The organism is Burkholderia singularis (assembly GCF_001718875.1).
In the GTDB taxonomy this organism is placed as follows: Bacteria; Pseudomonadota; Gammaproteobacteria; order Burkholderiales; family Burkholderiaceae; genus Burkholderia; species Burkholderia singularis.
Genome location: NZ_CP013448.1, coordinates 2,930,383 through 2,986,659, shown reverse-complemented (window position 1 = coordinate 2,986,659; position 56,277 = coordinate 2,930,383). Strand labels below are relative to the sequence as shown.

The following is a 56,277-nucleotide window of genomic DNA, read 5'->3' as shown; positions in this document are numbered from 1 at the left end:
GCGCGCGGATATCGGTGGCGGCGACGTCGAGCGCGAGCGCCGTGTCGATCAGCAGGCAGCCGGCGGGCGTTGCCTGCAGCACGGCGGCGCTCGCTTGCCGGTGCGCGATCTCGGCGGCGACGGCGGGCGGCGCGGCGGCGAAATCGAAGCCCGGCCGCGTCGCCGCGCACACGTGCGCGAACTCGAACAAGCGCCGCCAGTCGCGCCACGTATCGAGCCGCACGAGCTGATCGGCGCCGATCAGCAGCGACAGCGAGACGTCGGGACCCAGACGCGCGCGCCAGCGCGCGAGCGTCTCGACGGTGTAGGTCGGGCCGGCGTGCTCGATCTCGTCGGTCGCCACCGATACGGCCACGCCCGGCAGCGTGAGCGAGCCGGCCGCCGCGCGCGCCATCGCGAGCCGATGCCCGGCCGCCGACACGTCCCGTTTCTGATACGGCTGGCCCGCCGGCATCAGCACGAGTTCGGTGAGCCGCAGCACGTCGGCGAAGCGGCGCGCGAGCGCGAGATGTCCGTCGTGAATCGGATCGAACGTACCGCCCAGAATGCCGATGCGGCGCGGCAGCGGGGCGAGGCGGGGCGAGGCGGGCGGCGCGTGTCCTTGGGCGCGGGTGTCGCGGCGGGCGGCGAAGCGGTTCATGCCCAGTCGCGCGGTACGAGAAAATCGCTGTAGAGGCGCGCCTCCGGCGTGCCCGGCTCGGGGCGCCAATCGTAGCGCCAGTTTGCCGTCGGCGGCATCGACAGCAGAATCGACTCGGTGCGCCCGCCGCTTTGCAGGCCGAACAGCGTGCCGCGGTCGAACACCAGGTTGAATTCGACGTAGCGGCCGCGCCGGTACGCCTGGAATGCGCGTTCGCGCTCGCCGTAACGCGTGTCGCGGCGGCGCTCGATGATCGGCAGATATGCGGGCAGGAACGCATTGCCGACGCTTTGCAGCAGATCGAACGCGCGCTCGAAGCCCGGCTCGGAGAAATCGTCGAAGAAGATGCCGCCGACGCCGCGCGCCTCGCCGCGGTGCTTCAGATAAAAGTAATCGTCGCACCATTTCTTGAAGCGCGGATACAGCTCGGCGCCGAACGGATCGAGCGCCGCGCGGCAGGTCTGGTGGAAATGCCGCGCGTCTTCCTCGTAGCCGTAAATCGGCGTCAGGTCCATGCCGCCGCCGAACCAGAATACCGGCTCCTCGCCCGGTTTCGTCGCGATCAGCATCCGCACGTTCATGTGCACGGTCGGGCAGTGCGGATTGCGCGGGTGCAGCACGAGCGATACCCCGAGCGCCTCGAAGCCGCGTCCGGCGAGTTGCGGGCGTGTGGCGCTCGCGGACGGCGGCAGCGCGTCGCCCGCGACGTCGGAAAAGCCGATGCCCGCGCGCTCGAAGAAGCCGCCATCCTCGAGGATGCGCGTCGTGCCGCCGCCGCGCAGCCGCTCGCCGGGGCCGCGCCGCCACGCGTCGGTGGACAGCGCGGTGCCGTCGAAGGCGCCGAGCGCGTCGGCGATGCGCGTCTGCAAGTCTTGCAGATACGCGCGTACACGGTTGACGTCGTAGTTCGAGTCGGTCATCGGATGAGAGGCGGCTTCCGTCGTCCGGACGCCGCTAAAAATAGCTTCTTGTCGGGTATTTTAGCGCCCGGTGCGGGAGCGCTCCGTCACGGCGGCGCAGCGCGGCGTCATGATCACGGCAGGCAACGCAACGGCAGGCCGGCGCGTGCAGCCCGCCGCATCCCGCCGCAGCCCGCGCATGCGGCGCGGCCCGCCGGCCGGCGGGCCTCCGCGCGCGCCACATTCGGCGTGCGCGCGGCGTTCAGGACGGCTTGCGGTTCAGCGCGCGGTGGCCGATGTCGCGGCGGTACTGCATGCCTTCGAAGTGAATCTGGTTGATCGTTTCGTATGCGGCCTGCTGGGCGCCGCGCACCGAATCGGCGAGGCCCACCACGCACAGCACGCGGCCGCCCGACGTGACGAGCTTGTCGCCGTCGAGCGTCGTGCCCGCATGGAACGTCACCGCGTGCGCGTTTTCCTCCGGGATGCCGTTGATCCGGTCGCCTTTTCTCGGCGCGTTCGGATAGCCGTGCGCGGCGAGCACGACGCCGAGCGCGGTGCGGCGGTCCCAGTCAAGCTCGACCGTATCGAGCGTGCCCGCGATCGCCTGCTCGACGACCTTCGAGAAATCGCTCTTCAGGCGCGACATGATCGGCTGCGTTTCCGGGTCGCCCATCCGGCAATTGAATTCGAGCGTGCGCGGATTGCCGTCGCGGTCGATCATCAGGCCCGCGTACAGGAAGCCCGTGAAGCGGATGCCGTCGTTCTCCATGCCGCGCACGGTCGGCATGATGATCTCGCGCATCACGCGCGCGTGCATTTGCGGCGTGACGATCGGCGCGGGCGAATACGCGCCCATGCCGCCCGTGTTCGGGCCGCGGTCGCCGTCGAGCAGGCGCTTGTGATCCTGGCTCGAGGCGAGCGCGAGCGCATGCTTGCCGTCGACCATCACGATGAAGCTCGCTTCCTCGCCGTCGAGGAATTCCTCGATCACGACGCGCGCGCCCGCTTCGCCGAGCTGGTTGCCGGACAGCATCATGTCGACGGCCGCATGCGCCTCCTCCAGCGTCGTCGCGACGACCACGCCCTTGCCGGCCGCGAGCCCGTCGGCCTTCACGACGATCGGCGCACCCTTCGCGTCGAGGTATGCGTGCGCGGCGGCCGCGTCGGTGAACGTTTCGTAGTCGGCCGTGGGGATGCCGTGGCGCTTCATGAACGCCTTCGCGAAGTCCTTCGAGCTTTCGAGCTGCGCGGCTTCCTTCGTCGGGCCGAAGATCTTCAGGCCGCGCGAGCGGAAGTGGTTGACGATGCCCGCGGCGAGCGGCGCTTCCGGGCCGACCAGCGTGAACGCGACCTGCTCGGCTTCGGCGAAATCGGCGAGATCGTCGAGCGAAGTCAGATCGACGTTCTTCAGGCGCTCGTCCTGCGCGGTGCCGCCGTTGCCGGGCGCAACGTAGACGAGCTGGACGCGCGGCGATTGGGCGAGCTTCCAGGCGAGCGCGTGTTCGCGGCCGCCGGAGCCGACGACGAGTAATTTCATGGGATTCCCCGCAGACTAGAAAATAGGACGGCCGTTTGCGCGGCCGGCGCGCGATGCGCGGGCCGGCCGCGAAAAACGGCTGCGGCCGCCTTTCGTCTGGTCGCAGCGAAAGGGCGGCCGCGCGGCATCGTTATGCCTCGACGATCACGGCGTTGGTGTAGACCTCCTGCACGTCGTCGAGATTTTCGAGCGCGTCGAGGAGCTTTTGCATCTTGACGGCGTCGTCGCCGGTGAATTCGACTTCGTTTTGCGGCTTCATCGTGACTTCGGCGAGTTCCGCCTTGAAGCCCGCCGCTTCGAGCGCGTCCTTCACCTTCGAGAATTCCTGCCAGTCGCTCAGCACTTCGATCGAGCCGTCGTCGTTCGTGTTGACGTCGTTCGCGCCGGCCTCGAGCGCGGCTTCCATCAGCTTTTCCTCCGGCGTGCCCGGCGCGAACAGGAACTGGCCGACGTGATCGAACATGAACGCGACCGAGCCGTCGGTGCCCATGTTGCCGCCGAATTTCGAGAACGCGTGGCGCACTTCCGCGACGGTGCGGGTGCGATTGTCGGTGAGCGTGTCGACGATGATCGCCGCGCCGCCGATGCCGTAGCCTTCGTAGCGGATTTCCTCGTAGTTCGCGCCGTCCGCGCCGCCGACGCCGCGATCGATCGCGCGCTTGACGTTGTCCTTCGGCATGTTCGCGTCGGCTGCTTTGTCCACCGCCAGGCGCAGGCGCGGGTTCGAGCCCGGATCGCCGCCGCCCAGGCGCGCGGCCACCTGGATTTCCTTGATGAGGCGCGTCCAGATCTTGCCGCGCTTCGCGTCGGCCGCTGCTTTTTTATGCTTGATGTTGGCCCATTTCGAGTGACCAGCCATGCTTTTCTCCGTCCGCCCGCGCGCGTTGCGCGCCGGCGCTTAACCAAGTGTCTGTCGTTGAGAGTCGGCGGCCGCGCGAAGCGCGGCGAGTGCCTGCTTCGAGATCGAGCGGGCCGCGCGTCGTCGAGTAAAACAAAATTTTATCACGCGGCGCTTGCCGCTTTGGCGGCGGCAAGCGCGAGCGTGTGGCGCGTCGGGGCTTGGTGCCCGGTGCCCGATGCCCAGTGCCCAGTGCCCAGTGCCCGCACCATCACAATCGCGGGCGCCAAGCCGGGGCGAAGGCCGGCTGCCTTTTATGCGGCGCAGCGGACCGCGCCGGGGCCGGCGGCTTGCGCCGCCTGAGGCGCGCGTGAGCGGCGCGTGTCGGGCCGATATGCGGCGCGCGCCGGCCGCGGTCAGTTTTTCGTGCCGAACAGGCGGTCGCCCGCGTCGCCCAGGCCGGGAATGATGTATGCGTCGGCGTTCAGATGCGAATCGAGCGACGCGACGTAGAGCTTCACGTCCGGATGCGCGTCCTGGAACACCTGCACGCCCTCCGGCGCGGCGACGAGCGCGACAAACGAGATCCGCTCGCCAGGCACGCCGCGACGCTTGAGCACGTCGACCGCATGCGCGGCCGAGTAGCCCGTGGCCACCATCGGGTCGCACAGGATGAAGATCCGGTCTTCCAGATCCGGCAGCCGCACCAGATACTCGACGGGGCGATGGTCGTCCGCGCGGTACACGCCGATATGGCCGACCCGCGCGGACGGGATCAGTTCGAGCAGGCCGTCCGACATGCCGACGCCCGCGCGCAGCACCGGCACGATCGCGAGCTTCTTGCCGGCGATCACGGGCGCGTCGATCTCGACGAGCGGCGTTTCGACCCGCTTGGTCGTGATCGGCAGGTTGCGGGTGATCTCGTAGCCCATCAGCAGCGTGATCTCGCGCAGCAGCTCGCGGAACGTGCGTGTCGACGTGTCCTTGTCGCGCATGTGCGTGAGTTTGTGCTGGATCAGCGGGTGATCGAGGATGAAAAGATTCGGGAAACGGCTGTCCTGTTTCATGAAGGCGGCGCTCAAGGGGATTCCGGGGCGCGCGGGCCGGGTGGGCGCTCGCGCGAAACAGCCGCAAGTTTACCGAAATGAGCCCGCGCGATCCGGATATTATCGACGTTCGGCTATCGGATGGCACCGATTGCATCGGATTTTCGTCAAACGTCGGCAAGGAGCCCGTTCAATGGATTTCGGCATCGCAGGACGGACCGCGCTCGTATGCGCGGCCAGCAAGGGGCTCGGACGCGGATGCGCGCAGGCGCTCGCGGCCGAGGGCGTGAAGCTTGTGATCGTCGCGCGGACCGCGGCCACGCTCGACGCGACCGCGGCCGAGATTCGCGCGAAAACGGGCGCGGACGTGACGGCCGTCGCGTGCGACATCACGACGCCCGAAGGCCGCGCGGCCGCGCTCGCCGCGTGCCCGCAGCCCGATATCCTCGTGACGAACGCGGGCGGCCCGCCGCCCGGCGATTTTCGCGATTTCTCGCGCGACGACTGGATCCGCGCGCTCGACGCGAACATGCTCACGCCGATCGAGCTGATCCGCGCGAGCGTCGACGGGATGATCGCGCGCCGTTTCGGGCGCATCGTCAACATCACGAGTTCGGCGGTGAAGGCGCCGATCGACGTGCTCGCACTGTCGAACGGCGCGCGCTCGGGGCTGACGGGCTTCGTCGCGGGGCTCGCGCGCAAGGTCGCCGAGCACAACGTGACGATCAACAACCTGCTGCCCGGCTTCTTCGATACCGACCGGATCGCGACGACGCTCGCCGCCGCGGCCAAAGCGAGCGGCAAGACGCTCGACGAGGTGCGCGCGCGGCGCACGAGCGAGATTCCCGCACGGCGGCTCGGCACGCCCGACGAGTTCGGCGCCGCGTGCGCGTTTCTGTGCAGCGCGCATGCGGGCTACATCACCGGGCAGAACTGGCTGATCGACGGCGGCGCGTATCCCGGCACGTTCTGACGCCGGCGCCGCGTTGCGGCGCGGCGATTCCACACGATCACGAAGCAATAGCCGAAGGATTGGAGATGAGCACACCTCGCATCGCGCTGATCGCGCATGACGCGAAGAAGGACGATATCGTCGCGCTCGCGGGCGAATACCGCGACACGCTCGCGCAATGCCGGCTCGTCGCAACCGGCACGACGGGCGGCCGGATCGCGGCCGCGCATGGGCTCGAGGTCGAGCGCAAGCGTTCCGGGCCGCTCGGCGGCGATTTGCAGATCGGCGCGGAACTTGCCGACGGGCAGGTCGACATCGTGATCTTCCTGCGCGATCCGATGACCGCGCAGCCGCACGATCCGGATATCACCGCGCTCGTGCGGGCCTGCGACGTCCACGATGTGCCGTGCGCGACCAATGTGGCGACCGCGCGCGTGCTGCTCGCGGAGTTGGCGCGCAGGCTGCGGGCGCCGGGCTGACGGCACGCGGGCGCATGCTTTGCGCCGCGTTTTGCCGAGTGACGCGCGGCGTATTGCAGTGCAGGCGCTGCGCCGTCGCGTGCGTTTGCCGGGCCGGGCTGGATGGCGCGGTTTTGTCGCATCGCGGCGCATCGAACTGAATCGAACCGCATCGGATCGCACCGCGGTGTATCGAAACGCGCTGCGCCGTCGCGTGTGCCCGCACGGCCGGCGCGCGGTATGGCAGCGTTTTATCGCATCGCATCGCATCGCATCGCATCGCATCGCACGGCACCGCATCGCATGGCACTGCACCGCACCGCACCGCACCGCACTGCACTGCACTGCACTGCACTGCACTGCACCACGCCGCATCGCACCACGCCGCATCGCATCACAGCAGAGCACTGCACCCCTGTCCGCGCCGCCGCATCCAATCGCACCGCGTCACGCCGGCCCGGTGCCACGCCTCTTTCTCATCCCCCGTTATCCCTGACGCAATCAGGGCGATGCAAGAACGCGCGGCGCGCGCAATAATCGTGCGGCGCGCTGCATTGCAGCGCAGTGCGGTCGCCGCGCCACGCGCCGGCCGCCGCATTCGTCCACACACCGATCGACAGAGGAGCACAGCATGCCGAAAGCCATTCGATACGACCAGCCGGGCGGCCCGGAGGTCTTGAAGTGGGTCGACGTCGACGTCGGCGATCCGCGGCCGGGCGAGGTTCGTATCCGCCAGCACGCGGTCGGCCTCAACTACATCGACGTCTATTTCCGCACCGGCCTGTATCCGCAGCCGCTGCCGGGCGGGCTGGGGATGGAGGCGGCGGGCGAGGTGAGCGCCGTCGGCGACGGCGTGGCGGGGATCAAGCCGGGCGATCGCGTCGCGTATGTGGCGCAGCCGCCGGGCGCGTATGCGCAAGAGCGCGTGCTGAGCGCCGACAAGCTCGTCAAGCTGCCGGATGCGATCGGCTACGATGACGCGGCCTCGGTGATGTTGCAAGGGCTGACCGCGCAATACCTGTTGCGCCGCACGTATCCGGTGAAGGCGGGCGACACGATCCTGATCCACGCGGCGGCGGGCGGCGTTGGCCTGCTCGTTTGCCAATGGGCGAAGGCGCTCGGCGCGACGGTGATCGGCACCGTCGGCTCCGACGCGAAGGCCGAACTCGCGGCCGCGCACGGCTGCGACCATCCGATCGTCTACACGCGCGAGAACTTCGCCGAGCGCGTGAAGGCGATCACGAACGGCGCGGGCGTGCCCGTCGTCTACGATTCGATCGGTCACGACACCTATGTCGGCTCGCTCGACTGCCTTGCCCCGCTCGGGCTGTTCGTCAGCTTCGGCAATGCGTCGGGGCCGCTGCCGCTGATCGATTCGAAGGAATTCTCGTCGCGCGGCTCGCTGTTCTTCACGCGGCCGACGCTGTTCTCGTACATCGCGAAGCGCGACGATCTCGAGCGCAGCGCGGCGGAACTGTTCGACGTGATCGCCTCGGGCCGCGTGAAGACGAGCATCCGCCAGCGTTACGCGCTCGAGCGCGCGGCCGATGCACATCGCGATCTCGAGGCGCGCCGCACGACGGGATCGACGGTTCTGATTCCCTGACGCGAACCATCCGGGCAAGCGCATGACGGGGCGTCGGCTGAGGGCCGGACGCCCCGTCGTCGTTTACGAAATTTTTGCATACGGCGCGAAATCCTTGACCTGCCCTTTACGCGTATTCCTCTAACGTGTGACCGGTTCTATCTGGAACACGGAGAAACAAGAAATGGATGCGGTGTACATAGGAGGTCTCGCACTTTTTGCGGTGCTGATCTTCGGGCTGATCGCCGGTTGCGAAAAGCTTGCGCAATACGGTCGCGGGGGGCGTTCATGAGCTGGATGCTGTGGCTGGCGGGGATCTCGAGCGCGTTGCTGTTCGCGTATCTCGTCTATGCGCTGCTGCGCGCGGAGGATATCGAATGAACGCGAACAATGGGTTGCAGGCGGCGCTGTTCGTCGTCGTTTTATTGGCGGCGGCCGTGCCGGTCGCCCGTTATCTGACGCGCGTGATGGACGGCTCGTCGGTGATCGTGCGGGTGTTCGGCCCGCTCGAACGCGTGCTGTACCGGCTCGCGGGCATCGATCCGGCAGCGGAGATGGGCTGGAAGCAGTATGCGATCGCGACGATCGCCTTCAACGCGCTCGGCGTGCTGTTCCTTTACGCGCTGCTGCGCGTGCAGGGGCTGCTGCCGGGCAATCCGCAAGGCCTCGGCGCGATGACGGTCGACGGCGCGTTCAATACCGCCGTGTCGTTCGTCACGAACACGAACTGGCAGGATTACACGCCCGAGCAGACCGTCAGCTATCTGACGCAAATGCTCGGCCTGACCGTGCAGAACTTCCTGTCGGCGGCGACCGGCATTGTCGTCGTGATCGCGCTGATTCGCGGCTTCGCGCGGCACAGCGCGCAGACGATCGGCAATTTCTGGGTCGACGTGACGCGCGTGACGCTGTACGTGCTGGTGCCGATGGCGGCGATCATCGCCGCGCTGCTGATGAGCCAGGGCGTGATTCAGAACCTGAAGGCGTACCAGGAGGTGCCGACGTTGCAGGCCACCACCTACGCCGCGCCGAAGCTCGACGCGCAGGGCAATCCGGTCAAGGACGCGCAGGGCAATCCGGTGAGCGTGCCGACGCAGGTGAAGTCGCAGACGCTCGCGATGGGCCCGGTGGCGTCGCAGGAAGCGATCAAGATGCTCGGCACCAACGGCGGCGGCTTCTTCAACGGCAATTCCACGCATCCGTTCGAAAACCCGACGCCGTTCTCGAACTTCGTGGAGATGTTCGCGATCCTGATCATTCCCGCCGCGCTCTGCGTCGTATTCGGCCACATGATCGGCGATCGCAGGCAGGGTTTCGCGGTGCTCGCGGCGATGACGATCGCGTTTGCGGTCGCGATCGGCGTGGAGGCTGGCGCCGAGCAGGCGGGCACGCCCGCGCTCGCGTCGCTGAACGTCGATCAGGCGGCGGGCGCGCAGCAGGCGGGCGGCAATATGGAAGGCAAGGAAACCCGCTTCGGGATCGCGCAGACGAGCCTGTTCGTCGTGGCGACGACGGCCGCGTCGTGCGGCGCGGTCAACGCGATGCACGATTCGCTCACGCCCGTCGGCGGCCTCGTGCCGATGCTGCTGATGCAATTGGGCGAGGTGATCTTCGGCGGCGTCGGCTCCGGCCTCTACGGGATGCTTGTGTTCGCGCTGCTCGCGGTGTTCGTCGCGGGCCTGATGATCGGCCGCACGCCCGAATATGTCGGCAAGAAGATCGAATCGTATGAGATGAAGATGGTGTCGATCGTCGTGCTGCTCACGCCGCTGCTCGTGCTGGTCGGCACGTCGATCGCCGTGCTGGCCGACGCGGGCCGCGCCGGTATCGCCAATCCCGGCCCGCATGGCTTCTCGGAAGTCCTGTATGCGCTCAGCTCGGCCGCGAACAACAACGGCAGCGCGTTCGCGGGCTTGTCGGTCGGCACGCCGTTCTATAACTGGCTGACGGCGATCGCGATGTGGTTCGGCCGCTTCGGCACGATCGTGCCGGTGCTCGCGATCGCGGGCTCGCTGGCCGCGAAGAAGCGGATTGCCGCGACGGCCGGCACGCTGCCGACGCACGGGCCGCTGTTCGTCGTGCTGTTGCTCGGCACGGTGCTGCTGGTCGGCGCGCTGACCTACGTGCCGGCGCTCGCGCTCGGCCCCGGCGTCGAGCACCTGATGATGTTCGCCGGCGCGCAATGAGCGTGCGCGGCGCAAACAAGAGGATTTTGGCGCGGCGTCCGCCACAACCGGACCCGCGCGTTTGAGGATCGCAATGACTCAACATTCCGCTACGCGATCGATGTTCGACCTGGCGCTCGTGCGCCCGGCGATCGTCGATTCATTCAAAAAACTCACGCCGCGCACGCAGTTCCGCAATCCGGTGATGTTCTGCGTGTATGCCGGCAGCATCCTGACGACGATCCTGTGGGCGGCCGCGCTGATGGGGCAGGCCGAAGCGCCCGCGGGATTCATTCTCGCGGTGTCGCTGTGGCTGTGGTTCACCGTGCTGTTCGCGAACTTCGCCGAGGCGCTTGCCGAAGGGCGTTCGAAGGCGCAGGCCGCGTCGCTGCGCAGCGCGAAGAAGGACGTGATCGCGAAGAAGCTCGACGCGCCGAACCCGAAAGCGTCGGTGCGGATCACGACCGCGAGCGATCTGCGCCGCGGCGACATCGTGCTCGTCGAGACGGGCGACACGATTCCGGCCGACGGCGAGGTGATCGACGGGGTCGCCTCGGTCGACGAATCGGCGATCACCGGCGAATCCGCGCCGGTGATCCGCGAGTCGGGCGGGGACTTTTCGTCGGTGACGGGCGGCACGCGCGTGCTGTCCGACTGGATCGTCGTGCGGGTGACGGCCAATCCCGGCGAGGCGTTTCTCGACCGGATGATCGCGATGGTCGAAGGCGCGAAGCGCAAGAAAACGCCGAACGAGATCGCGCTGACGATCCTGCTCGTCGCACTGACGATCGTGATGCTGCTTGCCACCGCGACGCTGTTGCCGTTCTCGATGTTCTCGGTGGCGGCGATGAAGGCCGGCCACGTGGTGACGATCACCGCGCTCGTCGCGCTGCTCGTGTGCCTGATTCCGACGACGATCGGCGGTTTGCTGTCCGCGATCGGCGTGGCCGGGATGAGCCGGATGATGCAGGCGAACGTGATCGCGACGTCGGGCCGCGCGGTCGAGGCCGCGGGCGACGTCGACGTACTGCTGCTCGACAAGACCGGCACGATCACGCTCGGCAACCGTCAGGCATCGGCGTTCGTGCCCGCGCCGGGCGTGTCCGAGGAGGCGCTCGCCGACGCCGCGCAGCTCTCGTCGCTTGCCGACGAGACGCCCGAAGGCCGCAGCATCGTCGTGCTCGCGAAGGAACGCTTCAACATCCGCCAGCGCGACATGGGCGCGCTGCATGCGACCTTCCTGCCATTTTCCGCGCACACGCGCATGAGCGGCGTCGATCTGCCTGGCCGCGAAATCAGAAAGGGCGCGGCGGACGCGGTGAGGAAATACGTCGACGCGCACGGCGGGCGATTTCCGGCCGAAGTGGCGAGCGCGGTGACGGACATCTCGCGGCGCGGCAGCACGCCGCTCGTGGTCGCCGAGATGCAGCGCGCAGCGGCCGGCGAGCACGCGGCGGCAGGCGACGCAGTGGCGACGCTCACGCGCACCGCGCGCGTGCTCGGCGTGATCGAGCTGAAGGACATCGTGAAGGGCGGCATCAAGGAGCGCTTTGCCGAGCTGCGCAAGATGGGCATCAAGACCGTGATGGTGACGGGCGACAACCGGCTGACGGCGGCGGCGATCGCGGCCGAGGCGGGCGTCGACGATTTCCTCGCCGAGGCCACGCCCGAGACCAAGCTCGCGACGATCCGCGAGCATCAGTCGGCCGGGCGGCTGGTCGCGATGACGGGCGACGGCACCAACGATGCGCCCGCGCTCGCGCAAGCCGACGTCGCGGTGGCGATGAACACCGGCACGCAAGCGGCAAAGGAGGCGGGCAACATGGTCGACCTCGATTCGAACCCGACCAAGCTGATCGAGATCGTCGAGATCGGCAAGCAGATGCTGATGACGCGCGGCTCGCTGACCACGTTCTCGATCGCCAACGACATCGCGAAGTATTTCGCGATCATTCCGGCCGCGTTCGCGACGACCTACCCGCAATTGAACGCGCTGAACGTGATGCATCTGGCCACCCCCGCGTCGGCGATCATGTCGGCGGTGATCTTCAACGCGTTGATCATCGTGCTGCTGATCCCGCTCGCGCTCAAGGGCGTCAGATACCGGCCGCTCGGCGCCGCGGCGCTGCTGCGCCGCAACCTGCTGGTCTACGGCCTCGGCGGGATTCTCGTGCCGTTCGTCGGCATCAAGCTGATCGACGTCGTGCTCGCCGCGTTGGGTTGGGTTTGAGGTCGGCATTCAAAGGAACATCGCCATGAAATCATTGTTTCGTCCGCTCATCGTCGTGTTCGCCGTGCTGTGCGCCGTGACCGGGCTCGCATATCCGGCCGTGATGACGGCTTTCGGCCAGGCCGTGTTCGCGTCGCAGGCGAACGGCAGCCTGATCGAGAAGAACGGCCAGGTGGTCGGCTCCGCGCTGATCGGCCAGTCGTTCGACGCGCCGCAGTACTTCTGGGGCCGCCTGTCGGCGACGAGCCCGATGCCGTACAACGCGGCCAATTCGGGCGGCTCGAACCTCGGGCCGCTCAACCCGTCGCTGAAGGATCAGGTGAAAGGGCGCCTCGACGCGCTGAAGGCCGCCGGCACCGATCTGTCCAAGCCCGTGCCCGTCGATCTCGTGACGGCCTCGGGCAGCGGCCTCGATCCGGAGATCAGCCCGGCCGCGGCCGACTACCAAGTGGCGCGCGTCGCGAATGCGCGCCATCTGCGGGAAGCCGACGTGCGGCGGCTCGTGGCCGACCATACCGCGGGCCGGCAGTTCGGCCTGCTCGGCGAGGCGCGGGTGAACGTGCTGAAGCTGAACCTCGCGCTGGACGCGGCTCAGGCGGCTCAGGCGGCTCAGGCCGCTCAAGCCGCTCAAGCCGCTCAAGCCGCTCAAGCCGCTCAAGCCGCTCAAGCCGCTCAAGCCGCTCAAGCCGCGCACTGACCGGCGCGGGCGGCGCGCGCATCGTTCGCGCGGCGCCCGCGCCGGTCGCTGAGTTAGCCACTGGGGTTGGCCCCTGGTTTGGCCTTTGGTTTGGCCCTTGGCGGGACCACCGAGCCGGCCGCTCTGCCGGCCGCCTCCGTCATGCCCGATGACGTCAGGACGGCGCATTCGCGCCGTCCTTTCCCTTTTTTGCGTTTTGGAACGACAATGATTCAATGTCCGCCGCGCCACGGAAACGCCCGCCTCGCATGAACCGCCCCGATCCCGATGAACTTCTCGACAAGATCCAGCGAGAAGAGGAAAAGCAGCAGCGCGGCAAGCTGAAGATCTTCTTCGGCGCGTCGGCGGGCGTCGGCAAGACCTATGCGATGCTGCAAGCCGCGCGTGCGCGCCGGCAAGACGGCGTCGACGTGCTGGTCGGCATCGTCGAGACGCACGGGCGCCGCGAGACGGCCGCGCTCGTCGAAGGCCTGGACGTGCTGCCGCTCGCGCGGATTGTCTATCGCGGCCGCTCGATCGGCGAGTTCGATCTCGATGCGGCGCTCGCGCGCAAGCCGCAGCTCGTGCTGGTCGACGAGCTTGCGCATTCGAACGTGCCGGGCGCGCGGCACCTGAAGCGCTGGCAGGACGTGTACGAACTGCTCGATGCCGGCATCGACGTCTATACGACCGTCAACGTCCAGCATCTGGAAAGCTTGAACGACGTGGTCGGCGCGATTACCGGCATCCGCGTGTGGGAGACCGTGCCCGATCGCGTGTTCGACGCCGCCGACGAAGTCACGCTCGTCGATCTTCCCGCCGACGAACTGTTGAGCCGGCTGCGCGACGGCAAGGTCTATATCGCGCAGCAGGCCGAGCGCGCGGTGCGCAATTTCTTCCGCAAGGGCAATCTGATCGCGCTGCGTGAGCTGGCGCTGCGCCGCACGGCCGATCGCGTCGACGCGCAGATGCGCGAATACCGCGCCGACCGTTCGATCCAGCGGATCTGGCAGGCGCGCGAGCGGCTGCTCGTCTGCGTCGGTCCCGGCCCCGAGGCGCCGACGCTCGTGCGCGCGGCCGCGCGGCTTGCCGCGAGCCTGAAGGCGGACTGGCTCGCGGTATACGTCGAAACGCCGCGTCTCGCGCGGCTGCCGGACGCGTTGCGCCAGCGCACGTTGAACGCGCTGAAGCTCGCGGCCGAACTGGGCGCGCAGACGGCGACGCTCACGGGCACCGACGCCGTTGCCGCGCTGATCGGCTATGCGCAGGTGCGCAATGCATCGAAGATCGTCGCGGGCGGCTCGTCGAAGACGGGGCTGATGCGGCGTCTCGCGCGCCCGTTCGGCGAGGAGCTGGCCGAGCGCGCGGGCGACATCGATCTGATGCTGATCCGTGCGCACGCGGGCGGCGGCGCGTCGGGCGAAGCCGCGCGCCCGGGGCTCGATCCCGCCGCGCGCGCGTGGCGCGACGCGCTGTCCACCGTCATCGACGGCCGTTCGCCGCCGCGCAACTACGCCTACGCGGCGATGATCTGCGCGGCGATCACCGGCGTCGCGAATCTGCTGCACGGCAGTCTCGATCTGACCAATCTCGTGATGCTGTATTTGCTCGGCGTGGTGTTTTCGGCGGTGCGCCTCGGGCGTGGGCCGGGCGTGCTGCTGTCGTTCCTGTCGGTTGCCGCGTTCGATTTCTTTTTCGTGCCGCCGCGGATGTCGTTCTCGGTATCCGATACGCAATATCTGCTGACCTTCTTCGGGATGCTGCTGACGTCGCTCGTGATCAGCCATCTGACGTCGAGCCTCACGCGCGGCGCGCAGATCGCGCAGCGCCGCGAGCGGCGCACGGGCGCGATGTATGCGATGGCGCGTGAGCTGGGGGCGGCGCTCACCACCGAGCAGATCGTCGAGATCGGCAGCCGCCACGTGTCCGAGGTGTTTCGCGCGCGCGTCGCGGTGCTGCTGCCCGACAGCGCGGACAAGGTCCGCCAGAAGCTCGAAAACCCCGACGAAGCGGTGACGCTCGCGGGCGGCGCGCTCGATGTCGACGTCGGCCAGTGGGTGTACGACCAGCAAAAGCCCGCGGGCCACGGCACCGACACGCTGCCCGCCGCGGCCGCGCGCTATCTGCCGCTGAAAGCGCCGATGCGCACGCGCGGCGTGCTCGCCGTCGTCACGAAGGATCCGCGCGAGCTTGAAGTGCCGGAGCAGCAGCGCATGCTCGACGCATTCGCCGCGCAGATCGCGCTCGCGCTCGAGCGTGTCCACTATGTCGACATCGCGCGCGACGCGCTCGTCAATATGGAATCCGAGCGGTTGCGCAACTCGCTGCTGTCGGCGATCTCGCATGATTTGCGCACGCCGCTCACGGCGATCGTCGGGCTGTCGTCGATGCTCGTGAACGCGCATGCGGCGGCCGCGCGCGGCGCCGGCCATGCGGGCGCCCGCGAGGACGAGCTGGTCGAATCGATTCACGACGAGGCGCTGCGCATGACCGGCATCGTCACGAATCTGCTCGACATGGCGCGGTTGCAGGCGGGCAGCCTGCAACTGAAGCGCCAGTGGTCGCTGCTCGAGGAGACGGTCGGCGCGGCGCTCGCCGCGTGCAAGCGGGTGCTGGCGCGCCATCCGGCGCAGGTGCGGCTGCCGGCCGATCTGCCGCTGTTGCAGATGGACGCGGTGCTGATGGAGCGGCTGTTCGCGAACCTGTTCGAGAACGCCGCGAAGTACGCGCCGCCCGATACGCCGATCGAGATCAGCGCCGAGCACATCGTCGATGATGGCGCGCCGTTCGTGCGCGTGTGCGTCGACGATCACGGGCCCGGCTTGCCGGCAGGCATGGAGGCGCGGATCTTCGAGAAATTCACGCGCGGCGAGAAGGAATCGGCCAAGCCCGGCATCGGACTTGGCTTGGCGATTTGCCGCGCGATCGTTCAAGCGCACGGCGGTAAAATCGGTGCGCTCAACCGGCTTTCGCCCGGGCGCGCGGTCGAAGGCGCGCGCTTTTGGTTTACGTTGCCCGTCGACGCGCCGCCGCCCGCGCCGGGCGCGGCGGACGACGATACGCTCGACATTGCCGGCGCCGACGCCAACGCCGACGCCAACGCCGACGCCAACGCCGACGCCAACGCCGACGCCAACGCCGACGCCGACGCCGACGCCAACGCCAACGCCAACGCCGACGCCAACGCCAACGCCAACGCCAACGCCAACGCCAACGCCAACGCCAACGCCGCGGCGGCCGCCCCCCGCGCCGCCGAGCCCGCGCCTGTTTCCCCGGATCATCCGCCTACCCATGAGTGAACCGACCATCACCGTCGTTCTGATCGAAGACGAAAAGCAAATCCGCCGTTTCGTGCGCACCGCGCTCGAGGACGAGGGAATCGCGGTGTTCGACGCCGAGACCGGCCGCCAGGGGCTGATCGAAGTGGCGACACGCAAGCCCGATCTCGCGATCGTCGATCTCGGGCTGCCCGACGGCGACGGCCTGGACGTGATCCGCGAGCTGCGCGGCTGGTCCGAAATGCCGGTGATCGTGCTATCGGCACGCACGCACGAGGAGGAGAAGGTGGCCGCGCTGGACGCCGGCGCCGACGATTACCTGACCAAGCCGTTCGGCGTATCCGAGCTGCTCGCGCGGATTCGCGCGCATTTGCGGCGGCGCAACCAAGGCGGCGCGGCCGAGACGCCGCAGGTGAGCTTCGGCGACGTGAGCGTCGATCTCGGGCTGCGCCGCGTGTGGCGCGCGGGCGAGGTCGTTCATCTGACGCCGCTCGAATACCGGCTGCTTGCGACGCTCGTGCGCCACGCGGGGCGCGTGCTGACGCACCGGCAATTGTTGCGCGACGTGTGGGGGCCGTCGCATGTCGAGAGTCATCACTATTTGCGGATCTACATGGCACATCTTCGGCAGAAGCTCGAGACCGATCCGGCGCAGCCGCAGCACATCATCACCGAGACGGGGGTCGGGTATCGGCTCGTCGGTGTCGGGGCTGATGCGGCGGGGTGAGCGCGCGCCGCGCCGGAGCGGTTTTCGCGGCAAGCGCGGCGCGCGCTGCCGGGAGCGCGCGTCGGCGCCGGTCCGCGGGCGCAGTCCAGGCGAGCGGACGTGCGCAACCGCATCAACCGGCGCGGCCGCCGCGATCCGTGCGGCACCGCCACGGCCAGGATCGTGATCGCGGCACGGCAACTGATGCGCACGCCCGCTGCCTGCCAACCGCGCCGGGCGCCATTGCGCCGATTTTTGCCTATGCTGAACACTCGGCAATCTCGATAGGAGGTCCGCCATGTTCGCTCGTTCATTGCGCAGCCTCGCGTGGGTCGCGGGCATCGCGCCGGCGTTCGCGCAGCCGCAGCCGCAGCCGGCTGCGCCTGACGCCGCACATGCGAATCCGGCATCGGTTCATTGCGAGAAGCTCGGCGGCAAGGTGGCGATTCACGACGGCGCGCACGGCCAGTACGGCGTTTGCGTATTCAAGGACGGCCGCGAATGCGACGAATGGGTGCTGTACCGCGACGGCCGGTGCGTGCCGCTCGACGCGCGCGGCTGGCCGATCGCGGCGCGCAGCGCGAAGCCCGCGTCGAAGTAAGGGGCGGCCGGCCGTATCGTAGGCGTTTCGTTATAATCGACCGCGCCCGGGGACGACCCCGGGCAGGCAGCCCCGGGCGGCCCGCGCAAACCTGGCTTTTTGTCTGCGTGCGCAGCTACCGGCCGCCGACATTCAACGGGGACGACCCCATCGGTTTGCGGAGCGTCTCATCATGCCCTGGTTGTGGCTTTGTCTTGCCGGCCTGCTCGAAGTCGCGTGGGCGGCGGGTCTCAAATCGTCCGAAGGCTTCACGCGCGTCGGCCCTTCCGTTTTCACGATCGTCACCGCACTCGGCAGCTTCGGGCTGCTCGCGGTCGCGATGCGCGAGCTGCCGCTCGGCACCGCTTATGCGGTGTGGACGGGCATCGGCGCGCTCGGCGCATTCGTGTTCGGGATCGTGATGCTCGGCGAGGCGGTGACGCTCGCGCGCATCGCGAGCGCCGCGCTGATTCTCGTCGGGCTGATCGGCCTGAAGCTGACGTCGGCCGGCTGAGCGCCTCGGCGCGGTTTGTCCGGTTGACGTGCCGCGGCGGCGGTCTATCGCGCGTCTATAATGGAGCGGTATTCATCGGACGATGTCCCGTTGCCGCGAGCGAACGGACGGGACCGCCGCGGCGATCGACCGATCCGCCCGGCACCGGGCGGCGCTCGCCCGCGAACCGCGCGTATCGCGCAAGGAGGCGGCTATGATTGAAGCCATTTCGCTCGGCGCGGGGCTCGCGTGGGCGAGCGGCCTGCGCCTCTATCTGACCGTGCTGATCGCGGGCGTTTGCGCGCGCATCGGCCTGATCCATCTGCCCGATACGCTTGCCGTGCTGACGTCGTCGTGGGTGATCGGCGTGGCCGCCGTGCTCGCGCTCGCCGAATTCCTCGCGGACAAGGTTCCCGCGTTCGATTCGCTGTGGGACGCGGTTCACACGTTTATCCGGATTCCCGCGGGCGCGGTGCTTGCCGCCGGCGCGCTCGGCCATGCCGACCCGACGCTGCTCGCGGTCGCCGGCCTCGCGGGCGGCACGCTCGCCGGCTCCGCGCACATCGCGAAGGCAGGCACTCGCGCGCTGATCAACTTGTCGCCCGAGCCGATCTCGAACTGGATCGCGTCGACCACCGAGGACGGGCTCACGGTTGGCGGTCTCGCGCTTGCGTTCTTCATGCCGCTCGCGTTCATCGTGCTGGTGATCGGCTTTCTCGTGTGCGCTGCCTGGGCGCTGCCGCGCCTTTGGCGCGGCGTGTCGGGCGGTTTTCGCGGGATGGCGAACCAGATGGTATCGCGGCTGAACTCGATCGGGAGCAAGCGCGATTGACGGCGGCGGGTAACGGCATGCCGCCGCCGGGCCGCCGCTTCGGCGCCGGCGATCTCCTGCGGTTGGCCGGGCGGATGACACTGCGCGACTGGCGCTCGGGCGAGCTGACGCTCGTCGCGCTCGCGCTCGTGCTGGCCGTGGCCGCGCTCACGAGCGTCGGCTTTCTTGCCGACCGGCTGCGCCAGGGCCTCGAGCGCGACGCCCGCCAGATGCTCGGCGCGGATTTCGTCGTCAGGGCGGATCATCCGGTCGATCCGTCGTTCGCCAACGAGGCGCGGGCGCTCGGGCTGAAAACCGCGACGACGGCGATTTTTCCGAGCATGGTCGGTGTGGCGGGGCAAGGCCCGGCGGCGGCATCGGGCGGTTCGGCCGCCGCCAGCTCGGCGGGCGTTTCGGGCACGCCGGCCGGTACGCCGAGCGCGGCCGCGTCGCGGCTCGCGGCGCTCAAGGCCGTGTCCGCCGGCTATCCGTTGCGTGGCGCGGTGCAGATTGCGCACAGCGCGAACGAGCCCGGCCGGCGTGCCGGTGCGATTCCGGCCCCCGGCACCGTTTGGGCCGATCCGGCGCTTCTCGACGCGTTGCATCTGCAAACCGGCGATACGCTGCGCGTCGGCACCCGCACCTTCTCGATCGCCGCTGTCATCACGCGCGAACTCGATCGCGGCTTTTCGTTCGTCAACTTTTCGCCCCGCGTGATGATGCGCGCCGACGAGCTTGAATCGACCGGGCTCACCGGCTATGGCAGCCGCGTGACGTACCGGCTGCTCGTCGCCGGCGAGGCCGCCGCTGTCGCCCGCTTTGCGCGCTACGCGCATGCGCGCGTCGACGGCGGCAAACTGCGCGGCGTCGCGCTCGAATCGCTCGAGCAGGGGCAGCCGCAAGTGCGCCAGACACTCGACCGTGCGCGCCACTTCCTCACGCTCGTCGCGCTGTTGAGCGCGCTGCTCGCGGCCGTGGCGATCGCGATGGCCGCGCAGCGTTACATGCGGCGCCATCTCGACGGCTGCGCGGCGATGCGCTGTCTCGGCGCGAGCCATCGCACGCTGTCCGCGCTGTTCGCGATCGAATTCGTGCTCGTCGGCGCCGTGGGCGGCGCCGCGGGCGCGGCGCTCGGCTATGGCGGTCATCTGGTGCTGCTCGCCACGCTCGGCAGCCTGATCGACGTGGCGTTGCCGCCGCCTTCCGCATGGCCGGCGGCGATCGGCGTCGCGACCGGCCTCGTGCTGCTGCTGGGCTTCGCGCTGCCGCCGCTTGCGCCGCTGACGCGCGTGCCGCCGGTGCGTGTGCTGCGCCGTGATTGGGGCGACGCAGGGCGCGTCGCTTGGCTCGGCTATGCGTTCGGCATCGCGCTGTTCGCGGCGCTGATCGTTGCCGCGGCGGGCGAGCTGAAGCTGGGCGCGATCGTCGCGGGCGGCTTCGCGGGCAGCCTCGTGCTGTTTGCGCTCGTCGCGCGGCTCGTGCTGTTCGCGGCCGCGCGGCTCGTGCGCGACGGCCGCGTCGCGGCGGGGCTGGGCTGGCGCTATGCGCTCGCGTCGCTCGACCGGCGCGGCATGGCCAGTGCGCTTCAGCTCACCGCGCTCGCGCTCGGCCTGATGTGCCTGCTGCTGATCGCGATCACGCGCAACGATCTCGTCGCCGGTTGGCGGCAATCGACGCCGCCCGATGCGCCGAACCAATTTCTGATCGACATTCAGCCCGACCAGCGCGACGGCGTGATCCGCTATCTGGCGGCCAACGGCATCGCGGACCCGGCGCTGGCGCCGATGGTGCGCGCCCGGCTGATCGCGGTGAACGGCAAGCCGGTGAATCCGGACGACTACAAGAGCGACGACGCGCGCCGCCTCGTCGACCGCGAGTTCAACTTGTCGTACACGGCGCGCTTGCCCGATGACAACCGGATTGTCGCGGGCGACTGGTACGGCGCGTCGAGCGCGCCGCAGATCTCGATCGAAGCGGGGCTCGCGAAGCTGATCGGCGTGAAGCCCGGCGACACGCTGCGCTTCGACGTGACGGGCCTGACGATCGACGCGCCGGTGACGAGCGTGCGCAAGCTCGACTGGGGCACGTTCCGCGTGAATTTCTTCGTGCTGATGCCGCCTGCCGCGCTTGCGGATTTTCCGGCGACCTACATCACGAGTTTTCATCTGCCGGCTGCCCGGCAGCGCGTGCTCGACGGGCTGATCGCCCGCTATCCGAACCTGACCGCGATCGACGTCGCGCCGATTCTCGCGCAGCTCGAACGCGTGCTGCTGCAGGTGGTCGGCGCGGTGCAGTTCCTGTTCGCATTCACGCTGGCGGCGGGCGTGCTCGTGCTGTATACGGCATTGGCCGCTTCGCGCGATGAACGCGTGCGCGAGGCGGCGCTGATGCGTGCGCTTGGCGCATCCCGCGCACAGATTGCCGCGATGCAGCGCGCGGAGTTCATCGTCGTCGGCGCGCTGGCGGGCGCGATGGCGGCATGCGGCGCGCTGGGCGTCGGCTCGGTGCTGGCCTCGCGCGTGTTCGATTTTCAGCTTGCGCTCAATCCGTGGCTCGCGCCGGCCGGCATCGCGGCGGGCGTGGTCTGCGCGGGCGCGGCCGGCTGGCTCGGCCTGCGCAGCGTGCTGCGGCGGCCTGCGCTGCAATCGTTGCGCGACGGCTGAGCCGCGCGCCGCGCCTGGCCGTTCGGTCGGCCGCGGGTGGCCGGTTTTCCTTCTTCATTTGACTGGATCGATGTTTGCATGACCGATGTGACCGATGACGCGCCGTCGCAGCCGACGGCGTTCGAACGGGTGGGCGGCGAGGCGCGCGTGCGCGAGCTTGTCGACCGCTTCTACGACTTGATGGATCTCGAGCCCGAGTTCGCCGGGATTCGCGCGCTGCACCCGCCGGCGCTCGACGGCTCGCGCGACAAGCTGTTCTGGTTTCTGTGCGGCTGGCTGGGCGGGCCCGATCATTACATCGAGCGCTTCGGCCATCCGCGGCTGCGCGCGCGGCATCTGCCGTTTCCGATCGGATCGTCGGAGCGCGACCAGTGGCTGCGCTGCATCGCATGGGCGATGGAGAACGTCGGCATCGACGAACCGTTGCGCGAGCGGCTGATGCATTCGTTCTACGATACGGCCGACTGGATGCGCAACCGTCCTGGTTGAAACGCCGGTACGCCGCCGCACGCGCGAGGCGCAACCGCCTCTGTCGAACGGCATGCGCGGCGCTGCATACTGCCCGCTCCGATCACCCTCGATATGCCAGCCGAGTTTTCCGATGCCCACCCATGCTTTGTTTCGCGAAGACGCCTATTTGACCCATTGCGACGCCACCGTGACGGCCGTCGATGAAGCCGGCATTCATCTCGACCGGACCGTGTTCTATCCGCTCGGCGGCGGCCAGGCGGGCGACAGCGGCACGCTGACATTGCCGGGCGGCGCGACGCTCGCGATTGCCGACACGCGCAAGGCCAGGTTCGACGGCGCGACGCCCGACGATGCCGTGCATGTGCCCGCACCGGGGCAGCACACGCTCGCCGCGACGCTGAAGCCGGGCGACAGGATCGCTGCCGCGATCGATTGGGCGCCGCGGCATCGGCGCATGAGGCTGCATACCGCAAGCCATCTGTTGTGCGCGGTGCTGCCTTATCCGGTCGACGGTTGCAGCGTGAGCGCCGATTACGCGCGGATCGATTTCGCGACGACCGAGCCGATCGAGCGCGAGTGGGTCGACGCGCGCTTGGCCGAACTGGTTGCCGGCGCGCATGCGGTGTCCACCGAATGGATCACCGACGACGAACTGGCCGCGCGCCCCGAACTCGTGCGCACGATGAGCGTGAAGCCGCCGATGGGGCTGGGGCGCGTGCGGCTGCTGCGGATCGAAGGCGTCGATCTGCAACCGTGCGGCGGCACGCATGTGCGCAATACCGCGGAAATCGGCGTGTTGCGCGTCGCGAAGCTCGAGAAGAAGAGCGCGCGCACGCGTCGTCTCGTGCTGGAGTTGGGATGACGCGGATGACGCGGCGCGGCGTGCCGGCTGCGTGCGATACGCGGGGTGTGCGGCGCGCATGGAACGTTCGACGCGTTTGATCGGTCTTTAGTGTCTGAAGCGCCGAGCATCTCGACGCGCCCAAGCCCGGAACACCACCATGTCCCCATCACCCGACGATCTCGAAGCACCCGGCGCAAACGCGCCGGGCGAAGCATGCGCGGCGCGCGGCGCGCCAACGCAGCCCAGCGTACCCGGCCGCGCCGGCGAAGCCGTGCCGGACGCGCCGAGCACTCGGAACGCTGCGGGCGCTCCGGACGATTACGCGGCGCTCGATCCCCGCGCACGCGATGTGCTCGATTTTTGGTTCGGCGCCCCCGCCGATCCGGCATTCGGCCATGCGCGCAAGCAGTGGTTCAATGGCGGCGAGGCGTTCGATGCGCAAATACGCGAGCGCTACGGCGCGCTGGTCGGCGCGGCGACGGCGGGCGCGCTCGACGCCTGGGCGCAACGTCCGCTCGGCGCGCTCGCGGTGATCTTGGTGCTCGATCAATTCTCGCGCAACATCCATCGCGGCACGCCGCTTGCCTATGCATCCGACCGGCACGCGCTTGCGTATGCGAAGGCGCTCGTCGCATCCGGTGGCGACCGCGCATTGCCGACCGGCCATCATCGCGCATTTGCCTATCTGCCGTTCGAACACGACGAATCGCTCGACAGCCAGCGCGAAGCGGTGCGCCTGTGCGCGCAGATCAAGCACGAGGCCGGATGCAGCGACTATTACGACCATGCGCTGCGCCACGCGGCCGTGGTCGAGCGCTTCGGGCGGTTTCCGCATCGGAACGCGATTCTCGGGCGCACGTCGACCGACGGCGAAATCTCGTTTCTCAAGACGCCAGGCTCGTCATTCTGAGCGGTTTAACCGTCGATGGCGCTGGGCGCGATGGTGCGGGCCGTTTCCGGCAACCGTCGGTTGTGCCGTGAGACTTTGACGCAATGTATTCGCACGGCGGGCGGTGCGTGCCGCGATCGACAGGGATTTCGGCAGGCCGGCGAGCGGTGAACGGCAGCGGGCTCCGAGGAAACTGAATAGTGCTTTCGACAGAGCAGGGCGTGCGTATACCGAGGCGATGCCGAGCCTGTCGCGACACGGTCAGGCCATCGCGATCGCCGGCAGCCGGCGGGCAGGACGCTCGCGCGATGACGCGCGCGTGACGAACTGAAGCGGGCCATCGAGCGTTCCCGCTTTCGATCGACGCCCGCGCGGCATGCGCGCCGCGCCGCGCCGTGCGCCGAATCAGCGCGGATACACTCGTCGTCGCCGGCACGCGCCCAGGCGCTTCGTGGCCCGCTGCGGAGCGCTTGAAGCGCTGCCGCTGTTTAGTTCACGGCCGGCCGTCGCCTGCCACGGAGGGCGCGGCCGCCGTTTTCGCGAACAGTGGCGTGCGCACGTACACGCGCAACATCTCCTGCGTATCGCCCGGCCGTGCGCCCGACCAGAACGGCTGCCAGGTATCGTCGAGCTTGGGTGGTTGATCGCGAGTGCCTTGCACGATGAGCCACGTGCACGCGCTCGCGTCGGGTTGATCGGTCGGCTGATGCAGAATGCCCGAGAAGTAATAGAGCATCGGCGCTTCCGATTCGCCCAGACCGACGCTCGCCATGCAGTCGCCGTCGTTCCATTCGAGCGCGAGCCGCTGGCTCAGATCGTCGAACACGGACCGGTAGCTCTTCGCGACGTCGAGCCACGGCAGCAGCAACGTAAACACGAGTCCCCATCCGACGATCACACCCATCGTCCACGACAGCGCGCCGCGCCACTTGCCCGCGAGCCGCAGCGTCGGCAGCAGCGCGAGCCAGCCGATCGTGAGTGCGAGCGCCGGCAGCACGAGCGCGGGCTCGAACGGCATCGTCCAGTCGAGCGGCAGCCAGCGCCCGAGCCAGGCGATGGCCGCATGTGAGGCGTCGCGGCTGGACATCAGCGACCAAACGATCCACGCCGCCGCGGCTACGCTGCCGAACAGCAGCCGGCTCGCATAGTCCCACGCGGTGGCAAGCCGCTGCGGCATGCGCCCGACCGCCTGCGCGGCGACCAGCGCGAGCGGCGCGATGAAAGGCAGGATATACAGTTGCCGGGCGGTGGCCGACAGATGCAGCACGACGAGACCGATGCCGGCGAACACGAGCGGCAGCGCGACGCGCGGGGCGCGCCATTCGCGCCACAGGCCGAGCGCGAGCGCGGCGAGCGCGAGCGGGCCGGCCGGAAAGCCGACTGTCAGCAGCGCCCGCCAGATGAACAGCGGTTTGTCGTTTTCGGCGCCGAGCGTCGGCACCGAAAAACCGAAGAAGCGCCCGACGTTGTTGTCCCAAAACCAAGTCATGAACAGCGACTCGGAGCGCAGCCACAGCGCGACCGGCCAGATCAGCGCGAACGGCGCGCACGCGAGCGCGGCAATGCCGAGCGAGCGGGCGAACGAACGGCTGCGGCAACCGGGGTACAGCGCGAGCATGGCGAGCGTCGTCGCGCCGAACACGAGCGGCACGAACAATCCCTTCGACATCAGCGAGATGCCGACACCCGCGCCGAACAGCAGTGCCGCGAAGCCATTCGAGCGGCCTGGCTGGCTCGACAGGCGCGGGTCGTCTTCTGCATCGTCCACGCCGCCCGCGTGCCGGTGCACGAGTTCGAGCAGCCCGCAAAAGCCGATCGCGGCGCCCGCCATCAACGCGACGTCGGTCATCAAATCGTGCGAGTGTTTGACGACAACGAGCGAGCCCGCGGCAAGCGCGACGGTGCCGATGACCGGCAGCGAGAGCCAGCGCGACTCGCCCGTCGCGACACGCGCGGCGCGCGCGGCGAAGCCGAATGCGAGCGCGGCGAACAGCGCGCTCGCGAGCCGCGCTGCGTCGTGCAGCGGCAGATAGCGTTCGAAGAGCCACGCAAGGCTTGTCGCGACCCAATCGAAGAGCGGCGGTTTTTCGAGGAACGGCTGACCGGCATTGGTCGGTACGACGAGGTCGCCGCTTTCGAGCATGTGCTGGATGATGCCGAACGTATAGGTTTCGTCCTGCTTCCACGGATCGTGGCCCAGGATGCCCGGCAGCAGATACGCGCATAGCACGGCCGCCGCGACGAGCCATACACGCAACCCGGCGAACGCCGTGCGTCCGGCTTGCGCGCGGGGGATGCGCGCATCGGCGGCGCGGCCATGCTGGCCGGCCGCGGCCGGTGCGACGGCCGTTAGCGCGGCGGCCGTCGTGGCATGCGGGCCCGTTTGGGATCGGTGAATGTGTTGAGCCGCGGCGGGCACACGCGAGTGCCCGTCGCCGGGTGTGCTTCCCTGCATCTGGTGATCTCTTGATGGATGCGCGGCCGGCTGGATGGATCAAGCTGGATCAAGCCGGTCGTGAGGCCGCGCAGCGGCGCTGACGCCGAAAAGGCGGATGCGGCAGTCCAGCCCGCGCCGGACGTTAGTAGACCACGGGGTTGTTACGAATGTTTACGAAAATTGTGAGGGAATGCAGCGAAATGAGAGGGAATGTAGAGTTTTGTATTCGAGCACACCAACCATCGAGGGCGCTTGGCGGCAACGTGGGCGAGCAGGTATGGCGGCATGGCACGCGATGCGCGGCCGATTTCGTGTGCCGGATGCCGCCGTATGGCTATGCTGCCGGCCAAGCGGCCAAGCGGCCAAGCGGCCAAGCGGCCAAGCGGCCAAGCGGCCAACCCGCCAACCCGCCAACCCGCCAAGTGCCGGCCTGCTAGCGTCCTCCGCCGACGTCGAGCAGCGCGCCGTTGACATATGACGCCGCGTCGCTGATCAACCAGACGATCGCCTCGGCGACTTCCGCCGCCTCACCGGCGCGCCCCAGCGGCGCGAGCGAACCGAGCCGCGCGGCGCGCCCGGGCTGGCCGCCGCTTGCGTGGATCTCGGTTTCGATCAGACCGGGGCGTACCGCATTCACCCGCACGCCGTGCGGGCCGAGTTCCTTCGATAGGCCGATCGTCAGCGTATCGATCGCGCCTTTCGAGCCCGCATAGTCGACATATTCGTTCGGCGAGCCCAGGCGAGCGGCGATCGACGACACGTTGACGATCGCGCCGCCCGCGCCGCCGCGGTTGGTCGGCAGCCGCCGCGCCGCCTCGCGCGCGCACAGGTACGCGCCGAGTATGTTGGTATCGAACACGCGCGAGAGGCGCGCGAGATCCATGTCGGCGAGCGGCAGCGACGGTGCGACGATCCCCGCATTGTTGACGAGCGCGTCGAGCCGGCCGAATGCTGCTTGCACCGCATCGAACATTCCAATCACGTCGGCTTCGCACGTGACATCGCCGCGCACGACGCAGGCATTGCCGCCCGCGGCGCGCACGGCGTCGGCGCTCGCTTCGGCCGCTGCGGCGTCACGCGCGTAGTTGACGCCAACCGACCAGCCGCGCGCGCCGGCGGCAAGCGCGGCCGCGCGGCCGATGCCGCGGCTCGCGCCGGTGATCAGGACGACTCGGGCGGATGGATTCGTCATGGTTTGGATTTTGGCCGTTACGGAAGGGGCGGCGGGCAAGGCGGGCGAAGCGCCGCCAACGCAACAGCGCCATCAGCAGACAACGCAACAGCGCGCAACGCGCCCGCGGCGCTCCTCAGGCTTCCTGTTCGGACAAATATTCCCACTTGTCGCGCGCGGGCGGCCGATAGCGGACGATCTGCTCGATCAACGCGTCGGGTGCGGCGTCGACGCACAGCGCGTCGAAATAGACGCGCTGCATGAAACCTTCGTCGACCGTGTGCTTGAGCAGCGCAAGCAGCGGTTCGTAGAATGCATCGATGTTGTAGAGCGCGATCGGCTTGCGGTGATAGCCGAGCTGCGCCCATGTGTAGACCTCGAAGAACTCTTCGAGCGTGCCGGCGCCGCCGGGCATCGCGACGAACGCATCGGCGAGATCGGCCATCATCTTCTTGCGGTGATGCATGTCGGGCACGACGTGCAGCTCGGTCAGGCCGGTGTGGCCGACCTCCTTGTCGACGAGCAGCTCGGTGATCACGCCGATCGCGCGGCCGCCCGAGGCGAGCACCTCATCGGCGATCACCCCCATCAAGCCGACGCGTCCGCCGCCGTACACGAGCGTCAAGCCCGCCTGCGCGAGCGCGCGGCCGAACGCGCGCGCGGCGTCCGTATATGCGGGCTTGGCGCCGTGTGCGGAGCCGCAATATACACAGACCGTCTTCATTGCTTCGCATCCTTGTCCTTGCGCGGCGAACCGTCGCGCGGGGGCAGGTAGTCGTGGAACTCGCGCTTGGGCAGCTTGCCGGACACGATGTCGTCGAAGATCTGCCGCGAGCGGCCCCGCAGATACGGGGCTATCACCGAGATCACGTGCATGCTGACCTGATGCAGTTCCTCGCGGATCGCGTCCTGATCGTTGTATTTGCGAGGGTGCATCACATACTGATACGACAGCCAATAGGTAGCGATGACGGCCATGTTGGTCGCGATCACTTCGATTTCGGCGGGCGCCGCGACGAGTTCGTTGTCGGCTGCGAGCAGCTCGCACATCTCGCGCGCGAAGCGAACCTTGTGGCTGATGATTTGCTTGAAGTGCGTCTCGAGCGTGCGATTGCGTGCGAGCAAATCGTTCAGATCGCGATAGAGGAAACGATAGGTCCACATGAAGTCGGCCATGTACTGCAGATACGACCAGGTTTCGTCGATCGTTGGCCGGTGATCATCAGGAAAGCGCAGGCGCCGTTCGATCTGCTGCTCGAACTGCGCGAAGATGCTGTTGATGATGTCGTCCTTGTTGCGGAAATGGTAGTACAGGTTGCCTGGACTGATTTCCATTTCCTCGGCGATCGTCGTCGTCGTCACGTTCGGCTCTCCGATCTCGTTGAAAAGCTTCAACGACAACTCGAGAATCCGTTCGCGCGTCCGGCGGGGAGGTTTCGCTTCCATGTCGTCCGGCCCAGTGTTCGCCGGACTTGGCGGGCGTTGCCATGTTTGCTGCTTATGTCGTCCGGCGCGGTTGCTGTTCTATAACTATCAACCGATTATAAACCGCTCAGTTGCGCGTCCGGCGGTATTTCGTGATTCGGGCATACCCGGCTGTGTTGCGATGCACACAGGTGCACCGGGTTGCACGTCCGGCCGGCGGCGCTCAGCCGGCAAGCCGATGCCAGACGAGCGGCCCGAGGATGAGGCCCCAGGTCAGGACGCACACGCCGAGTGCAACCGTCACCGCCGCGCTGCCGAGATCCTTCGCGCGCTTGGACAATTCATGGCGCTCGAGCGAGATCCGGTCGATGGCGGCTTCGACGCTCGAATTCAGCAGCTCGACGATCAGCACGAGCAGCACCGAACCGATGAGTAGCGCGCGCGAGGCCGGCTCGACGGGCGCGAACGCGCCGATCGGCAGCAAAAGCACGGCGAACGTGAGTTCTTGACGAAACGCGCTTTCCTCCCGGATCGCCACGCGAAAGCCGTTCACCGAATGCTTGAGTGCGTACCACGCGCGCGCGATGCCGCGATTGCCCTTGTACGGATTGTGCGGCAGCGGCGCGAGCGGATCGTCCGGTCCGAGCGGCTCGTGCGTATCGAACGTTTCAGACGGCGCGCCCGGCATGCGCGTCGCGCGCGCGGCGGGCTGGCGTGACGGCGGGCTGGGGTGGGGCGCTTTCGCGCGCATGGTCGGTTTCAAACGGTTGCGCCTTCGGGGCGGGAGCAGGCGGTTTTCGCGAGCGGCTTCAAATGCGAGGCGAATTGCTCGGACGCCGCACGCCAGGAGAATCGCTCGGCCCACGCCCGCGCGTGATGCCGCTCGATCTTCAGCGCCTCGAGGCACGCTTCGCGCAAATCGTCGCTCATCGAGCCCGCGCCGCCGTTGCCGAGCACGTCGACGGGCCCCGTCACCGGATACGCGGCAACCGGCGTGCCGCAGGCGAGCGCTTCGAGCAGCACGAGGCCGAAGGTGTCGGTGCGGCTCGGAAACACGAACACGTCGGCGGCCGCGTAGACCTTGGCAAGCTCCGCCTGGGACAGCACGCCGAGGTAATTCGCCTCGGGGTAGCGCGATTTGAGCTCGGCGAGCGCGGGGCCTTCGCCCGCGACCCATTTCGAGCCCGGCAGATCGAGCTTCAGGAATGCCTCGACGTTCTTCTCGATCGCCACTCGCCCGACATACAGGAAGATCGGCCGCGCGGTGTTCAGCACTTTCGACTCCATCGGACGGAAGATGTCGAGATCGACGCCGCGCGTCCACAGCACGACATTGCGAAAGCCGTGTTGCTCGAGATCGTCCTTGACGACGGGCGTCGGCGCCATCACCGCGAGCGAGGCGCCGTGGAACCAGCGCAAGAAGCGATAGGTGGCCGTGAGCGGGATGCCGAAGCGCGCGTGCACGTACTCGGGAAAGCGCGTGTGATAGGCGGTGGTAAACGGCAGCTTGCGCGCGCGCGCGTAGCGGCGCGCCGCCAGCCCGAGCGGCCCTTCCGTCGCGATGTGCAGCGCGTCGGGCTCGAACGCGTTGAGCCGTTCTCGCAGGCGCCGGTACGGCAGAATCGACAGCCGGATCTCGGGATAGGTCGGGCATGGCACCGTGCGGAACTCCAGCGGCGTCAACAGCTCGACGCGATGGCCGAGCGCGGTCAGCTCGCGCGCGGTGCTTTTCAGCGTGCGCACGACGCCGTTGACTTGCGGCTCCCACGCATCGGTGATGATCATGATTTTCATCGCAGGCAGTCCTCCGAGGCTCACGCGGGGGCTTTCGTCTTGCGCGCTGGCGCGGCGCCGGGCGAGCGGATGACGGTCCAGTGGACGACTTTCAACTCGCCTTCCGTCGTCTCGACGAGCGCGGACAGGCTTTCGACCCAATCGCCGTCGTTGCAGTACAGCACGCCGTCGATTTCGCGGATCTCCGCCTTGTGGATGTGGCCGCAGACGACGCCGTCGCAGCCGCGGCGGCGCGCTTCGTCGGTCATCACCGCCTCGAACGACGAGATGAAATTCACCGCGTTCTTCACCTGGTGCTTCAGGTACTGCGACAGCGACCAGTATTGGAATCCGAAGCGGCTCCTGATCCGGTTGAACCAGCGGTTCAGCACCAGAATCAGCGTATAGAGCGTGTCGCCGAGATACGCGAGCCACTTCGCATGCTGGATCACGCCGTCGAACAGGTCGCCGTGCACCACCCACAAACGTTTGCCGGACAGCGTCGTATGAAACGCCTCGCCGCGCACCTGGATCTCGCCGAACGCGAGGTCGCAGAACTGGCGCGCGGCCTCGTCGTGGTTGCCCGGGATGTAGACGACCTGCGTGCCTTTTCTCGCCTTGCGCAGGATTTTCTGGACGACGTCGTTGTGCGTCTGCGGCCAGTACCAGCCTTTCCTCAGCTGCCAGCCGTCGATGATGTCGCCGACGAGGTACAGGTATTCGGACTCGTTGTGCTTGAGAAAATCGAGCAGATAGCTCGCCTGGCAACCGCTCGTGCCGAGATGGATATCCGACAGCCAGATCGTCCGATAGCGGTGCGGCGCAGGTTCCGAATCTTCATGCCGTGTGGCCGGCGCGGCCGGCGTGGCCGGCGGGGTGAGCATTTCGCTTGCCGCCGAGCCGGACAGAAATGCGCTGGCGGTTTCGAGGCCGCCGGGGTGACGAAATAAGGAAGTCGCGGACGTTCTTTTGCCCATGCATGACTCGCGCCAATTGACGTTATCGGCATTGCGCCATGCGGGCGTGACTGTGCCATGACAGTCACGAAATGTTCTTATGCTGCAACTTTACCCGCGCGCGGGACGTCGACGATGCAGGTGCCGGCGAGGCGGTCGTGCGGGAATTGGCGGCTCGGATGCACGCGGGCGGCGAGCACCCAGAGCGCAAACCAGACAGCCGCTGCCGCCAGCGTGCGCGGTAACGGGAAGCCCGCGAGCGGGTGCAGCGCGAGCGGGGGCAGGAACCACAGCCAGCCGAGCGCGTAGCGCGCGATCGCGCGGCCGAACGACAGCGGCGCGCCGCCGGCGGTCTCGACGCGCAACCGCCAGGTTTTCATCGGCAGCGTCTGGCCGCCGTGCGTCCAAAACCAGACGAAGTACGCGCCGGCGACGAGCGCGATCCACGCGGCGAGCAGCCGCCGGTGATCGAGACCGCTGTGCTGCTGAAATACGATGCCGAACGCAAGCGCGGCGAGAAACACGACGCCGAACAGCAGCAGGCTTTCATAGACGAGCGCGGCGAGCCGGCGGCGTAAGCTCGGCGGCGCGTCGGTTGCGGTCGGCGGCGGCGTCACGGCGCGCATGGCTCGCTTACGAGCCGTTGAAAATCGACGGAGCCTCGGACGGCGAGACGGGGGTCGGCGTGACGGGCGCGATGATGCCGGGTATGACCAGCGTGGAGGCCGGCGCGGGGGCCGCGGGCGCACTCGCCGGCACCGCGGGCGGTGCGGCATTCATCGCGACGGGCGCGCTCGCCGGGTGCCGGTCGTGGGCATTCACGAGCCGGCTGATGTCACGGTCGCTCTTGCCGGTAGGCGGCGCGCTGACGACGGTGGGCCGGCGCCGGCGCTCGGCTGCCGCGAGCTTTTCCTTCTGCTCCGGCGACAATTGCTGGTACGCCTTCCATGCTTTTTCGCGCGCCTGCTCCGGCAGATCCTTCGACACTTGGTAGTTTTCGCGCGCGACGCGGCGCTCCTCAGGCGTCATGCGGGCCCATTCGGCCATCCGTTCCTGTAACCGTTTTTGCGCCTCCGGCGTCATCTTCGAAAAACGGGCGGCGATTTTGAGCCATTTACGCTTGCGCGCGTCGCTGAACGAATCCCACTGATTCTCGAACGGCGCGAGCGCGACGCGCTGTTGCGGCGTGAGGCGCGCCCACGACAGCGGCCCCGACGCCGGCAGCGCCGGCAACTCGCTCGTCAGCGCAAGCGCCGCCGACGCGAGCGCAGGCGCGTTCGCGACCGCTGCCGCGGCCGCCGGCTGAGGATGAAAGCGCGGGTAGGTGGCGACATACGCGACGGCAAGCGCGATCGCGCAGCCAAAAAAAACAGCCAGTCCCCGTTTTTGACTCACCCGTGCGTTCCCCTTGTTGCTTATGCGTTAGTGGGCGTGCGAAAGATAGGCGTTGAACCCGTGATCGAGATACGCATCGAGGGGCAGGTTGTCGCTCAGCATGGCCGCGTCGATGTCGGCCAGCTCCGCGGTGCGCTGCATGTCCTCCCAGTACGCAATGCCGACGAGCCCGGCGAGCAGCAGCACGAGCGGCCACGCGCCGATCAGCCGGCGGCCGAGCGATTTGCGGTGCGGCGTGCTGTCCGGCATGCGCAATTCGAGCGCGCCGGTGCCCCCCGCGAGCGCGGGCACGAGCACGATCGACGCATCGGGCTTCTTGCGGGCGAGCGCCGCGCGGCGGGCGGCGGCCAGACGCTGCGCCGTCGACGCGGGCAGCGCGGCCGCGCGCTCGTCAAGGGCGCGCCGGATCTTGAACGCAAGTTCGAGTTCTTCCTTCGTGGCGGGAGCGGAGCTCATAGCGTGATTCCTTTGGCCTTGAGCGCCAGCGCCAATGCGTGAGTGGCCCGCGAGCAGTGCGTCTTGACGCTGCCTTCGGAGCACCCCATGGCGGCGGCTGTCTCGGCGACATCCATATCTTCCCAATAACGCATCAGGAAGGCTTCCCGTTGACGCGCCGGAAGCTTCTGGATTTCCTCGTCGATCAGCGTGAGCACCTGCTCGCGTTCGAGCCGGGTTTCGCTGCTTTCGATGCCGTCGCCGTCCGCCGATTCTAGCGTTTCGAGCGGGTCGAATTCGTCGTCGTCGGTGCTGTTGAGCGACGAAAACAGGCTGACCCACGTATTGCGCACCTTTTGTCTGCGGAAATGATCGTGGATCGCATTCTGCAGGATGCGCTGAAAGAGGAGCGGCAACTCGGCAGCCGGGCGGTCGCCGTATTTCTCCGCGAGCCGGATCATTGCGTCCTGCACGATGTCGAGGGACGCATCGTCGTCGCGTACCGCATAAGCGGCCTGCTTGAACGCGCGCCTTTCGACGCCCGCCAGAAAATCGGCGAGTTCCTTTTCTGATGCCATGCCGTGAAGGTCCGCGCTGCGCGTTCTCGTCGCGTAAAAAGTCGGAAAAAATTCGTAAAACCCGCGGATGCTAACAAATTTTCGCGCGAGAGGGCACCTTGTTTGGGCCTTCCGGCCGCATGAGCCGGCGCTCGCGGCGGTTTGCGCCACATTGCGGCGGCGCGGGCCGCGAGGCCGCGGCGGCAGGCAGGCACATGGACGATACACGGCGGCGAGCCGGTCGGCCGGATCTCGGGCGCAGGAGTCGATCCGGCTGATCTCGAATCGAATATCGAATGTCGGGCGCAGGTGCCGTAACACGCGATCAAGCCTGGATTCGAACACCGGCATCGGGATCGGTCAAATGCCACACCGCAAGAGCGGGCCGCGCACGTTCGGGCAGCGGGGTGCGGGCGGCGGCACCGCTCGCGGCGAATATCGGACGCGCGGCATGCCGAAACAGGGTTTGATGCATTGCGGGATTTTCTGCTTGACCGCTTGCTGGGGAGACGCTATCGTCGACAGTTCGCAACATAAAGTGACAGTCTCAATTGAGGCCGGCCCAAGAAGCCCGCCTTTCAAATGGACGCGCCGCTTGAACCCGAGCCACAAGCCCGGCAGAGAGCACCCGATCAATTTTTTGCCGAAAATTCGAAAGGTCTACGATGAATATGCCCAGCGCGGAATTTTCCACGTCGGAATCCCTTTCTCCTCAGAAAACCGGCTCCATCGGCGCCACCGTGCTCATGAAGGCACTGGCCGACGAGGATGTCGAATTCCTCTGGGGTTACCCTGGCGGCTCGGTTCTCTATATTTACGACGAGCTGTACAAGCAGGACAAGATCCAGCACATCCTGGTACGCCATGAACAGGCCGCCGTGCACGCCGCCGACGCGTATTCGCGCTCGACGGGCAAAGTCGGCGTCTGCCTCGTCACGTCCGGGCCGGGCGTCACGAACGCGGTCACGGGTATCGCGACCGCCTACATGGATTCGATTCCCCTCGTCGTGATCAGCGGCCAAGTGCCGACTGCCGCGATCGGTCAGGATGCGTTCCAGGAGTGCGACACCGTCGGCATCACGCGCCCGTGCGTGAAGCACAACTTCCTCGTGAAGGACGTGCGCGAGCTGGCGGCGACCGTCAAGAAGGCTTTCTACATCGCGCGCACCGGGCGTCCCGGCCCGGTCCTCATCGATATCCCGAAGGATGTGTCGAAGACGCCGTGCGAGTACGAGCCGCTCAAGAACGTGGCGTTGCGCTCGTACAACCCGGTCACCAAAGGTCATTCGGGCCAGATCCGCAAGGCGGTCTCGCTGCTGCTGTCCGCGAAGCGTCCGTATATCTATACCGGCGGCGGCATCGTGCTGGCCGAGGCGTCGCGCGAGCTGAACCAGTTCGCCGATCTGCTCGGCTATCCGGTCACGAACACGCTGATGGGCCTGGGCGGCTATCGCGCGTCGGACAAGAAATTCCTCGGCATGCTCGGCATGCACGGCACGTACGAAGCGAACATGGCGATGCAGCACTGCGACGTGCTGATCGCGATCGGCGCGCGCTTCGACGACCGCGTGATCGGCGATCCGGAGCACTTCGCGTCGCGGCCGCGCAAGATCATCCATATCGATATCGATCCGTCGTCGATCAGCAAGCGCGTGAAGGTCGACATTCCGATCGTCGGCGACGTGAAGGAAGTGCTCAAGGAGCTGATCGAGCAGCTGCAGACGGCCGAGCACGGCCCTGATGCCGACGCGCTCGCGCAATGGTGGAAGGATATCGAAGGCTGGCGTGCGAAGGACTGCCTGAAGTTCGACCGCGAAAGCGAGATCATCAAGCCGCAGTACGTGGTCGAGAAGGCATGGGAGCTGACGGACGGCAATGCGTTCGTGTGCTCCGACGTCGGCCAGCACCAGATGTGGGCCGCGCAGTTCTACCGCTTCAACAAGCCGCGCCGCTGGATCAATTCGGGCGGCCTCGGCACGATGGGCTTCGGCCTGCCGGCGGCGATGGGCGTCAAGATGGCGCATCCGGACGACGACGTGCTGTGCATCACCGGCGAAGGCTCGATCCAGATGTGCATCCAGGAGCTGTCGACCTGCAAGCAGTACGACACGCCCGTCAAGATCATTTCGCTGAACAACCGCTATCTCGGCATGGTCCGGCAGTGGCAGCAGATCGAATACAGCAAGCGCTATTCGCATTCGTACATGGATGCGCTGCCGGATTTCGTGAAGCTCGCCGAAGCATACGGCCACGTCGGGATGCGCATCGAGAAAACCGCGGACGTCGAGCCGGCGCTGAAAGAGGCGCTGCGCTTGAAGGACCGCACCGTGTTCCTCGATTTCCAGACCGATCCGACCGAGAACGTCTGGCCGATGGTTCAGGCCGGCAAGGGCATCACCGAGATGCTGCTCGGCTCCGAAGATCTGTAACGGCGCGACGCGCTCGGCTTCGCGGGCAGCCGCCTCCATGAAGGGCGGCGCGGCGCGCGGGCGGCGTGCGGCGCAGGCGAATCGATACGGAACACACTGGAAGAAGCGAACATGAGACACATCATTTCCGTGCTGCTCGAAAACGAACCGGGCGCGCTGTCGCGCGTCGTCGGCCTGTTCTCGGCGCGCGGCTACAACATTGAAACCTTGACGGTGGCGCCGACCGAGGATCACTCGCTGTCGCGTCTGACCATTGTCTCCATTGGCTCCGACGACGTGATCGAACAGATCACGAAGCATTTGAACCGCCTGATCGAGGTGGTGAAGGTGGTGGACCTGACCGACGGTGCGCACATCGAACGGGAGCTGATGCTGATCAAGGTGCGCGCGGTCGGCAAGGAGCGCGAAGAGATGAAGCGGATGGCGGACATCTTCCGAGGCCGCATCATCGACGTGACCGAAAAGACCTACACGATCGAATTGACGGGCGCGAGCGACAAGCTCGACGCATTCATCCAGGCGCTGGACGCGGGCTCGATTCTCGAGACGGTGCGCACCGGCAGCTCGGGTATCGGTCGCGGCGAGCGCGTGCTGAAAGTCTGAACAACGAATCTCATTGAATTACCGAATTAGCCAAGGAGCGATCATGAAAGTTTTCTACGACAAGGATGCCGACCTTTCCCTCATCAAGGGCAAGCAGGTCACGATCATCGGCTACGGCTCGCAAGGCCATGCGCACGCGCTGAACCTGAAGGACAGCGGCGTGAACGTGACGGTCGGCCTGCGCCGCGGCGGCGCGTCGTGGAGCAAGGCCGAGAACGCGGGCCTCGCGGTCAAGGAGGTCGCGGAAGCGGTAAAGGGCGCGGACGTCGTGATGATGCTGCTGCCCGACGAGCAGATCGCCGATGTCTATGCAAAGGAAGTGCACGCCAATATCAAGGAAGGCGCGGCGCTCGCGTTCGCGCACGGCTTCAACGTCCATTACGGCCAGGTGATTCCGCGCGCGGATCTCGACGTGATCATGGTCGCGCCGAAGGCGCCGGGCCACACGGTTCGCGGCACGTACTCGCAGGGCGGCGGCGTGCCGCACCTGATCGCGGTCGCGCAGGATAAGTCGGGCGCGGCGCGCGATATCGCGCTGTCGTATGCGGCGGCCAACGGCGGCGGGCGTGCGGGCATCATCGAGACGAACTTCCGCGAAGAGACCGAAACCGACCTGTTCGGCGAGCAGGCCGTGCTGTGCGGCGGCACCGTCGAGCTGATCAAGGCGGGCTTCGAGACGCTGGTCGAGGCAGGCTACGCGCCGGAGATGGCGTATTTCGAGTGCCTGCACGAACTGAAGCTGATCGTCGACCTGATCTACGAAGGCGGCATCGCAAACATGAACTATTCGATCTCGAACAATGCCGAGTACGGCGAGTACGTGACGGGCCCGCGCGTCGTCACCGAAGAGACGAAGAAGGCGATGAAGCAATGCCTGAAGGACATCCAGACCGGCGAGTACGCGAAGAGCTTCATTCTCGAGAACAAGGCCGGCGCGCCGACGCTGCAATCGCGCCGCCGCTTGACGGCCGAGCACCAGATCGAGCAGGTCGGCGCGAAGCTGCGCGCGATGATGCCGTGGATCGCGAAGAACAAGCTCGTCGACCAGACGAAGAACTAAGTCGCGCGCTTTATCCGGCCCCGGATCGGGGCCGGACTCGAAAGCCGCCCGAAGGCGTCAGTGCCGCGGGCGGCTTTTGCTATCCTACGGGCTTTGCCATTCAACGAAGAACGAACCATGAATTATCCTCATCCGATCATTGCGCGCGAAGGCTGGCCGTTTATCGCGATCGCGGCCGTCGTCGCGCTGCTGATCCACGCCATCGGCGGGTTCGGCCTCGCATGGCCGTTCTGGCTGCTGCTTGTCTTCGTGGTCCAGTTCTTCCGCGATCCGCCGCGGCCGATCCCGACCCAGCCGAACGCGGTGCTTTGTCCGGCCGACGGCCGGGTCGTGGCGGTCGAGATCGCGCAGGACCCGTATGCGCAACGCGAAGCATTGAAGATCAGCGTGTTCATGAACGTGTTCAATGTCCACTCGCAGCGCTCGCCCGTCGACGGCGCGGTGCAGAAGGTCGAGTATTTTCCGGGTGCGTTCCTCAATGCGGCGCTCGACAAGGCGTCGGCGGAAAATGAGCGCAACGCGGTCGTGATCCAGACGACGGGGGGCCAGACAGTGACGGCCGTGCAGATCGCGGGCCTCGTCGCGCGCCGGATTCTTTGCTACGTGCGTGCGGGCGAACCCGTGACGCGCGGCCAGCGCTACGGCTTCATCCGCTTCGGCTCGCGCGTCGACGTGTATCTGCCGAAGGGCAGCCGTGCGCGCGTGACGATCGGCGAAAAAGTGTCCGCGTCGTCGACGATCCTCGCCGAGCTGCCAGAGCAACAGTAAGCGGGAATACGTATCGATGGCTGCACTCAAACCGCGCCGCCCGCGCAATGGCAAAGCCCCGTGGCCGCGGTCGTTTCGCCGCAACAAATCCGTTGCCGCCGCGCCGGATCTGGCACCCGTCGAAGGGCGCCGCGCCGCGCGCCGGCAGCAATTCCTGAGAACGCGCGGCATTTATCTGCTGCCGAACGCGTTCACCACGGCCGCGCTCTTTTGCGGCTTCTTTGCTGTCGTGCAGGCGATGAACGTCCGTTTCGAGACCGCGGCGATCGCGATCTTCGCAGCGATGGTGCTCGACGGAATGGATGGCCGCGTCGCGCGGCTCACGCATACGCAAAGCGCATTCGGCGAGCAGTTCGACAGCCTGTCGGACATGGTGTCGTTCGGCGTCGCGCCTGCGCTCGTGATGTACGAATGGGTGCTGAAGGATCTTGGCCGCTGGGGGTGGCTTGCCGCATTCGTCTACTGCTCGGGCGCGGCGCTGCGTCTCGCGCGTTTCAACACGAATATCGGCGTCGTCGACAAGCGCTTCTTCCAGGGGCTGCCGAGCCCGGCCGCCGCGGCGCTGATCGCGGGCTTCGTGTGGCTCACCGTCGACAATCGCGTGCCGGTGAAGCTCGGCTGGCTGCCGTGGGTCGCATTCGCGCTGACGGTTTACGCGGGCGTGACGATGGTGTCGAATGCGCCCTTTTATAGCGGCAAGGCGCTCGACGTCCGCCACCGGGTGCCGTTTGCGGCGATCCTGCTCGTGGTGGTCGCGTTCGTGCTCGTTTCGTCCGATCCTCCGCTGATGCTGTTCGGCTTGTTCGTGCTGTACGGGCTGTCCGGCTATGTGTTTTGGGCGTATATGGCGGTGCGCGGCCGGGCGAATCCGGCACGCTCGTCGCAGCGCGAGCATTGACGGCCCGCCGCGCTTGATGCGCCGCAGTGTGATGTAACGGGGACGGCGGCCGGTTTGGCCGCCGTTTTCTTTGGCGGGCCGCAGCGGTGGTTTTTCCCGCGCGGCGCATGCCGTTCCCGGCTTTGCGCCGACGCCCGTCCAGGGCAAAACCGTGCCGCGGCGCGCGGCGGGCGCGTGGGGAAGCCGCCGATTGCGCGCGACCCGGAATGCCGCTATAGTCGCCAGCATGACCGCATCCTCCCGCCTTTCTCTTCTTCTAGCCGGCGCGCCGCTACGTGCGCTAGCTCTAGCGCGCCCGTCGCGCTGACCGTTTTCGCCCTCCGTCGAGCTTCGTCTGCTGTTCCAGTGTCGCCTGCGGTGGCGCGAGCTTCATCACGTGTATTGCCCCATTCGAAACCTGGAGTCCCCCATGACAGACAAGCTGATCATTTTCGACACGACGTTGCGTGACGGCGAGCAGTCGCCCGGCGCGTCGATGACGAAGGAAGAGAAAATCCGCATCGCGAAGCAACTCGAGCGAATGAAGGTCGACGTGATCGAGGCCGGCTTTGCCGCCAGCTCGAATGGCGATTTCGACGCGATCCACACGATCGCGCAGCAGGTCAAAGACAGCACGATCTGCTCGCTCGCGCGCGCAAACGACAAAGACATTCAGCGCGCGGCGGATGCGCTCAAGCCCGCCAACAGCTTCCGGATCCATACGTTCATCGCGACGTCGCCGCTGCACATGGAGAAGAAGCTGCGGATGACGCCCGATCAGGTGTTCGAGCAGGCGCGTCTCGCCGTGCGTTTCGCGCGCAAGTTCACCGACAACATCGAATTTTCGCCCGAGGACGGCAGCCGCTCGGACATGGATTTCCTCTGCCGCGTGCTGGAGGCGGTGATCGACGAGGGTGCGACGACGATCAATATCGCCGATACGGTCGGCTACGGCGTGCCGGAACTGTACGGCAACCTCGTGAAGACGCTGCGCGAGCGCATCCCGAATTCGGACAAGGCGGTTTTCTCGGTGCATTGTCATAACGATCTGGGCATGGCGGTCGCGAACTCGCTTGCCGGCGTGAAGATCGGCGGCGCGCGGCAGGTGGAGTGCACGATCAACGGTCTCGGCGAGCGCGCGGGCAATACGTCGCTCGAGGAGATCGTGATGGCGGTGAGAACCCGCAAGGACTACTTCGGGCTCGACCTGGGCATCGACACGACGCAGATCGTGCCGGCGTCGAAGCTCGTATCGCAGATCACGGGCTTCGTCGTGCAGCCGAACAAGGCGGTGGTCGGCGCGAACGCATTCGCGCATGCGTCGGGCATCCATCAGGACGGCGTGCTGAAGGCGCGCGACACCTACGAAATCATGCGGGCGGAAGACGTCGGCTGGACCGCGAACAAGATCGTGCTGGGCAAGCTGTCGGGCCGCAACGCGTTCAAGCAGCGTTTGCAGGAGCTCGGCGTGTCGCTCGACAGCGAAGCCGAATTGAACGCCGCGTTCGCGCGCTTCAAGGATCTCGCCGATCGCAAGGCCGAAATCTTCGATGAAGACATCATCGCGATCGTCACCGAGGAAGAGTCGGCGCTGGCGCACGAACACGAGCATTACCGGTTCGTGTCGCTGTCGCAACGCTCGCAGACGGGCGAGCGGCCGCAGGCGACGGTCGTATTCTCGGCGGGCGGTGTGCAAGTAGAGGGCGAGGCCAACGGTAACGGGCCCGTCGACGCGACGTTCAATGCGATCGAGAGCGAAGTGGGTAGCGGCGCGGAACTGCTGCTGTACTCGGTCAACGCGATTACAACCGGCACGCAGGCGCAAGGCGAGGTGACGGTGCGGCTGTCGAGGAGCGGGCGCATCGTCAATGGCGTCGGCACCGATCCGGATATCGTCGCGGCATCGGCGAAGGCGTATATTGCGGCGCTGAACAAGCTGCATTCGAACGACAAGCTCAATCCGCAGCGCGCGTGATGCGAGTTTGATACGCATTCGGCACGCCTGGCGGCGCATCAGCCGATTGCACCGCCGCATGCCGCATGAAAAACGCCCCGCCGGCCAGCCAGGCCGCGCGGGGCGTCGTCGTTCAGGGGGCGGCGCTTACTGCATCGTCGGGCTGCGGAAGAACCAGCGCATGCCGCTTTCGCGAGCGTGTTCGACCTGGCGCCGGTAGTCGACGGTGATTGCGCGCCGCGGTGCATCCTCGACGAACGCGTCGATCATCTCGCGCACGTCATGGTCGATGTAATCGACCCGGGTGGCGTCGATGATGACGACCGCGCGATCCGGAATCTGCGCGAGATACTGCTTGATCCGTACCTTGCCGAGAAACGACACGTCCTTGCGGAACGTCAGCAGGTAATGATCGTCGTGCTGCGCGAGCGTCGCCGGGCTGCGCAGGTTTGCGATCGCGACCGCGAGCACGCAGCACGCGATGCCGAGCGCGATGCCGGCGAGCAAGTCGATTGCGAGCACGCCGGCAATCGTCACGGCGAACGGCACAAACGCGCCGGGCCCTTGTTTGGCGACGGATGCGAACAGCGCGGGTTTCGCGAGCTTGAAGCCGGTGTGAATCAAGATCGCCGCGAGACTCGCGAGCGGGATCAGATTCAGCAGGCCGGTGAGCGCGAACACGCTGACGAGCAGCAGCACGCCATGCACGATGGCCGACATCCGGCTTTGTCCGCCTGCATTCACGTTCACCGAACTGCGCACGATGACCGCCGTGATCGGCAGGCCGCCCACCATGCCGGCGAGGAAATTGCCGACACCCTGCGCCTTGAGTTCGCGGTTCGGCTGCGACGGGCGGCGCTGCGGATCGATCTGCTCGACCGCTTCGAGGCTCAGCAGTGTCTCGAGGCTGCCGACCACCGCGAGCGTGATCGCGACGCGCCAGACGTCCGGATTCAGCAGTTGCGCGAAATTCGGTCCGAAGTCGGCGGTTTGCAGCACCGAGCTGAGCGCGGCAAACGACGTGAGTTCAGGCAATGCGACGCGATGCTCGACGGGCGGTACCGCGTTCGGTGCGACGAAGCCGAGCAGGGCGGTCACGCCGATGCCGATCAGCACGACGATGAGCGGCGCGGGCACGACGCGTACAAACTTGAAGCGGCGCATCGCGCGCGTGTCCCACGCGGCAAGCAGCGCGAGCGACGCGATCGCGATCGCGCTCGACGTGAATACCGCATGGCCGGGCGCATTGCCGTCACCGGCCAGCCCGAGCGCGAACGGCGCTTGCTTGATGATCAGCAGCAGCCCGATGGCGGCGAGCATCCCTTTGATGACGGGCGACGGCACGTAAGCGGCGAAGCGGCCCGCTTTCAGCAGCCCGAAGCCGATTTGCAGAACGCCCGACAGCAGCACCGCGAGCAGGAACGCCTCGAAGTTGCCGAGCCGCGCGATCCCCTCGACGACGATCACGACGAGACCGGCTGCCGGGCCGCTGACGGACAGCGGCGAGCCGCTCAGGATCGCAACGATGAGGCCGGCGATGATGCCCGACACGAGCCCTGCGAACGGCTCGACGCCTGACGCGTTGGCGATCCCGAGGCAGAGCGGCAATGCGACAAGGAAGACGACGACGCCGGCGACGAGGTCGCGCGGAAATGTGGAGAACGAAGCACTGAGATTCTTCATGGTGAACGGGAAACGTAATGGGGCCCAGGGGCGATGCGGCACGGACGGCCGCGGTGTTGGCGCTCGTGCCCGCTCAGGCCGCGGCGGTTTCGGCGCGCTCGGCCGGCGGCGCGACGCCGGCTGCTGGCGAGTAGCCGGACGCGAGTTCCTTGAGCCGGCCGTCGGCGAGCGAAAAGATCCAGCCGTGCACGAGAGGCGCGGGATCGGCGTCCCGGATGATCGGGGAGTTCGACAACAGACGGACCTGCTCGATCACATTGAGCTCGGCAAGCCGATCGGCGGCCTCGTCGGGCGGCACGCCGTCTAGTTCGGCGTGATGACGGCGGGCGAGCGCACAAAGCGGCGCAATCCGGCGGTTGACGTGCGGCAGCCCCGGCGACGGCGGCAGCAGCGACGCGCGCACGCCGCCGCAGCCATAATGCCCGCAGACGATCACGTGATCGACCTTGAGCACACGCACCGCGTACTCGAGCACGCTCGCGCTGTTGTCATCGTCGGGGTGGAACAGATTCGCGATGTTTCGATGTACGAACAGCTCGCCCGGCATGCTGTGCGTGATCGTCTCCGCCGGCACACGGCTGTCCGAGCAGCCGATCCACAGCACGCGGGGGTTCTGGCCGCGCGACAGCGAGTCGAAGAAGGCGGGCGAACGCTCGGCGGTCTCGCGGGCCCAGGCGATATTGGCGACGAGCATGCTTTTGGGGCGATTCATTGAGGACTCCTAGATACATGAACACGTGGTCCGGCGACGCAAACTTGCATTCGACGTGGTACGCCTGTCTTTCTAAATTGAAAGCTTGGTGACTGCGATATTAGGTGATGGCCCGAATCAGAAGTTCGGTTTGAAATATTCTGTTGCAATTTATTTTTGTGAACGTTGCGGCTGCACCACCGGTCCATCGAGAATGTTGGGAGCAGGTGCATGCTGCACTAAAAATGAACATGGCCGCTCAGGCTCGTGCAGCTTGGCTGAGAGACGGTAGTTTCATTTTTTGGGGCATTAATTGACTGGTTGGTCGGCGTATTTGTCATTTAAAAAAAGATGACAAAAATATTAGAAACGAGCGGTAAAGAATTTATTTGCCGAAGCGCGAAGAACAGAAATTTCATGAAAAAAGCGTCATATTGCGCGAGGGCGATTCGATGGGTGCGGTGTATCACCGTGCGGGAAGATGTTCGGTTCGTCCAGAGAGTGGGAGCGAGCCAACGTGAGCTGGAGTTACTGCTGAGGGGCAGGTGGTCGGCGTGGCTGCGGCAGTCTGATATTCGACGCGTCGACGCGATGAAATTGGGGGCGAGGCGTGGAGTTTGCGCATGCAGCCGCCGGACAGGCATGGCGTGTAGGCTGCGGCTGCGCCCGTATATCCGCTTACACTTAAGCGAGCAGGCTTAGCCGCATCGTGAAGGCCCGTTCGCGGTTTGAATCTGTATTTTCGAGATTGACGCGTTGTGGGCCGCATTCCGCTTGAACGGGTGCGGCTCCGAAGCCGCCTTGAGCCTTGAGCGGGTAAGTAGCGCGGCCGATACGATGCTGAGTGACCCGTGACCCGTGACCCGTGACCCGTGACCCGTGACCCGTGACCCGTGACCCGTGAGCCTTGAACCGCGAACCGCGAACCGCGAACCGCCGCCGGCCGCGCCGATTGCGTCGCGGCCGGCGTTTTTCTTCGTCCGGATAAAAATCAGAACAGCGTGCGGCGATCCGGATCGTGCAGCGGGTCGGGCGTTTTCTGTGTGAGGCGCAGGATGCCCGCGTCGTCGAAATAAAAGTTGTAGAGCATGTACCAGACGTTGTCTTCGAGATAGCGGTACGTCCAGACTTCGCGTTTCATCAGCGGAAAGTACGCGGTTTCGACCGGCCGGCCGAAATTCACGAGCACGTCGGTCTTGGTCCAAGTGCCGATTTCGGCGCGGTAGAACTCGAGCGGTTGCAGCACTTGCCGCACGTTGACGATCCGGCTCGCGGCATCGATATCCGCGGCCACGGTGACTTCGCCCATCGGTTGCGTCGGCCACATCAGGCGCTTGCCGCCGTTCGGCAGATCGTAGATTTCGCGCGGCGGACCCAGGCTCGCGACGATCGCGGACGAATCCTGTCCCGCGTGAAAGCGCTGCCACGGCTGCGCGCAGCCGGCTAACAACGCCGCCGCGCACACGAACAATAGCGGGAGACGGGCTGACATAGGTTCTTCTCCATGGGTCTCGGATGGAGACGTTTTATCACGCTGGCTGCCTGACCGCGAGAATGGGGACGGAAAAGTTTGCGTGGCGGCCGGGCGGCCTTCACCTGTCGCGTTTCGGCGCGCGATGTGCTGCCCAAGCCCGCGTTCGCGAGGGCCGTGCGAGAAGAGGCGGGTCGCAGCTGGCTTGGACGGGCGCGACGTTATGCGCCAAGGGCGGCGAACATGCAGGCGGGCGGGCCAAAGGCGGCAAAACCGGTGCGCGACAGGCAATCCGTGCAGAATCGATACCGGCATTGCCGCTGCCGCGCTTGCGGCCGACCGTATGAAACGGGCTTGCCGGGTTGGATTCGCCGGCTGAGCGACTTATGTTACAATGCGCGCCGTTGTAATCACGGCACGGCCTTTCTTCCGTGTCCGCCTGTTCAGTTGAAAAGGAAATCAAATGTCTGTTGCTGATATCAAGAAGTCGGAAGTTGTTGCTCAGTTCGCCCGTGGCGCAAACGATACGGGCTCGCCCGAAGTTCAGGTCGCACTCCTGACGGCGCGCATCACGGAACTGACGGGTCACTTCAAAACCCACGCGAAAGATCACCATAGCCGCCGCGGTCTGCTGCGCATGGTGAGCCGCCGCCGCAAGCTGCTCGACTACCTCAAGGGCAAGGATGCCGACCGTTATCGCGCGCTGATCGAGAAGCTGGGTCTGCGTAAGTAAACGGGGCGCTTTTCGCCTTCGCAAGATGCCTGTGTCAGTTGCGCTGATGCAGGCATTTTGTTTTTTCGCGGTGCGCATCGCGCGTGCCGCCGGGCTATCGAAGCCCACAACCGGCCAGGCACACACGGGTTGAGCTTTGTGTCATTCCAGCGCGCTGTTCGCGATTCGCTCGACGGCGGCGGCACGCGGCGAATACTGCGCTGGAATGGCATAAAAAACACACCTCTTCCCATGTGGCCCGGTCGCGCCGCTGCCGTGCCGGCTTCGTCCGGGCGCGGCATCTGATGAACGAACGAAAGGAGCGACCATGTCTCTGTTCAACAAGGTGGTGAAAGAATTCCAGTGGGGCCAGCACAAGGTTCGCCTCGAAACCGGCGAGATCGCGCGCCAGGCGAGCGGTGCGGTGCTCGTCGACGTCGAGGATACCGTCGTGCTCGCGACCGTCGTCGGCGCGAAGTCGGCGAAGCCGGGCCAGGATTTCTTTCCGCTGACCGTCGACTACATCGAAAAGACCTATTCGGCCGGCAAGATTCCAGGCGGCTTCTTCCGTCGCGAAGGCCGTCCGTCCGAGCACGAGACGCTGACGTCGCGCCTGATCGACCGGCCGCTGCGTCCGTTGTTCCCGGAAGGCTTCTACAACGAAGTGCAGGTCGTGGTTCATGTGTTGTCCGTGAACCCGGAGGTTCCGGCCGATATTCCCGCGCTGATCGGCGCGTCGGCCGCGCTCGCGGTGTCGGGCCTGCCGTTCAACGGCCCGGTCGGCGCGGCGCGCGTCGCATATATCAATAACCAGTACGTGCTGAATCCGACGCGCGAGCAGCTGAAATCGTCGCGCCTCGACCTCGTCGTCGCCGGTACCGAGCGCGCGGTGCTGATGGTCGAATCCGAAGCCGATCAGCTGCCGGAAGATGTGATGCTCGGCGCGGTCGTGTTCGGTCACGAGCAGATGCAGACGGCGATCGATGCGATCCACGAACTAGTGCGCGAGGGCGGCAAGCCCGAGTGGGACTGGCAGCCGGCTGCGAAGAACGAAGCGCTGATCGCGCGCGTGACCGAACTCGCGCAAGCCGATCTGCAAGCGGCCTACCAGACCCGCGAAAAGCAGGCGCGCTCGGCGAAGCTGAAGGAAATCTACGCGGCCACGACCGCGAAGCTGGCCGAGGAAGCCGCGGCGTCGAGCGCCGAAGCGGCCGATGCGGCAACGGTCGGCAACATCCTGTTCGATCTCGAGGCGAAGATCGTCCGCTCGCAAATCCTGAACGGCGAGCCGCGCATCGACGGCCGCGACACGCGTACCGTGCGCCCGATCGAGATCCGCACGGGCGTGCTGCCGCGCACGCACGGCTCGGCGCTTTTCACGCGCGGCGAGACGCAGGCGCTCGTCGTCGCGACGCTCGGCACGAAGGGTGACGAGCAGATCATCGACGCGCTCGAAGGCGAGTACCGTGACCGCTTCATGCTCCACTACAACATGCCGCCGTTCGCGACCGGCGAAACGGGGCGCGTCGGCTCGCCGAAGCGCCGCGAAATCGGCCACGGGCGCCTTGCCAAGCGTGCGCTCGTCGCATGCCTGCCGAGCGCCGACGAATTCGGCTATTCGATTCGCGTCGTGTCGGAAATCACCGAGTCGAACGGGTCGTCGTCGATGGCATCGGTGTGCGGCGGCTGCCTCGCGCTGATGGACGCCGGCGTGCCGATGAAGGCGCACGTCGCGGGCATCGCGATGGGCCTGATCCTCGAAGGCAACAAGTTCGCGGTGCTGACCGACATTCTCGGCGACGAGGATCACCTCGGCGACATGGACTTCAAGGTGGCCGGCACGGCCGACGGCGTGACGGCGTTGCAGATGGACATCAAGATCCAGGGGATCACGAAGGAAATCATGCAGGTCGCGCTCGCGCAGGCGAAGGAAGGCCGTCTGCACATCCTCGGCAAGATGAAGGAATCGGTCTCGGGGGCGAACACGCAACTGTCCGAATTCGCGCCGCGCATGATCACGATCAAGATCAATCCGGAGAAGATCCGCGACGTGATCGGCAAGGGCGGCTCGGTGATCCGTGCGCTGACGGAAGAAACCGGCACGACGATCGACATTTCGGACGACGGCGTCGTGACGATCGCGAGCACGAGCAGCGAAGGGATGGCCGAGGCGAAGAAGCGCATCGAGAACATCACGGCCGAGATCGAAGTCGGCCAGGTGTACGAGGGCTCGGTGCTCAAGCTGCTCGATTTCGGCGCGATCGTGAATCTGCTGCCGGGCAAGGATGGCCTGCTGCACATCTCCGAAATCGTCAACGAGCGGGTGAAGGACATCAACGACTACCTGAAGGAAGGCCAGCAGGTGAAGGTCAAGGTGATCCAGACGGACGAGAAGGGCCGTGTGCGATTGTCGGCGAAGGCGCTGCTGAATGAGGCGGCCGCCCAGCAAACCGATGTGCCTCCTCAGCAGTAAGTAAGGCGGTACCAACGGCCGGCAGCGCGAAGCGCGCCGGCCGTTTTTTCTGTAGGATCGGGCCGCGTTCGACGCCGCTCCGGCATCGCCTGTCGTCGGCGTCTCCCATTCATTTCGATCCTGGATCCTGGAGCCATACAGATGAGAGCCATTGAAATCGCCGAGTTCGGTGCTCCCGACGTACTGAGGCTGGTCGAGCGTCCGAAGCCGGAACTCAAGCGTGGCGAGGTGCTGATCAAGGTTGCGGCATCGGGCGTCAATCGTCCTGACGTGCTTCAGCGCAAGGGCTTGTACGCGCCGCCGCCTGGCGCATCGGATCTGCCGGGGCTCGAGGTTGCGGGAGAGATCGTCGGCGGCGATCTTTCCGATCCCGCGTCGAACCCGTTCGGCCTGAAGCTTGGCGACCGCGTTTGCGCGTTGCTCTCGGGCGGCGGCTATGCGCAATATGCGGCCGCGCCGTTGCTGCAGTGTTTGCCGGTGCCGGATGGCTTGACCGAGGTCGAGGCCGCTTCGCTGCCCGAGACGTTTTTTACAGTATGGAGCAACGTGTTCGACCGCGCCCAGCTTGGCGCGGGCGAGGGCGGCGCGCAGGAGTCGCTGCTGGTGCAGGGCGGTTCGAGCGGCATCGGCGTTGCGGCAATTCAAATCGCGCATGCGCTGGGTTTTCGCGTATTCGCCACCGCGGGCACCGACGACAAATGCCGCGCGTGCGAGCAGCTCGGCGCCGAGCGGGCGATCAACTACAAGAGCGAGGATTTCGTCGGCGTCGTGAAGTCGCTGACGCACGATCGGGGCGTCGACGTGATTCTCGACATGGTTGCGGGCGCCTACGCGCCGCGCGAGTTGACGGCGCTCGCCGACGGCGGACGGCTGGTGGTGATCGCGCATATCGGCGGAGCGCGGGCCGAGATGAATCTCGCCGAGATCATGCGGCGCCGGCTGACGGTCACGGGCTCGACGCTGCGGCCGCGTCCCGTCGAGTTCAAGGCGCGGATCGCCGCGCAATTGAAGGAGCGCGTGTGGCCGCTCGTTGCCGACGGCCGCGTGAAGCCCGTGATCTATCGCGTGCTGCCGGCCGAGCAGGCGGCCGATGCGCATACGTTGATGGAAAGTAGCGAGCACGTCGGCAAGATCGTGCTCGCTTGGGGTGCGAATCCGTAACCGGCGATATCTGAGCGTCGATGCTTGACATCGGCAGTTTGACCTGTTCTTGAGCGCCGCAGTAAAATTGCGGGTTCGCTTCGCCAGAGCCAGATGAACACGACGCCCTTTCCGGGGCGTCCACGACGAGACAAACCATGTCGAAACAAAGAATTCAGCGAGTGATCGGCAACTGGAAGATGCACGGCCGTCTGAGCGGCAACCAGGCATTGCTGAACGAGGTCGCTCAAGGGGCGCAGGCCGTGCGCGAGGGCGTCGAAGTCGGCGTGTGCGTGCCGTTTCCCTATCTTGCGCAGGCACAGTCGTTGCTGGCGGGCGGGCGCGTAGCGTGGGGTGCTCAGGATGTGTCGGCGCACGAACAGGGCGCGTACACAGGTGAAGTGGCGGCGGCGATGGTCGCGGAGTTTGGCGCGGCTTATGCGATCGTCGGGCATTCGGAGCGTCGTGCGTATCACGGCGAAACGAACGAGACGGTCGCGGCCAAGACGCAGCGCGCGCTCGCAGCGGGGCTGACGCCTGTCGTTTGCGTCGGTGAGACGCTTGCCGAGCGCGAAGCCGGGACGACCGAGCAGGTCGTCGGCACGCAGCTCGATGCGGTGCTCGCCGTGCTGTCGGCGCAAGATGCGGCACGTATCGTCGTCGCGTATGAGCCGGTGTGGGCCATTGGCACGGGCAAGAGTGCGACGTCCGCGCAGGCGCAGCAGGTGCACGCGTTCTTGCGCGCGCGGCTCGAGCAGAAGGGGGCGCCGCAGGTGTCGCTGCTGTATGGCGGCAGCGTGAAACCCGATAACGCGGTCGAATTGTTCGGGCAGCCGGATATTGATGGCGGCTTGATCGGCGGCGCGTCGTTGAAGAGTGAAGATTTTCTGGCAATTTGCCGGGCCGCGCAGTAAGCGCTCGCGAAGTGCGGGGATATCGGGCAGCGGGCGAAGACGCCGGCTGTATCAACCAATAGGTGAGGGTGTATGCCGTTTTTGAAAGTTTTGATTATTGTGGTTCAGCTGCTGTCCGCGCTGGGCGTGATTGGTCTCGTGCTGCTGCAGCATGGCAAGGGGGCCGACATGGGGGCGGCGTTCGGCAGCGGCGCGTCGGGCAGCTTGTTCGGTGCGACGGGTTCGGCAAATTTCCTGTCGCGCACGACGGCCGTTCTCGCAACGATCTTCTTCGTCGCGACCCTCGCGCTGACTTACCTGGGTTCGTATAAATCGGCGCCGTCAGTCGGCGTGCTGGGAGCGGTGGCGACGGCGCCCGCGTCGGCGGTTGCTGCATCGCAGGCGCCTGCGGCATCCGCACCCGCGGCAGTGTCGGCGGCGTCCGCGCCCGGCCAGGATGTACCGAAATAAATTTTCGAGAAATGCGGGTTTGTGCGTTGAACAAATCTAAGAACCGGGTTAGAATTTGAGTCTTGAAGCGATTCGCGGGTTATGTAGTTTTTCCCGGGTTGCATGCAGTGCCGACGTGGTGAAATTGGTAGACACGCTATCTTGAGGGGGTAGTGGCGAAAGCTGTGCGAGTTCGAGTCTCGCCGTCGGCACCAAAGTTGCTCAATGCCAGCCGCTTCGTGGGGCTGGCATTTTTTATTTCCGGCGTATCCTTGCGGTTGTCTTGGATTGGCCGGGAGTCCGAAATGATCCGATTTCCGGATCGGTGTTATTCTCCGGAACGCTCGGATCCAACCAATAGAGGATAGCCTTGAACCTCGCAGCCTATTACCCCGTCTTGTTGTTTCTCCTCGTAGGCACTGGTTTAGGTATAGCGCTGGTCAGCATCGGCAAGATCCTCGGTCCCAACAAGCCCGACAGCGATAAGAATTCGCCGTATGAATGCGGCTTCGAAGCATTCGAGGATGCGCGCATGAAGTTCGACGTGCGCTATTACCTCGTCGCGATTCTGTTCATCATCTTCGATCTCGAAACCGCGTTCCTGTTCCCGTGGGGTGTTGCCCTGCGCGAAATCGGCTGGCCCGGTTTCATCGCAATGATGATTTTCCTGCTCGAATTCCTGCTTGGTTTCGCCTACATCTGGAGAAAGGGCGGCCTGGACTGGGAGTGACGGTCAATCGCCGGTTTGCATGGGTGGCCACGCGTCGCCGCCTATCTGGAGTGGATAGCAAATGAGTATCGAAGGGGTCTTGAAGGAAGGGTTTGTCACCACGACGGCCGACAAGCTGATCAACTGGACGCGTACCGGCTCGCTGTGGCCCATGACGTTCGGTCTCGCGTGCTGTGCGGTGGAAATGATGCATGCGGGCGCCGCGCGTTACGACCTCGACCGGTTCGGGGTTGTGTTTCGCCCGAGTCCGCGTCAGTCCGATGTGATGATCGTCGCGGGCACGCTTTGCAACAAGATGGCGCCCGCGCTGCGCCGGGTCTACGACCAGATGGCCGAGCCGCGCTGGGTGATTTCGATGGGTTCGTGCGCGAACGGCGGCGGCTATTACCACTACTCGTATTCGGTGGTGCGCGGCTGCGATCGGATCGTTCCTGTCGATGTCTACGTGCCGGGTTGCCCGCCGACCGCCGAGGCGCTCGTTTATGGCGTGATCCAGTTGCAAGCGAAGATCCGCCGCACGAGCACCATCGCCCGTCAATAAAGCATCGAATCCCCACATAACATGGCAAGCAAAATCGAGACCCTGAAGGCGAACCTCGAGGCCGCCATCGGCGCGCGCGTGGTAAGCCTCGTAGAGGCGGTCGGCGAGCTTACGCTCGTCGTGAAGGCAAGCGATTATCTCGAAGTCGCGAAGCAGTTGCGCGACGATCGCACGCTCGGCTTCGAGCAACTGATCGACCTGTGCGGCGTCGATTATCAAACCTACGGCGACGGCGCTTACGACGGCCCACGTTTTGCCGCCGTGCTGCATCTGCTGTCGGTCGCGAATAATTGGCGTTTGCGCGTGCGCGTGTTCGCGCCCGACGACGATCTGCCGATCGTCGCGTCCGTCGTCGACATCTGGAATTCGGCGAACTGGTATGAGCGCGAGGCGTTCGATCTTTACGGCATCGTGTTCGAAGGGCATCCGGACCTGCGCCGTATCCTGACCGATTACGGTTTCATCGGCCATCCGTTCCGTAAGGATTTCCCGGTTTCCGGCTATGTCGAAATGCGCTACGACCCGCAAGAAAAGCGTGTCGTCTATCAGCCGGTGACGATCGAGCCACGCGAAATCACGCCGCGCGTGATCCGCGAGGATCGCTATGGCGGTCTGAAACATTAAGGGGGCGTCATGGCTGAAATCAAGAACTACACGCTCAATTTCGGGCCGCAGCATCCGGCCGCGCACGGTGTGCTGCGCCTCGTGCTCGAACTCGACGGCGAAGTGATCCAGCGTGCCGATCCGCACATCGGCCTGCTGCATCGCGCGACCGAAAAACTCGCCGAAAACAAGACGTTCATTCAATCGGTGCCGTACATGGACCGTCTCGACTATGTGTCGATGATGGTCAACGAACACGGCTACGTGCTCGCGATCGAGAAATTGCTCGGCATCGAGGTGCCCGAGCGCGCGCAGTACATCCGCGTGCTGTTCGACGAAATCACGCGCGTGCTGAACCACTTGATGTGGATCGGCGCGCACGCGCTCGACGTCGGCGCAATGGCGGTGTTCCTGTACGCGTTCCGCGAGCGCGAGGATCTGATGGACGTGTACGAAGCGGTGTCGGGCGCGCGCATGCATGCGGCGTACTATCGCCCAGGCGGCGTCTATCGCGATCTGCCTGACGCAATGCCGCAATACAAGGCGTCCAAGATTCGCAACGAGAAGGCGCTCGCGAAGATGAACGAGGCGCGCAGCGGCTCGGTGCTCGACTTCATCGACGATTTCTTCACGCGCTTTCCGAAGTGCGTCGATGAATACGAAACGCTGTTGACCGACAACCGGATCTGGAAGCAGCGTCTCGTCGGCATTGGCGTCGTGAGCCCGGAGCGCGCGTTGCAGCTCGGTCTGACAGGGCCGATGATTCGAGGCTCGGGTATCGCATGGGATTTGCGCAAGAAGCAGCCGTATGAAGTGTACGACCGCCTCGACTTCGACATTCCCGTCGGCGTGAACGGCGATTGCTACGATCGTTATTTGGTGCGCGTCGAGGAAATGCGTCAGTCCACCCGCATCGCGAAACAATGTATTGAGTGGCTGCGTAAGAATCCCGGTCCCGTCATCATCGACAATCACAAGGTTGCACCGCCGTCGCGTGTTGGCATGAAATCGAACATGGAGGATCTGATCCACCATTTCAAGCTCTTCACCGAAGGTTTTCACGTGCCCGAAGGCGAGGCGTATGCGGCCGTCGAGCATCCGAAGGGCGAGTTCGGCATTTATCTCGTGTCGGACGGGGCGAACAAGCCGTATCGCCTCAAGATCCGCGCGCCGGGCTATGCGCATCTGTCCGCACTCGACGAAATGGCGCGCGGGCACATGATTGCCGACGCCGTCACGATCATCGGGACGCAGGACATCGTGTTCGGCGAAATCGACCGCTGACGGTCGGGCGCCGCTTGCGGCCCGGCTGGAGCGGGCACGAGCGGCGAGTCACACGCGGCGCGGCTGACCGGCGCGCCGCCGCAGCAAGCTGTCAACAGTGAACGCCAGGTCTGCCGCGGCATTGGCCATGCGGCAGGTTGTTCGTGCGGTAGGAATTGAAAGAGTCGTGTCTGAAAATGATCTCAGCTGAAGGCCTGAAAGAAATCGATCGAGCGATCGCGAAGTATCCCGCCGATCAGAAACAGTCCGCCGTGATGAGCGCGCTGGCCGTCGCCCAAGAGGAGCATGGCTGGCTGTCGCCCGAACTGATGCAGTTCGTCGCGGACTATCTCGACATGCCGGCGATCGCGGTCCAGGAGGTCGCGACGTTCTACACGATGTATGAGCTTGCGCCTGTCGGCCGCCATAAGATCACGCTCTGCACGAATCTGCCGTGCCAGCTCGGGCCCCACGGCGGCGCGCAAGCGACCGCCGAATATCTGAAGCAGAAGCTCGGCATCGATTTTGGCGAAACGACGCCGGACGGCAAGTTCACGCTGAAGGAAGGCGAATGCTTCGGCGCGTGCGGCGATGCGCCGGTGCTGCTGCTCAACAACCACAAAATGTGCAGCTTCATGAGCCGCGAGAAGATCGACCAGCTGCTTGAGGAGCTCTCGAAATGACGTCCCTCCACGATCGTCACATCAAACCGCTGATTCTCGCCGGCCTGAACGGCGAGAACTGGCGTCTTGCCGACTACGTCGCGCGCGGCGGCTACAAGCAATTGCGCCGCATTCTCGAGGAAAAGATTCCGCCCGAGCAGGTGATCGCCGATGTGAAGGCGTCGGGGCTGCGCGGCCGGGGCGGCGCGGGTTTTCCGACTGGCCTGAAGTGGAGCTTCATGCCGCGGCAGTTTCCCGGGCAGAAGTACCTCGTGTGCAATTCGGATGAAGGCGAGCCGGGTACGTTCAAGGATCGCGACATCCTGCGCTGGAATCCGCACGCGCTGATTGAAGGGATGGCGATCGGCGCATACGCGATGGGCATCACCGCCGGCTACAACTACATTCACGGCGAGATTTTCGAAGTCTATCGCCGTTTCGAGGCGGCGCTCGAAGAGGCGCGTGAAGCGGGCTTCCTCGGCAAGAACATCCTGGGTACCGATTTCTCGTTCGAGCTGCATGCCCATCATGGCTATGGCGCGTATATCTGCGGCGAGGAAACGGCGCTGCTCGAATCGCTTGAAGGCAAGAAGGGCCAGCCGCGCTTCAAGCCGCCGTTCCCGGCGAGCTTCGGCGTGTACGGCAAGCCGACGACGATCAACAACACGGAAACCTTTGCCGCGGTGCCGTTCCTGCTGGCCGTCGGCCCGCAGAATTATCTCGAGATGGGCAAGCCGAACAACGGCGGCACGAAGATCTTCTCCGTGTCGGGCGATGTCGAGCGCCCGGGCAATTACGAGGTTCCGCTCGGCACGCCGTTCGCCACGCTGATGGAGCTGGCGGGCGGAATGCGCGGCGGCAAGAAGATCAAGGCGGTGATTCCGGGCGGCTCGTCGGCGCCTGTGATTCCCGGCGACATCATGATGCAGACTGATCTGGATTACGACTCGATCGCGAAGGCGGGCTCGATGCTGGGTTCCGGCGCGGTGATCGTGATGGACGAGACGCGTTGCATGGTGCGCTCGCTGTTGCGCCTGTCGTATTTCTATCACGAGGAATCGTGCGGCCAGTGCACGCCGTGCCGCGAGGGCACGGGCTGGCTGTGGCGCGTCGTCAATCGGATCGAGCACGGCGAGGGCCGCCAGGAGGATCTGGATCTGCTGAACTCGGTCGCGGAGAACATCATGGGCCGCACGATCTGTGCACTCGGCGATGCCGCGGCGATGCCGGTGCGCGGGATGCTCAAGCATTACTGGGACGAATTCGCGTACCACGTCGAGCACAAGCGTTGCATGGTCGGCGGCCACGCGCACGCGGCCGCGGCCTGAAGCGCGCAATCCGATTGCGGAATTCGAGCGCCC

At 66.2% G+C, this 56,277-nt stretch carries 51 protein-coding genes, 1 tRNA gene and 1 pseudogene (1 of these 53 only partly in view); 34 read left to right on the top strand and 19 right to left on the bottom strand.

Translation table 11 applies throughout. From position 1 onward, the window contains the following. From AQ611_RS13215 to upp, 5 genes are all read right to left on the bottom strand, one after another. A protein-coding gene (locus tag AQ611_RS13215) for a nicotinate-nucleotide adenylyltransferase (protein WP_069234776.1) crosses the window boundary here: on the bottom strand, nucleotides 1-640 show its 5' portion. Its footprint begins 110 nt before the window's first position; the window shows 640 of its 750 coding nt (coding positions 1-640); it begins with the start codon at nucleotides 638-640; the stop codon falls past the left edge of the window. Next, the gene (gene hemF, locus AQ611_RS13210) at nucleotides 637-1,560 is read right to left on the bottom strand and encodes an oxygen-dependent coproporphyrinogen oxidase (RefSeq protein WP_059513082.1); all 924 of its coding nucleotides are present in this window, start codon (nucleotides 1,558-1,560) and stop codon (nucleotides 637-639) included. Before hemF ends, AQ611_RS13215 begins: the two co-directional genes overlap by 4 nt. A 241-nt stretch (nucleotides 1,561-1,801) precedes the next feature. Then, the gene (purD, locus tag AQ611_RS13205; protein ID WP_059513095.1) at nucleotides 1,802-3,079 is read right to left on the bottom strand and encodes a phosphoribosylamine--glycine ligase; all 1,278 of its coding nucleotides are present in this window, start codon (nucleotides 3,077-3,079) and stop codon (nucleotides 1,802-1,804) included. 130 nt (nucleotides 3,080-3,209) lie between these two features. After that, nucleotides 3,210-3,938, bottom strand: a complete 729-nt coding sequence (locus tag AQ611_RS13200; protein ID WP_059513097.1) for a YebC/PmpR family DNA-binding transcriptional regulator — start codon at nucleotides 3,936-3,938, stop codon at nucleotides 3,210-3,212. A 395-nt stretch (nucleotides 3,939-4,333) separates the two neighbouring features. Then, entirely contained in the window at nucleotides 4,334-4,984 is a 651-nt protein-coding gene (upp, locus tag AQ611_RS13195) for a uracil phosphoribosyltransferase (protein ID WP_059513099.1), read from the bottom strand. A 172-nt stretch (nucleotides 4,985-5,156) separates the two neighbouring features. On the opposite strand from upp, the gene AQ611_RS13190 reads away from it, so the two are divergent. The 16 genes and pseudogenes from AQ611_RS13190 (at nucleotide 5,157) to AQ611_RS13110 (ending at nucleotide 23,785) form a co-directional block, all read left to right on the top strand. After that, on the top strand, nucleotides 5,157-5,936 hold the full coding sequence (locus AQ611_RS13190) for an SDR family oxidoreductase (RefSeq protein WP_059513101.1): 780 nt from the start codon (nucleotides 5,157-5,159) through the stop codon (nucleotides 5,934-5,936). A gap of 65 nt (nucleotides 5,937-6,001) precedes the next feature. Next, the gene (locus AQ611_RS13185; RefSeq protein WP_059513102.1) at nucleotides 6,002-6,394 is read left to right on the top strand and encodes a methylglyoxal synthase; all 393 of its coding nucleotides are present in this window, start codon (nucleotides 6,002-6,004) and stop codon (nucleotides 6,392-6,394) included. Nucleotides 6,395-7,004: 610 nt separating this feature from the next. Further along, nucleotides 7,005-7,979, top strand: a complete 975-nt coding sequence (locus AQ611_RS13175; protein ID WP_059513106.1) for a quinone oxidoreductase family protein — start codon at nucleotides 7,005-7,007, stop codon at nucleotides 7,977-7,979. 267 nt (nucleotides 7,980-8,246) lie between these two features. Beyond that, nucleotides 8,247-8,339 (top strand): K(+)-transporting ATPase subunit F, encoded by a 93-nt coding sequence (gene kdpF / locus AQ611_RS13170; RefSeq protein WP_059513110.1) that lies wholly within the window; start codon nucleotides 8,247-8,249, stop codon nucleotides 8,337-8,339. After that, nucleotides 8,336-10,144, top strand: coding sequence for a potassium-transporting ATPase subunit KdpA (gene kdpA / locus AQ611_RS13165; RefSeq protein WP_069234774.1), 1,809 nt, complete (start codon nucleotides 8,336-8,338; stop codon nucleotides 10,142-10,144). Before kdpF ends, kdpA begins: the two co-directional genes overlap by 4 nt. A 73-nt stretch (nucleotides 10,145-10,217) precedes the next feature. Next, the gene (gene kdpB / locus AQ611_RS13160; protein WP_069234773.1) at nucleotides 10,218-12,353 is read left to right on the top strand and encodes a potassium-transporting ATPase subunit KdpB; all 2,136 of its coding nucleotides are present in this window, start codon (nucleotides 10,218-10,220) and stop codon (nucleotides 12,351-12,353) included. 25 nt (nucleotides 12,354-12,378) lie between these two features. After that, nucleotides 12,379-12,954 (top strand): annotated as a pseudogene (gene kdpC, locus AQ611_RS13155) (potassium-transporting ATPase subunit KdpC); the annotation flags it as partial. Nucleotides 12,955-13,298: 344 nt separating this feature from the next. Next, entirely contained in the window at nucleotides 13,299-16,328 is a 3,030-nt protein-coding gene (locus AQ611_RS13150; RefSeq protein WP_069234772.1) for a DUF4118 domain-containing protein, read from the top strand. Continuing rightward, nucleotides 16,321-17,034 (top strand): two-component system response regulator KdpE, encoded by a 714-nt coding sequence (gene kdpE / locus AQ611_RS13145; RefSeq protein ID WP_069234771.1) that lies wholly within the window; start codon nucleotides 16,321-16,323, stop codon nucleotides 17,032-17,034. Before AQ611_RS13150 ends, kdpE begins: the two co-directional genes overlap by 8 nt. 277 nt (nucleotides 17,035-17,311) lie before the next feature. Then, a complete protein-coding gene (locus AQ611_RS13140) occupies nucleotides 17,312-17,614 on the top strand; it encodes a putative hemolysin (protein WP_069234770.1) in 303 nt (100 codons plus the stop codon). 172 nt (nucleotides 17,615-17,786) lie between these two features. Beyond that, nucleotides 17,787-18,107, top strand: coding sequence for a quaternary ammonium compound efflux SMR transporter SugE (gene sugE, locus AQ611_RS13135; RefSeq protein WP_059513124.1), 321 nt, complete (start codon nucleotides 17,787-17,789; stop codon nucleotides 18,105-18,107). 193 nt (nucleotides 18,108-18,300) lie between these two features. Next, nucleotides 18,301-18,918, top strand: a complete 618-nt coding sequence (locus AQ611_RS13130; RefSeq protein WP_069235294.1) for a DUF4126 domain-containing protein — start codon at nucleotides 18,301-18,303, stop codon at nucleotides 18,916-18,918. After that, on the top strand, nucleotides 18,915-21,560 hold the full coding sequence (locus tag AQ611_RS13125) for an ABC transporter permease (protein WP_069234769.1): 2,646 nt from the start codon (nucleotides 18,915-18,917) through the stop codon (nucleotides 21,558-21,560). Before AQ611_RS13130 ends, AQ611_RS13125 begins: the two co-directional genes overlap by 4 nt. 78 nt (nucleotides 21,561-21,638) lie before the next feature. Continuing rightward, nucleotides 21,639-22,049 carry a group II truncated hemoglobin gene (locus AQ611_RS13120; RefSeq protein ID WP_069234768.1) on the top strand — a complete coding sequence of 137 codons (411 nt, stop codon included), beginning with the start codon at nucleotides 21,639-21,641 and terminating at the stop codon, nucleotides 22,047-22,049. 112 nt (nucleotides 22,050-22,161) lie between these two features. Next, nucleotides 22,162-22,893, top strand: a complete 732-nt coding sequence (locus AQ611_RS13115; protein WP_069234767.1) for an alanyl-tRNA editing protein — start codon at nucleotides 22,162-22,164, stop codon at nucleotides 22,891-22,893. A 139-nt stretch (nucleotides 22,894-23,032) separates the two neighbouring features. Beyond that, nucleotides 23,033-23,785, top strand: coding sequence for a DUF924 family protein (locus AQ611_RS13110; protein WP_083237319.1), 753 nt, complete (start codon nucleotides 23,033-23,035; stop codon nucleotides 23,783-23,785). 472 nt (nucleotides 23,786-24,257) lie between these two features. Here the strand turns inward: AQ611_RS13110 and AQ611_RS13105 are convergent, their stop codons facing one another. The 11 genes from AQ611_RS13105 to AQ611_RS13055 all read right to left on the bottom strand — a co-directional run bounded on the left by AQ611_RS13105 (nucleotide 24,258) and on the right by AQ611_RS13055 (nucleotide 33,934). Continuing rightward, nucleotides 24,258-26,219: an ArnT family glycosyltransferase gene (locus AQ611_RS13105; RefSeq protein ID WP_069234766.1), complete on the bottom strand. Its 1,962-nt coding sequence runs from the start codon at nucleotides 26,217-26,219 to the stop codon at nucleotides 24,258-24,260. A 415-nt stretch (nucleotides 26,220-26,634) separates the two neighbouring features. Next, nucleotides 26,635-27,393, bottom strand: coding sequence for an SDR family oxidoreductase (locus AQ611_RS13100; RefSeq protein WP_069234765.1), 759 nt, complete (start codon nucleotides 27,391-27,393; stop codon nucleotides 26,635-26,637). A gap of 115 nt (nucleotides 27,394-27,508) precedes the next feature. Then, the gene (locus AQ611_RS13095) at nucleotides 27,509-28,096 is read right to left on the bottom strand and encodes an LOG family protein (protein WP_059513140.1); all 588 of its coding nucleotides are present in this window, start codon (nucleotides 28,094-28,096) and stop codon (nucleotides 27,509-27,511) included. Further along, nucleotides 28,093-28,818, bottom strand: a complete 726-nt coding sequence (locus AQ611_RS13090; RefSeq protein WP_059513142.1) for a TetR/AcrR family transcriptional regulator — start codon at nucleotides 28,816-28,818, stop codon at nucleotides 28,093-28,095. Before AQ611_RS13090 ends, AQ611_RS13095 begins: the two co-directional genes overlap by 4 nt. Before the next feature lie 202 nt (nucleotides 28,819-29,020). Continuing rightward, nucleotides 29,021-29,548 (bottom strand): diacylglycerol kinase, encoded by a 528-nt coding sequence (locus tag AQ611_RS13085; protein WP_069234764.1) that lies wholly within the window; start codon nucleotides 29,546-29,548, stop codon nucleotides 29,021-29,023. A gap of 8 nt (nucleotides 29,549-29,556) precedes the next feature. Then, on the bottom strand, nucleotides 29,557-30,591 hold the full coding sequence (locus AQ611_RS13080; protein WP_059513146.1) for a glycosyltransferase family 4 protein: 1,035 nt from the start codon (nucleotides 30,589-30,591) through the stop codon (nucleotides 29,557-29,559). Between the two features lie 20 nt (nucleotides 30,592-30,611). Then, nucleotides 30,612-31,547 (bottom strand): UDP-2,3-diacylglucosamine diphosphatase, encoded by a 936-nt coding sequence (locus tag AQ611_RS13075; protein ID WP_069234763.1) that lies wholly within the window; start codon nucleotides 31,545-31,547, stop codon nucleotides 30,612-30,614. Nucleotides 31,548-31,624: 77 nt separating this feature from the next. Further along, the gene (locus AQ611_RS13070; protein ID WP_069234762.1) at nucleotides 31,625-32,152 is read right to left on the bottom strand and encodes an RDD family protein; all 528 of its coding nucleotides are present in this window, start codon (nucleotides 32,150-32,152) and stop codon (nucleotides 31,625-31,627) included. A 7-nt stretch (nucleotides 32,153-32,159) separates the two neighbouring features. Further along, on the bottom strand, nucleotides 32,160-32,921 hold the full coding sequence (locus AQ611_RS13065; protein ID WP_059513152.1) for a DUF3106 domain-containing protein: 762 nt from the start codon (nucleotides 32,919-32,921) through the stop codon (nucleotides 32,160-32,162). A 27-nt stretch (nucleotides 32,922-32,948) separates the two neighbouring features. After that, complete coding sequence (locus AQ611_RS13060) at nucleotides 32,949-33,377, bottom strand: DUF3619 family protein (RefSeq protein ID WP_069234761.1); 429 nt, start codon at nucleotides 33,375-33,377, stop codon at nucleotides 32,949-32,951. Continuing rightward, nucleotides 33,374-33,934, bottom strand: coding sequence for an RNA polymerase sigma factor (locus AQ611_RS13055; RefSeq protein WP_059513156.1), 561 nt, complete (start codon nucleotides 33,932-33,934; stop codon nucleotides 33,374-33,376). Before AQ611_RS13055 ends, AQ611_RS13060 begins: the two co-directional genes overlap by 4 nt. Nucleotides 33,935-34,578: 644 nt before the next feature. Here AQ611_RS13055 and AQ611_RS13050 point away from each other — a divergent pair. The 6 genes from AQ611_RS13050 to AQ611_RS13025 all read left to right on the top strand — a co-directional run bounded on the left by AQ611_RS13050 (nucleotide 34,579) and on the right by AQ611_RS13025 (nucleotide 41,625). Then, nucleotides 34,579-36,342: an acetolactate synthase 3 catalytic subunit gene (locus tag AQ611_RS13050; protein WP_069234760.1), complete on the top strand. Its 1,764-nt coding sequence runs from the start codon at nucleotides 34,579-34,581 to the stop codon at nucleotides 36,340-36,342. Nucleotides 36,343-36,453: 111 nt separating this feature from the next. Next, a complete protein-coding gene (ilvN, locus tag AQ611_RS13045) occupies nucleotides 36,454-36,945 on the top strand; it encodes an acetolactate synthase small subunit (protein WP_059513160.1) in 492 nt (163 codons plus the stop codon). A 43-nt stretch (nucleotides 36,946-36,988) separates the two neighbouring features. Further along, nucleotides 36,989-38,005, top strand: coding sequence for a ketol-acid reductoisomerase (ilvC, locus tag AQ611_RS13040; protein WP_069234759.1), 1,017 nt, complete (start codon nucleotides 36,989-36,991; stop codon nucleotides 38,003-38,005). A gap of 117 nt (nucleotides 38,006-38,122) precedes the next feature. Next, nucleotides 38,123-38,773 carry a phosphatidylserine decarboxylase gene (locus tag AQ611_RS13035; RefSeq protein WP_059513164.1) on the top strand — a complete coding sequence of 217 codons (651 nt, stop codon included), beginning with the start codon at nucleotides 38,123-38,125 and terminating at the stop codon, nucleotides 38,771-38,773. A 16-nt stretch (nucleotides 38,774-38,789) separates the two neighbouring features. Continuing rightward, nucleotides 38,790-39,671, top strand: a complete 882-nt coding sequence (gene pssA / locus AQ611_RS13030) for a CDP-diacylglycerol--serine O-phosphatidyltransferase (protein ID WP_069234758.1) — start codon at nucleotides 38,790-38,792, stop codon at nucleotides 39,669-39,671. A gap of 409 nt (nucleotides 39,672-40,080) precedes the next feature. Beyond that, nucleotides 40,081-41,625 carry a 2-isopropylmalate synthase gene (locus tag AQ611_RS13025; protein ID WP_059513167.1) on the top strand — a complete coding sequence of 515 codons (1,545 nt, stop codon included), beginning with the start codon at nucleotides 40,081-40,083 and terminating at the stop codon, nucleotides 41,623-41,625. Between the two features lie 126 nt (nucleotides 41,626-41,751). Here the strand turns inward: AQ611_RS13025 and AQ611_RS13020 are convergent, their stop codons facing one another. The 3 genes from AQ611_RS13020 to AQ611_RS13010 all read right to left on the bottom strand — a co-directional run bounded on the left by AQ611_RS13020 (nucleotide 41,752) and on the right by AQ611_RS13010 (nucleotide 45,470). Beyond that, complete coding sequence (locus AQ611_RS13020; RefSeq protein ID WP_069234757.1) at nucleotides 41,752-43,287, bottom strand: SulP family inorganic anion transporter; 1,536 nt, start codon at nucleotides 43,285-43,287, stop codon at nucleotides 41,752-41,754. 73 nt (nucleotides 43,288-43,360) lie between these two features. Beyond that, nucleotides 43,361-43,999 (bottom strand): carbonic anhydrase, encoded by a 639-nt coding sequence (locus tag AQ611_RS13015; protein ID WP_069234756.1) that lies wholly within the window; start codon nucleotides 43,997-43,999, stop codon nucleotides 43,361-43,363. Between the two features lie 970 nt (nucleotides 44,000-44,969). After that, nucleotides 44,970-45,470 carry a hypothetical protein gene (locus tag AQ611_RS13010; protein WP_059569261.1) on the bottom strand — a complete coding sequence of 167 codons (501 nt, stop codon included), beginning with the start codon at nucleotides 45,468-45,470 and terminating at the stop codon, nucleotides 44,970-44,972. Between the two features lie 442 nt (nucleotides 45,471-45,912). Between AQ611_RS13010 and rpsO the strand changes: the two genes are divergently transcribed. From rpsO to nuoF, 12 genes are all read left to right on the top strand, one after another. Continuing rightward, on the top strand, nucleotides 45,913-46,182 hold the full coding sequence (gene rpsO, locus AQ611_RS13005; RefSeq protein WP_004185828.1) for a 30S ribosomal protein S15: 270 nt from the start codon (nucleotides 45,913-45,915) through the stop codon (nucleotides 46,180-46,182). Between the two features lie 307 nt (nucleotides 46,183-46,489). Further along, the gene (gene pnp, locus AQ611_RS13000; RefSeq protein ID WP_069234755.1) at nucleotides 46,490-48,634 is read left to right on the top strand and encodes a polyribonucleotide nucleotidyltransferase; all 2,145 of its coding nucleotides are present in this window, start codon (nucleotides 46,490-46,492) and stop codon (nucleotides 48,632-48,634) included. 141 nt (nucleotides 48,635-48,775) lie between these two features. Continuing rightward, nucleotides 48,776-49,795 (top strand): NAD(P)H-quinone oxidoreductase, encoded by a 1,020-nt coding sequence (locus AQ611_RS12995; RefSeq protein ID WP_069234754.1) that lies wholly within the window; start codon nucleotides 48,776-48,778, stop codon nucleotides 49,793-49,795. 137 nt (nucleotides 49,796-49,932) lie between these two features. Next, the gene (tpiA, locus tag AQ611_RS12990) at nucleotides 49,933-50,688 is read left to right on the top strand and encodes a triose-phosphate isomerase (protein WP_059513179.1); all 756 of its coding nucleotides are present in this window, start codon (nucleotides 49,933-49,935) and stop codon (nucleotides 50,686-50,688) included. A gap of 72 nt (nucleotides 50,689-50,760) precedes the next feature. After that, complete coding sequence (gene secG, locus AQ611_RS12985; RefSeq protein WP_059513181.1) at nucleotides 50,761-51,138, top strand: preprotein translocase subunit SecG; 378 nt, start codon at nucleotides 50,761-50,763, stop codon at nucleotides 51,136-51,138. A 109-nt stretch (nucleotides 51,139-51,247) separates the two neighbouring features. Beyond that, a tRNA-Leu gene (locus AQ611_RS12980) sits at nucleotides 51,248-51,332 on the top strand. A gap of 155 nt (nucleotides 51,333-51,487) precedes the next feature. Next, nucleotides 51,488-51,847 carry an NADH-quinone oxidoreductase subunit A gene (locus AQ611_RS12975; protein WP_059513183.1) on the top strand — a complete coding sequence of 120 codons (360 nt, stop codon included), beginning with the start codon at nucleotides 51,488-51,490 and terminating at the stop codon, nucleotides 51,845-51,847. Between the two features lie 61 nt (nucleotides 51,848-51,908). Continuing rightward, nucleotides 51,909-52,388 carry a NuoB/complex I 20 kDa subunit family protein gene (locus tag AQ611_RS12970; protein ID WP_004186402.1) on the top strand — a complete coding sequence of 160 codons (480 nt, stop codon included), beginning with the start codon at nucleotides 51,909-51,911 and terminating at the stop codon, nucleotides 52,386-52,388. A 21-nt stretch (nucleotides 52,389-52,409) separates the two neighbouring features. Continuing rightward, complete coding sequence (locus AQ611_RS12965; protein ID WP_059513185.1) at nucleotides 52,410-53,012, top strand: NADH-quinone oxidoreductase subunit C; 603 nt, start codon at nucleotides 52,410-52,412, stop codon at nucleotides 53,010-53,012. A gap of 9 nt (nucleotides 53,013-53,021) precedes the next feature. After that, nucleotides 53,022-54,275, top strand: a complete 1,254-nt coding sequence (locus AQ611_RS12960; protein WP_059513187.1) for an NADH-quinone oxidoreductase subunit D — start codon at nucleotides 53,022-53,024, stop codon at nucleotides 54,273-54,275. Nucleotides 54,276-54,451: 176 nt separating this feature from the next. Continuing rightward, the gene (gene nuoE / locus AQ611_RS12955) at nucleotides 54,452-54,937 is read left to right on the top strand and encodes an NADH-quinone oxidoreductase subunit NuoE (RefSeq protein ID WP_059513189.1); all 486 of its coding nucleotides are present in this window, start codon (nucleotides 54,452-54,454) and stop codon (nucleotides 54,935-54,937) included. Further along, nucleotides 54,934-56,244, top strand: a complete 1,311-nt coding sequence (nuoF, locus tag AQ611_RS12950; RefSeq protein ID WP_069234753.1) for an NADH-quinone oxidoreductase subunit NuoF — start codon at nucleotides 54,934-54,936, stop codon at nucleotides 56,242-56,244. The genes nuoE and nuoF overlap by 4 nt, the downstream gene beginning before the upstream one ends. Nucleotides 56,245-56,277 lie beyond the last annotated feature (33 nt).

Coding starts and splice junctions, on each gene's coding strand:
- hemF (WP_059513082.1), bottom strand. CDS start 1,560: ATGACCGACTCGAACTACGACGTCAACCGTGTACGCGCGTATCTGCAA.
- tpiA (WP_059513179.1), top strand. CDS start 49,933: ATGTCGAAACAAAGAATTCAGCGAGTGATCGGCAACTGGAAGATGCAC.
- AQ611_RS13070 (WP_069234762.1), bottom strand. CDS start 32,152: ATGCGCGCCGTGACGCCGCCGCCGACCGCAACCGACGCGCCGCCGAGC.
- pnp (WP_069234755.1), top strand. CDS start 46,490: ATGTCTCTGTTCAACAAGGTGGTGAAAGAATTCCAGTGGGGCCAGCAC.
- nuoE (WP_059513189.1), top strand. CDS start 54,452: ATGATCTCAGCTGAAGGCCTGAAAGAAATCGATCGAGCGATCGCGAAG.
- AQ611_RS13175 (WP_059513106.1), top strand. CDS start 7,005: ATGCCGAAAGCCATTCGATACGACCAGCCGGGCGGCCCGGAGGTCTTG.
- AQ611_RS13120 (WP_069234768.1), top strand. CDS start 21,639: ATGACCGATGTGACCGATGACGCGCCGTCGCAGCCGACGGCGTTCGAA.
- rpsO (WP_004185828.1), top strand. CDS start 45,913: ATGTCTGTTGCTGATATCAAGAAGTCGGAAGTTGTTGCTCAGTTCGCC.
- sugE (WP_059513124.1), top strand. CDS start 17,787: ATGCCCTGGTTGTGGCTTTGTCTTGCCGGCCTGCTCGAAGTCGCGTGG.
- AQ611_RS13185 (WP_059513102.1), top strand. CDS start 6,002: ATGAGCACACCTCGCATCGCGCTGATCGCGCATGACGCGAAGAAGGAC.
- kdpB (WP_069234773.1), top strand. CDS start 10,218: ATGACTCAACATTCCGCTACGCGATCGATGTTCGACCTGGCGCTCGTG.
- kdpA (WP_069234774.1), top strand. CDS start 8,336: ATGAACGCGAACAATGGGTTGCAGGCGGCGCTGTTCGTCGTCGTTTTA.
- AQ611_RS13100 (WP_069234765.1), bottom strand. CDS start 27,393: ATGACGAATCCATCCGCCCGAGTCGTCCTGATCACCGGCGCGAGCCGC.
- ilvC (WP_069234759.1), top strand. CDS start 36,989: ATGAAAGTTTTCTACGACAAGGATGCCGACCTTTCCCTCATCAAGGGC.
- secG (WP_059513181.1), top strand. CDS start 50,761: ATGCCGTTTTTGAAAGTTTTGATTATTGTGGTTCAGCTGCTGTCCGCG.
- AQ611_RS13010 (WP_059569261.1), bottom strand. CDS start 45,470: ATGTCAGCCCGTCTCCCGCTATTGTTCGTGTGCGCGGCGGCGTTGTTA.
- pssA (WP_069234758.1), top strand. CDS start 38,790: ATGGCTGCACTCAAACCGCGCCGCCCGCGCAATGGCAAAGCCCCGTGG.
- AQ611_RS13105 (WP_069234766.1), bottom strand. CDS start 26,219: ATGCAGGGAAGCACACCCGGCGACGGGCACTCGCGTGTGCCCGCCGCG.
- AQ611_RS13115 (WP_069234767.1), top strand. CDS start 22,162: ATGCCCACCCATGCTTTGTTTCGCGAAGACGCCTATTTGACCCATTGC.
- AQ611_RS13080 (WP_059513146.1), bottom strand. CDS start 30,591: ATGAAAATCATGATCATCACCGATGCGTGGGAGCCGCAAGTCAACGGC.
- nuoF (WP_069234753.1), top strand. CDS start 54,934: ATGACGTCCCTCCACGATCGTCACATCAAACCGCTGATTCTCGCCGGC.
- AQ611_RS13085 (WP_069234764.1), bottom strand. CDS start 29,548: ATGCGCGCGAAAGCGCCCCACCCCAGCCCGCCGTCACGCCAGCCCGCC.
- AQ611_RS12965 (WP_059513185.1), top strand. CDS start 52,410: ATGGCAAGCAAAATCGAGACCCTGAAGGCGAACCTCGAGGCCGCCATC.
- AQ611_RS12960 (WP_059513187.1), top strand. CDS start 53,022: ATGGCTGAAATCAAGAACTACACGCTCAATTTCGGGCCGCAGCATCCG.
- AQ611_RS13200 (WP_059513097.1), bottom strand. CDS start 3,938: ATGGCTGGTCACTCGAAATGGGCCAACATCAAGCATAAAAAAGCAGCG.
- AQ611_RS13140 (WP_069234770.1), top strand. CDS start 17,312: ATGTTCGCTCGTTCATTGCGCAGCCTCGCGTGGGTCGCGGGCATCGCG.
- ilvN (WP_059513160.1), top strand. CDS start 36,454: ATGAGACACATCATTTCCGTGCTGCTCGAAAACGAACCGGGCGCGCTG.
- AQ611_RS13050 (WP_069234760.1), top strand. CDS start 34,579: ATGAATATGCCCAGCGCGGAATTTTCCACGTCGGAATCCCTTTCTCCT.
- AQ611_RS13095 (WP_059513140.1), bottom strand. CDS start 28,096: ATGAAGACGGTCTGTGTATATTGCGGCTCCGCACACGGCGCCAAGCCC.
- purD (WP_059513095.1), bottom strand. CDS start 3,079: ATGAAATTACTCGTCGTCGGCTCCGGCGGCCGCGAACACGCGCTCGCC.
- AQ611_RS12995 (WP_069234754.1), top strand. CDS start 48,776: ATGAGAGCCATTGAAATCGCCGAGTTCGGTGCTCCCGACGTACTGAGG.
- AQ611_RS13020 (WP_069234757.1), bottom strand. CDS start 43,287: ATGAAGAATCTCAGTGCTTCGTTCTCCACATTTCCGCGCGACCTCGTC.
- AQ611_RS12970 (WP_004186402.1), top strand. CDS start 51,909: ATGAGTATCGAAGGGGTCTTGAAGGAAGGGTTTGTCACCACGACGGCC.
- AQ611_RS13025 (WP_059513167.1), top strand. CDS start 40,081: ATGACAGACAAGCTGATCATTTTCGACACGACGTTGCGTGACGGCGAG.
- AQ611_RS13075 (WP_069234763.1), bottom strand. CDS start 31,547: ATGGGCAAAAGAACGTCCGCGACTTCCTTATTTCGTCACCCCGGCGGC.
- AQ611_RS13110 (WP_083237319.1), top strand. CDS start 23,033: ATGTCCCCATCACCCGACGATCTCGAAGCACCCGGCGCAAACGCGCCG.
- AQ611_RS13130 (WP_069235294.1), top strand. CDS start 18,301: ATGATTGAAGCCATTTCGCTCGGCGCGGGGCTCGCGTGGGCGAGCGGC.
- AQ611_RS13060 (WP_069234761.1), bottom strand. CDS start 33,377: ATGAGCTCCGCTCCCGCCACGAAGGAAGAACTCGAACTTGCGTTCAAG.
- upp (WP_059513099.1), bottom strand. CDS start 4,984: ATGAAACAGGACAGCCGTTTCCCGAATCTTTTCATCCTCGATCACCCG.
- AQ611_RS13090 (WP_059513142.1), bottom strand. CDS start 28,818: ATGGAAGCGAAACCTCCCCGCCGGACGCGCGAACGGATTCTCGAGTTG.
- AQ611_RS13015 (WP_069234756.1), bottom strand. CDS start 43,999: ATGAATCGCCCCAAAAGCATGCTCGTCGCCAATATCGCCTGGGCCCGC.
- kdpE (WP_069234771.1), top strand. CDS start 16,321: ATGAGTGAACCGACCATCACCGTCGTTCTGATCGAAGACGAAAAGCAA.
- AQ611_RS13035 (WP_059513164.1), top strand. CDS start 38,123: ATGAATTATCCTCATCCGATCATTGCGCGCGAAGGCTGGCCGTTTATC.
- AQ611_RS13190 (WP_059513101.1), top strand. CDS start 5,157: ATGGATTTCGGCATCGCAGGACGGACCGCGCTCGTATGCGCGGCCAGC.
- AQ611_RS13150 (WP_069234772.1), top strand. CDS start 13,299: ATGAACCGCCCCGATCCCGATGAACTTCTCGACAAGATCCAGCGAGAA.
- kdpF (WP_059513110.1), top strand. CDS start 8,247: ATGAGCTGGATGCTGTGGCTGGCGGGGATCTCGAGCGCGTTGCTGTTC.
- AQ611_RS13055 (WP_059513156.1), bottom strand. CDS start 33,934: ATGGCATCAGAAAAGGAACTCGCCGATTTTCTGGCGGGCGTCGAAAGG.